The organism is Thalassotalea crassostreae, from assembly GCF_001831495.1.
Lineage (GTDB): Bacteria > Pseudomonadota > Gammaproteobacteria > Enterobacterales > Alteromonadaceae > Thalassotalea_A > Thalassotalea_A crassostreae.
In genome coordinates this window covers 2,710,560-2,768,230 of sequence record NZ_CP017689.1, presented here as the reverse complement: position 1 = coordinate 2,768,230, position 57,671 = coordinate 2,710,560, and the positions used below count along the sequence as shown (strand labels likewise).

Here is a 57,671-nt window from a genome sequence, read left to right as displayed (position 1 = left end):
CCTCTAATTTAACAGCTTACATTAATACTCTAGCCTACACGTAAATGACGGTTAAGTAGCATTTGCGTAAAGGCTATTTTTAAATAAAAACCTCTTGGTAAGGTCATAAATGGTTTTCCTTCAAAATCATAGGCTTGGGTTTTTACTTTTGAGTTCGCCGCTTTTGGTCGAAGTTGCATCACTTGTCCGTATTTAGCGTTGATCTCTTCCACATGTCCTAGAGCAATCATATCGGTCAGTTCCTGCCAATCTTGACGTAATAATTCTTCTTCTTCTTGGTCAGGTTGCCATAAAAATGGTGTACAAACGATACGTTGATGAATTGGGATTTCTCGTTCAGAAATGACCGGTACCCAGAGAACTTTTGACAGTTTGTTTTTAAGGTGAGATTGCTCCCAAGTCATGCCGGTGATTCCGGTTAGTGGCGCAACACAAACAAACGTTGTTTCAAGCGGCTTACCTTGGCGGTTTATTGGTAGTGTCTTTAGCTCAATACCGAGTTCAGGAAAATCTGGAAGTGGCAAAGAACCGGCGCTAGCCCCGAGTATTTTTTCCAATAATAGACCTATCCAGCCTTTTTCCCGGTTTAAATTCTCTGGTACACATACGTTAGCTTGTTCTGCAAGTTCACCAAGTGTTAGCCCTGCGATGCTTTGCGCATGAGCCATTAACTGCTTTTCACTTGCCGGTTTAATTAAATTCACTGTTTGTTAATTTGTAATTAGTTTGTCGTTATTATGCGCAAATTTTTTGGTTATTTGAATTATTTTCAATGTTTAATTTGCTCAAACTGAAAGTTTGTGGAACAATCATTTTAAATCAAACTAAATTTGAACGGGAGTTCATGTGATTGATGCCGAAGGCTATAGAGCCAACGTCGGCATAGTGATTACAAACGGCAAAGGCCAGGTATTTTGGGCTAGACGGTTTGGTCAGCACTCATGGCAATATCCGCAAGGCGGAGTTGATGAAGGTGAGTCCGTTGAACAAACGATGTATCGAGAGCTTCATGAAGAAGTTGGTTTAAAACCACACCAGGTAGAAATAATTGCTGTTACTAAGCATTGGTTAAGGTATCGACTACCAAAACGTTTGATCAGACATGAAAGTAAACCTGTCTGTATCGGACAAAAGCAAAAGTGGTTTTTATTAAAACTCACCTGCGCTGAAGATGAAGTTGATCTATTACATTCAGGTCACCCTGAATTTGATGATTGGCGATGGGTAAGTTACTGGTATCCGGTTAGACAGGTTGTTTCATTCAAACGTGATGTGTATCGCCGAGTAATGAAAGAATTTGCGGCAGTTGCTTTACCATACCAAAAAGCGGAAACGAACGAACGTCGACATTCAAAGAATCGACGTGGTCACCCTCAACGTAGGGATAATCGTCGCCGCCGCGGCTAGTGATCATTATGTAAACAATTAATAAAGCTGTACAGCGAAGGTTGTACAGCTTTATTTTTTTGTTTAATTCGAATTCAATTTCATTCAATTAAGCAAACCTTCAACTCTATGACCATCGAAGTAAATTTTAAGCAAAGCAAAATGTTAGCGCTGTTTTTCTAAACGATTTTTAGGGTATACTGTAATTTCAATTGTATGTTACCTACGCCATATTTTAGCTTTTCTTATGACGTGGATATACGGGAAGAAACCAATTCAAATAAGTGGAGTTTATGCTAACTACGTTACGTAGCATCGTTTTAAAATTCAACCAAGAAGTAGAGCTTGATAAAGCTTTGCAAACCTTGGCGAGTCAGGTCAAACAGGCTATGACTACGGATTGTTGCTCGGTGTATTTAGCAGATTATGAACAACAACATTTTTTACTTATGGCTTCTGATGGCCTAGCTAAAGCTTCATTTGGTCGAGTAGCTATTGGTTTCTCAGAAGGCTTAGTTGGTTTAGTTGGTCAACGCGAAGAACCAATTAATATTGCCGATGCCCATAATCACCCAAGGTTTAAACATGCACCTGAAGTGCAAGAAGAAGAATTCGAAGCATTCTTGGGCACACCAATCATTCATCAACGTAAAGTGTTAGGTATTATTTCTGTTCAGCAAAAACAGGCCCGACAATTTGATGAAACAGAAGAAGCGTTTCTGGTAACTTTAGCTGCGCAACTTGCGATTGCTTTCGCCTCAACCGAAACCAAAGGTGTACTAAGTAGAAGTCAACGTCAAAATAATCATCAGCAAATTAAGGGCATACCAGCTTCTCCTGGATTAGCCATCGGTAATTTTTATGTAAGCTACCCCAAAGCGCAATTAACTAGCGTTAGCGTGGCAAAGGTAAATGAACCGGATAGCCAAAATCGAATATTTCAACAAGCAGTTTTAAAAACGAAACGCGATTTAACTCAAATGAGTGAACGTATGCAAGGTACTATTCCTGAAGATGCACTCGACATTTTTGAAATGTACCGACATATGCTAGATACCGCCAGTTTAGGAAATGAGATCGTTGAGAAAATAAATCAGGGCTGGAATGCGGAAAGCGCATTAAAATTAGTCATTGATCAATACGTGATACAGTTTGAATCAGTTGACGATGTTTATATACGAGAACGTGCCACTGATATTAAAGACTTAGGTAATCGAGTGCTGTTTCATTTACAGCAACAAAATACTTTAAAAACTGATGTTCCTGGGAATATGATTTTAGTGGCAGAAGATGTTACTGCATCGTTACTAGCTGAATACCAACACAAAGGTTTAACGGCTATTGTATCGTTATCAGGATCAAATAATTCACATGCAGTAATTTTGGCTCGTGCACTAGGAATACCTGCAATAATGGGCGTAGGCTCGATGCCGCTTTCGAGTTTTCGCCACAAAACGGCCATCATAGATGGTTATTCTGGTGAAATATTTCTATCGCCAGATGAAGCTCTTTTAAATGAGTATCATCACCTCTCTCGCGAAGAAGATGAATTACAAGAAATAGTCAAAGAAGTAATCGATTTACCTGCGATTACTAAAGATGGAAAATCAATCGAATTGTTGTTAAACGCTGGTCTTAATGCAGAATTCGATAACTCAATGAAAAATGGCGCGATTGGCATTGGCCTTTATCGAACCGAAATCCCATTTATGGAACGTAGTTACTTTCCCTCTGAGCAAAAACAAATATCATGGTACAGCAAGGTATTGAAATCATTCCCTCGTCAACCTGTTGTAATGCGTACTTTAGATGTTGGCGGTGATAAAGCGTTGCCTTATTTTCCAATTACAGAAGACAATCCATTTTTGGGCTGGCGTGGTATTCGAATTACCTTAGATCACCCAGAAATATTTCTGGTGCAAGTTAGAGCGATGTTAAAGGCGAATAAGGATTTAGGTAACTTGGAAATTATGTTGCCTATGATTTCAGGAATACCAGAAGTTGAAGATGCCTTACGATTAATTGAACAAGCGTATTTTGAAGTAAGCTCTGAAGTTGATGAGCCAATATCTAAACCTAAAGTTGGTATCATGTTGGAAGTGCCGTCAGTGATTTTTCAGCTCAGTGAGCTTGCAAAAAAGGTGGATTTCTTTTCGGTTGGTTCCAATGATCTTACGCAATACTTACTAGCGGTAGATCGAAATAATTCAAGAGTAGCTTCACTGTATGATTCATACCACCCGGCTGTCCTTAGAGCGCTAAACTTGATAGCAGAAACGGCTCAGGCTGATTTAATTGAGTTGAGTTTGTGTGGCGAGCTTGCAAGTGAACCAGGTGGGGCCTTACTTTTATTAGCAATGGGCTATGATAAACTAAGTATGAACGCGCAAAATATTCCAAAAATAAAATGGGTATTGCGTCATATCGATTACAAGCAGGCTAAATTAATATTATCCCATTGTCTAATGTTAAAAACAGCTAAACAAGTCCATAATTACTTAAACGAACAGTTAGAGTTATTAGGATTAGGAGGCTTTGTTCGCGCTGGTAAATAAGGTTAATTGGCTAAACTTTATTACCGGTATTTATTAGTAAAACATTCATTGATTCGAACCTTTTCGTTTCGAACAATACACATTTACGTAATCAGAGTTCATTCTCAATGTTTTTATCGGTTTTTCTCATATGCATGGTGCTAGGCAGTTTAGTTGGTTTATTAGCCGGCCTGTTAGGTATCGGCGGTGGGTTAGTGATCGTTCCAGCGCTGGTCATTATTCTGCCTGCTGTTGGGGTAAATTCTGAAATAGTTATGCCAATAGCCTTGGCTTCTTCATTAGCATCGATTGTTGTCACTTCTGCCAGTGCTGCTTTTAATCACCACAAACTGGGTAATATTCCTTGGAAGATCACTAAGCATTTAATGATCTATGTTGCTTTGGGTGCCGTTATTGGCGCTAACCTTGCTGATCTTTTACCTGCCAAATTGTTAACATCAATATTTGCTTGTTTTGTTATTCTATTAGCAACCTATATGTTGTTGTCAATTCGACAGACTGTTCAGCGCGAACTTCCTTCTAGAAGGATATTAAAAGCGATCACAGGGGCTGCTGGAACAATGGCGAGTTTATTGGGGATCAGTGGCGGCGCGATACTCATTCCTTTTCTCTCTTATTGTGGTGTAAATTTATTGCATGCTATAGGTATTTCTACTGCTTGTGGTATGGTAGTATCGCTTTTCGGTAGTCTTGCATATATGATTGCAGGTATCGAGAACCCAATGCTTCCAGAGTGGAGTTTAGGGTACATCTATTGGCCTGCGGTACTTGGTATCGCTTCCACTTCGACTGTATTAGCACCTTATGGAGTTAAATTAGCCAGTCGTTTGCCAGTAAAAACAATAAAAAAAGTATTTGCTGCCTTTTTGATATTGGTAGCGTTAAAAATGATGATTTAAACCCGGTATTTTTATGACCTCTGATGCAATTATATTTCCTCAAATTAATCCTATAATCTTTGAAATTGGACCAATCGCATTGCGTTGGTACGGCTTAATGTATTTAGTTGGCTTTATTTTAGCGATGGTTATCGCTAATAAGGCTGCGGATAAAAGCAAAGGATTATGGAATAGAGAGCAAGTAAGTGATTTACTATTTTATGGTTTCCTTGGCGTGATCCTTGGTGGCCGTATTGGTTATGTCTTATTTTATAATTTTGACTATTTCCTGAGTGATCCAATTTACTTATTTAAAATTTGGACAGGCGGCATGTCGTTCCATGGTGGTTTGTTAGGTGTACTGACCGCGATTTTCCTTTTTGCTCGCAAAGAAAAGAAAACATTTTTACAAGTTGGCGATTTTGTAGCGCCTCTAGTACCGCTTGGGCTAGGAGCAGGGCGCATTGGTAACTTTATCAACGCTGAATTATGGGGAAGGGAAACTGATGTTTCTTGGGCAATGATCTTCCCAACTGATCCACTAGGATTGGCACGTCATCCGTCGCAGTTATATGAATTTTTCCTTGAAGGTATTGTCTTATTTGCGATTATCTATTTTGTTTGCCGAAAACCAAAGCCAACAGGTGTTGCTTCTGGATTATTCTTAGCGGGTTACGGCAGCTTCAGATTTATCGTAGAATTTTACCGGGAGCCTGATGCGCATTTAGGGTTTATATTTTCGTTTATTTCAATGGGACAAATTTTGTCGCTACCAATGATTATTGGTGGCGTAGCACTAATTATTTGGGCGATGAAAAAAGGCACAATAGAACAGAACAATAAGAGTAAAGCATAATGAAACAGTATTTAGATTTATGTCAGCGAATCATTGATGAAGGCAGTTGGGTAAGTAACGAGCGTACCGGCAAACGTTGTTTAACCTTAATTAATGCTGATTTAGAATATCAAGTAGGGAAGAACGAACTACCAATTATCACTACTCGAAAAAGTTTTTATAAAGCTGCTATAGCAGAGCTTCTTGGTTACATCAAAGGTTATGATAATGCTGCTGACTTTCGCGCTTTAGGTACTCCAACGTGGAATGCTAATGCTAACGAAAATGAGGCTTGGTTAAACAATCCACATCGTAAAGGTGAGGATGACATGGGACGTGTCTACGGCGTACAAGGACGAGCATGGGCGAAACCCGATGGTGGTAGTGTTGATCAGCTTAAGAAAGTTGTTGATAACCTAACTAAGGGCATAGATGACCGAGGTGAGATCATCAGCTTTTACAATCCAGGTGAGTTTCATATGGGCTGTTTGCGCCCTTGTATGTTCCAACATCAGTTTTCATTACTTGACGGGACTTTATACTTAAATAGCTACCAGCGCAGTTGCGACGTGCCGCTTGGATTGAATTTTAATCAAATTCAAGTATTTGCTTTCTTAGCAATAATGGCGCAAATCACAGGCCATAAAGCTGGCGTTGCCTATCACAAGATAGTGAACGCACATATTTATGAAGATCAGTTAGAACTAATGGAAAATGTTCAGTTAAAGCGTGAGCCATACCCTTCTCCACAGCTTCGTATTAACCCTAAAATTAGATCATTAGAAGACTTGGAAACTTGGGTAACGATGGATGATTTTGAAGTCATTGGCTACCAACACCATGATCCGATTCAATATCCGTTCTCGGTATAATAGTTCTTACACTGCTACTAAAAAGTTACCATAAGAAAAGGGCTGCAAATTGCAGCCCTTTTTTATGTCTTAAATTCCTAGCTCATTTAATGTTTATTTGAATAGCTTACTTAATTAATTTTCGGCGCTTTGCAGCTAAACCAAGAAGCCCGGCAGATAAAATAAGTAATGTGCTTGGTTCTGGAACTGATGTACAATCACCCACACACTGAGGTTCACCACCACCGTCGGTAGGGATATAGTAAAACGAAATATGGGAAACATTTTGCGGTTCACCATTTTTACTAAACATAGTATCCCAAGTGAAACTCGTTTGAGTATTATCAAGAAGGTAACCAATGAATCCTGACGGTAAGGTAGCAGCAGCATTGGCGCCTTTGAATACCGCCATTAACTTATAGTTTGTAATATCAAAGCCAAAAGAAATCATTCCTTTTTTACCGCTACCGTTTTTCTCGAGAAACTGCCATGTGTTCATACCAAAAAAGCCGTCTACATTAACTTGTAGTTCGTCTTTATCATCACCAGCGTTCATCTTGTCGTTGTTTTCACTACTAATCGCGCAGTCAGTGCTATTGCCAACGTACTTTAGTGGTTCATTTAATTGAGTATTACAATTAATTAAGGTGGCATAACTATTAAAACTAAATAAAGAGCACATCAATGTGAATAATACGGCGATAAATTTCATAATTTACTTACCTTTCCTGTGGAAAATTTACTATGTGTATAAGTAAGCAAAAATCATACCATTAAATAATATTGTTATAATACAAGGGCTTAATAAGAGGTGGTTAGATTGTTCGACCAGAGTTGTAAATATAACTGACACAGAAAGTTTTCGTAGTTAAGGAGGTGGATAATTCGTTATCTAATTAACTGTCAATCTGAGGACAAAAAAATACCGCAATTAAGCGGTATTTTAAAAAACTTGTTTTTAATGCAAAAGTTCTAATTAAAGAGCTTTGATTTTTGCATTTAAACGGCTCTTAACACGAGCAGCTTTGTTTTTGTGGATTAAACCTTTACTTGCGTAACGATCTAAAATTGGAGCAGCAACAGCGAACTCAGTAGTTGCAGCTTCTTTGTTACCCGCTTCAATTGCAGCGAAAACTTTTTTCAAGTAAGTACGCATCATAGAGCGGCGACTTGCATTGTGTTGGCGACGCTTCTCAGATTGGACAGCGCGCTTCTTAGCAGACTTTGAGTTAGCCAAGGTGAACTCCTAAAAATAAAATAATATAGCGATAATTTAAGGCGACGAAATATGCCTTTTTTTTCGGTTGTTGTCAAACCTTTTATCGAATTAATAAACAATATCTAATTATTTATCCCATTTGATGGTTTAAACCAGATCAATCAAGGGGTAGTATAATAACATTATTAATGGTTAAGAGCTAAAATTCTCGTATCATTAAGGCGAAAAACTACTAAAAGTTACGAAAAACTAACAAAAATAACAAAGGAGCAGCACTTTTTGAGCAAAAAATTGCTAAAGTCGGGATTGATCGTCAGCTTTATGACCTTAATTTCAAGGGTGTTAGGCCTAGTTCGAGATGTGGTTATCGCTGACAAAATAGGAACAAGCGCTGGCGCGGATGTTTTTTTCTTTGCTAATAAGATCCCTAACTTCCTTCGTCGACTGTTTGCTGAAGGCGCGTTCGCCCAGGCATTTGTTCCTGTATTAAGTGAATATCAAGCGAAAGATGAAGAAAATAATACCAATGAAACCCGTGAGCTAATTGCAAAAGTAAGCGGTACATTAGGTGTCATTGTTTCAATAGTGACTGCCTTTGGCGTTATTGCATCTCCAATTTTTGTCGCTCTATTTGGTTTTGGTTGGTTTGTAGATTGGCTCAATGACGGACCTGCAACAGAAAAATTTGAACTTGCCTCTATTTTATTGAAGATAACATTTCCTTATCTTTGGTTTATCAGCTTAACTGCGCTTGCCGGCGCGGTATTAAATACCCTAGGTAAATTTGGTGCTGCCGCTTTTACTCCTGTATTGCTTAATGTTTGTATTATTGGCGCCGCCATCTATTTATCGCCGATGTTTGAAGAAAGCGCTTTTGCCTTAGCGTGGGGGGTATTTTTAGGAGGCTTAACTCAGTTTTTATTCCAAATACCATTTTTAATTAAGGCTGGAGTACTAGTGAAGCCAAGTTGGGGATGGCATCACAGCGGCGTAAGCAAAATACGAAAGCTATTGATCCCTGCATTGTTTGGTGTTTCGGTTACTCAAATCAATTTGTTACTCGATACTTTGATTGCGAGTTTTCTAATTACAGGATCGATTAGTTGGCTATATTATGCCGATCGATTACTTGAGTTTCCATTGGGCCTTTTTGGTATCGGCATCGCAACAGTTATACTGCCGAGCTTATCGCGATTGCATTCTAAAAATAATCCCGAGCAATTTTCTTCAACACTCGATTGGGCGTTAAAAGTTGTCAGTTTATTAGGTTGGCCTGCGATGGTGGGCTTAATGGTGTTAGCTCAGCCAATTATTATGGTGCTATTTATGCGTGGTGAGTTTTCTCAGCATGATGTAATGCAAGTTTCATTTGCGCTTTATGCTTATCTGAGTGGTTTGTTAAGCTTTATGTTTATTAAAGTTTTGGCACCAGGCTATTACGCTCGTCAAGATACAAAAACACCCGTTAAAATTGGTATCATTGCCATGGTTGCCAATATGGCATTTAACCTTATATTGGCACCAATCTATGGTTATGTAGGATTGGCGATAGCAACCGCATTGTCAGCAACGTTAAATTGCTTCTTACTCTATCGAGGTTTGAATAAATTGGGCGTTTATCGATTATCGAAACAAACCGTTTCTGTGATAGTGCGATTGATTATTGCTGCTAGTGCGATGGCTGGCGTTATTTACAGTTTATCGCCAAGTTTTGAACAATGGTTGTTACTGTCTTTTTCAATGCAAGTGGGTCAACTTCTCATTCTGATTTTAGGTGGTATGGCAACCTATATCGTCAGCATTTTAGCGCTTGGTATTCGGCTTAAACACTTCGTAGCCAAATAGAAATAGTAGCGATAAGAAGCGGTAATTTTGTTTATTTTGAGCATACTGATTAATCAATCATTAAAAAACTTTATTAAATATGCTATTTGTTTCGCCAATTTGCTGATTATTGATTCACTCTGATATATAATTCGCCGGTTATTAATATAGGTTTTAGGGTTTCAATTAAAATGCAACTTATCAGAGGCATACACAATATACGCGAAAGCCATAAGGGTTGTGTGCTTACAATTGGAAATTTTGATGGTGTTCACCTTGGGCATCAACGAGTTATCAAAGAACTGATCAAAAAAGCAGACTCATTGAATTTAATCCCTGCGGTGATGGTTTTTGAACCGCAACCACAAGAGCTCTTTAACCCACAGATGGCACCTGCACGGTTGTCTCGATTGCGAGACAAGTACAGTTTGCTAAAACGTTTTGGTGTAAAGCGTTTAATTTGCGTTAATTTTAATCATGAATTTGCCAGTCAAAGCGCAGAGCAGTTCATCGAACGTTTAATGGTTCAACAACTAGACGTTAAACATCTAATTATTGGCGATGATTTTCGCTTTGGTAAAAATAGATTAGGTAACTTTGCAATGTTGCAAAGTGCAGGGCAGGAGTTTGGTTTTGAAGTCACTGACACTGCCAGCTACAAAATGCTAGATTGCAGAATTTCGAGCACGGAAATTCGTAAAGCATTACAAATTGATGCACTTGCTGATGCTGAAAAGATGCTTGGCAGAAAATACAGCATCATAGGACGCGTGGTTCATGGTGATAAACAAGGGCGGAATCTTGGCTTTCCAACCGCTAACGTTTTGCTAAAGCGTTGTGTTTCACCTGTTGCAGGCGTTTATGTAGTGCAAGTAAGAATTAGAGACAAACATGTTTTTGGCGTGGCTAATATCGGTTCTCGACCGACGGTAAATGGCGTCAGACAGCAATTAGAAGTACATATTTTCGATTTTAAAGATGATTTGTATGGACAACAAATTGAAGTGACGTTGCTTAAGAAGCTTCGCAGTGAACAAAAATTTGCGTCGCTTGATGAATTGACGACACAAATTGCAAAAGATAGTGAGCAAGCTCGTAGATATTTACGAGAAGAGCTTAAATAAATTTAGATTTAAAAATTTCAGTATAAACATACTAACGGATAACGATTTTAATGAGTGATTATAAACATACTTTAAATTTACCGGATACAGCATTTCCAATGCGCGGTAACTTGCCTCAACGTGAACCAAAAATGTTGAAAGAATGGGCCGAAAAAGATTTATATGGTCAAATTCGAAATGCAAAGAAAGGCAAGAAGTCATTTATTCTGCATGATGGGCCTCCATATGCAAATGGTAATATTCATTTAGGTCATGCCGTAAATAAAATTTTAAAAGACGTTATTGTTAAATCGAAAACTCTATCTGACTTCAATTCTCCTTATGTTCCAGGTTGGGATTGTCATGGCTTACCAATCGAACTTGTTGTCGAGAAAAAATGGGGCAAGCCGGGCCGAAAACTTAACTCAAGCGAGTTTCGTCAAAAGTGTCGTGAGTACGCATTAAAACAAGTTGATGGTCAACGTGAAGATTTTAAGCGTTTAGGTATTTTTGCCGATTGGAATAACCCATACCTAACGATGGACTTTAAAACTGAAGCCAATATTATCCGTGCCCTTGGTAAAATTACTGAAAATGGCCACCTTCATCAAGGTTTTAAACCTGTACATTGGTGTACAGACTGTGGCTCTGCATTAGCTGAAGCTGAAGTTGAATATCAGGATAAAGTTTCGCCAGCAATTGACGTTAAGTTTTTAGTTGATGACAGCGTTAGTGGTAAGTTCTCACACCCAGATGGTCACCCCGGTGAAGGTCCAATTTCTATTGTTATCTGGACAACAACGCCATGGACGTTACCTGCAAACCGTGCGGTTTCAGTTCACCCAGAATTAAAATATTCGTTAGTGCAAATTGAAGGTGAACAAGGTCCTCAGCGATTGATTCTTGGTTCAGACTTAGTTAATGATTGTATGGATCGTTTTGGCATTGAAAAATACCACAATTTAGGTTTCTGTAATGGTGAGGCACTAGAGAAAGTTGAAGTGCAGCATCCTTTTTACGATTTCAAAGTACCAGTTATTCTAGGTGACCACGTTACTACAGAATCAGGTACAGGTTGTGTTCATACTGCTCCGGGTCATGGTGTAGACGATTTCAATGTTGGTCGAAACTACGGCTTAGAAGTCGCTAACCCAGTAGGTGCTAATGGTGTTTATTTACCGGACACTGAGTTATTTGCAGGCCAACACGTGTTTAAAGCTAACGATAGTGTTGTCGAAGTATTAAAAGAGAAAGGTTCATTAATGCATCACCATGCTTATGAACACTCTTACCCACATTGCTGGCGCCACAAAACGCCAATTATTTTCCGCGCTACACCGCAATGGTTTATTAGCATGGATAATAAAGGTTTGCGTCAAGCATCATTAAACGAAATAGAACAAACAAAATGGATCCCTGATTGGGGTCAAAGCCGAATCGAAAAAATGGTCGAAGGTCGTCCAGACTGGTGTATTTCACGTCAGCGTACATGGGGTGTTCCAATTGCCTTATTTGTTCATAAAGATACTGGTGCCTTGCATCCAGATTCAATTGAACTTATTGAAAAAGTCGCATTAAAAGTTGAACAACAAGGTATCCAGGCTTGGTTTGATTTAGAAGCAAATGAGCTAATTGGTGATGATGCAGAAGAATACGTAAAGGTGCCAGATACGTTAGACGTATGGTTTGATTCTGGTGTTTCACATTACTCTGTAGTAGATGCTCGTGAAGAATTTGATGACATTGCAGACTTATATTTAGAAGGTAGCGATCAGCACCGCGGTTGGTTTATGTCTTCGATGATGTCTTCGGTTGCGATGAACGGCAAAGCGCCTTACCGTGAAGTTTTAACTCATGGATTCACCGTTGACGTGAAAGGCCATAAAATGAGTAAGTCACTTGGTAACGTTGTAACGCCAAATGAAATCACTAATAAACTAGGAGGTGATATCTTACGTTTATGGGTTGCATCCGTTAACTATACTCAAGAAATCACTGTTTCAGATGAAATATTCAAGCGCCAAGCTGATGCATACCGTCGTATTCGTAATACTTCTCGTTTCTTATTAGCAAACATTAATGGTTTTGAACCAGCTCAGCACGCCGTGGCTTTTGATGAAATGGTGGCATTAGATCGCTGGGTTGTTGGTAAAGCAGCACAGTTGCAAGAAGAAATAATCGAAGCGTACAACAACTACGAGTTTCATGCTGTAGTGCAAAAGCTAATGAACTTTTGTACTACTGAACTTGGTGGCTTCTATCTTGATATTATCAAAGATAGACAGTACACCGCCAAAGGTGACAGTGTTGCCCGTCGTTCATGTCAAACTGCGCTGTTTTTAATCGCCGAAGCTATGGTTCGTTGGATGGCACCTATTTTGTCATTTACCGCGCAAGAGATTTGGTCAGCACTTCCTGGCGAACGTGACGAGTTTGTTTTCACTGGTGTTTGGTTTGATGGTTTACAGTCATTCGAACAAGATACAGAACTTAACAACGAATTTTGGGCTAGCCTATTAGCTGTTCGTACAGAAGTAAATAAAGCTATTGAGCAAGCACGTCGTGATGAAGTTGTCGGTGCTGCTTTGCAAGCTCAAGTAACGTTATACGCATCCCCTGAATTAGCAGATAACTTACTTAAAGTTGGTGATGAACTGCGATTTGCTTTGATTACTTCAAGTGCAAACGTTGAAGTTGTAAATGCGAAACCGGATAGTACCATTGCTACCGAAGTTGACGGGTTGTGGTTAACAGTGACTGCATCAACAGGCACTAAGTGTGAGCGTTGTTGGCATTACACCGACGATGTTGGCGCAAATATTGAGCATGAAGATTTATGTGGTCGTTGTGTTACCAACATTGATGGTGATGGCGAAGTACGTAAGTTCGCTTAAACAGTATTAAGCTTTCATTAGTTTTATATATTTAGTATTCACATACCTGCGCAAGCAGGTATCGCTAACAAAGGTAGTTTTAGCAAATGAATCGTGAACTTTTCACTAATACAGGTCTGCGCTGGTTGTGGTTGGCAGTAGTGTTTTTTATTCTTGATCAAGTCACTAAACAAGCCGTTGTTGCTTTGATGGACTATCGTGAAGTGATCCCTGTGATGCCTTTTTTTAATCTAACCCATGTTTATAATCCCGGCGCAGCATTTAGCTTTTTAGCAGATCAAGGCGGCTGGCAACGTTGGTTCTTTACTGCTATCGCAGCGGGTGTAAGTGTGGCGTTGGTTGTGTGGTTAGCAAAAACACCAAAGAAAGATACCTTAATATCGATTTCTTTTGCATTAATTCTAAGTGGTGCAATGGGTAACTTAATTGACCGCATGATGTATGGCTATGTAATTGACTTTTTAGACTTTTATGTTGGAAATAAACATTGGCCAGCGTTTAATGTAGCCGATTCTGCGATATTTATTGGTGCCGCTTTAATGATAATTGACGCCTTTAAAAATGATAAAAACAAAGAGTCCGAGAAAACAGGCTCTGGAGAGTAGTATGTCTGACAAGACAATTGAAAATAATTCAACGCTATTAATGCACATCACTATGAAACTTTCTGATGGTTCAGCAGCAGATAGTACCAAAGTAAATAATAAGCCTGCACAAGTAACTTTAGGTGATCAAAGTTTATCACCTGCATTTGAACAGCATTTATTAGGCTTATCCGCAGGTAATTCAAAAGAATTTACACTGGAAGCAAAGGATGCTTTTGGTGAAGTAAATCCTGATAATATTCATTACCTCGATCGTCAAAAGTTTAATAGTGAAACTCCTGCTGAAGTTGGTAGCATTGTTACGTTTACTCAACCTGGTGGTGAAATCCCAGGTATTATCCGTGAAGTAAATGATTTATCTGTAACTGTAGACTTTAATCACCCCTTAGCAGGTCAAACGATTACTTTTGCAGTGGATGTTGTTGAAATTTTATAACCTTGTTCATACTCGATGTTATAGTTAACTAGATAAATAAAAACGCATATTAAAAAGAAGAACATTATGGAAATCATTTTAGCCAATCCTCGAGGGTTTTGTGCTGGCGTTGATAGAGCAATAAGTATTGTTGATAGAGCGCTTGATATATTTGGAGCACCAATATATGTGCGCCATGAAGTTGTGCATAATAAATTTGTGGTTAATGGACTCAAAGAACGCGGCGCAATTTTCGTTGACGAACTCAATGAGATCCCTGATGACAATACGGTAATATTTTCAGCCCATGGTGTATCTAAAGCGGTTCGCCAGCAAGCCAAAGATAGAGGTTTAAAGGTGTTCGATGCAACTTGCCCGTTAGTAACTAAAGTGCATATGGAAGTGACTCGAGCATCAAGAAAGAATCACGAATGTGTGTTGATAGGACATGCCGGACACCCGGAAGTAGAAGGCACTATGGGCCAATATGAATCGACCACAGGTGGTATTTATCTGGTTGAATCAGTTGCTGATGTAGATAGTCTTGAAGTAAAAAATCCTGATGTTTTATTTTATTGCTCTCAAACGACCTTATCAGTTGATGACACCTCGGAAGTTGTTGATGCATTAAGAGAGAAATTTCCAAACATTGAAGGGCCTCGAAAAGATGATATTTGCTATGCCACCCAAAATCGTCAAGATGCGGTACGTTCAATTGCCAATAAAGCCGATTTGCTGTTAGTTGTTGGTGCTAAAAATAGCTCGAACTCGAATCGATTACGTGAACTTTCTGAAAAAATGGGCACCGAATCATTTTTAATCGATGGTGCAGAAGATATCGATGAATCTTGGTTGGCAGGTATTTCTAAAATTGGTGTAACCGCTGGTGCTTCAGCGCCAGAGATATTGGTTGCACAAGTAGTAGAAAAACTTAAAGGTATGGGCGGGAAAGTTGTTATTGAAAATCCTGGCCGTGCAGAAACAACAGTTTTTGCGGTGCCGGCTGAGCTACGCTAATAATTTATTGAAAGATTTTATAAAGGCCCGCATTTATTGCGGGTTTTTTATTTGTGCCGTCATTTTAGAATAAAATTGGACTATAATTTTATAGAGTAAAAAACGTCAATACCTGCAGGAGGCTAGTATGAAAGCAATAAAAGGATTTTCCCTAATCGAAATAATGGTAGTAATTGCTATTATATCAATACTCGCATCGATGACAGAGTCTGAATTCTCGAGCTTAATCAAAAAATATAAAATAAAATCAGAAGTTAACAAGTGGCATCTCGCGCTAAATCTCGCACGGCAAAGCGCTATAACGAGCAATCATATTGTTACTCTTTGCCCGAGCCATGACGGGATTAATTGTGGCAGTACTTGGCCTTCTGGAGCAATAATTTTTGTTGATATCAATAAAAATCATGATCGCGATGTCAATGAATTGATATTACAAACGATAGAGGCTGCAGAAGATACACACACTATTTCATGGCGAGCATTTCAAAATAGAAACTATGTGCAGTTTCAGCAAAATGGATTTACTTGGAATCAAAATGGCACACTAAGGGTCTGCAATAATGACCCAAGCTTAAAGTATAATCGTGCTCTTATAGTTACAAGAACTGGGCGTATTAGAATGTCTTCTGATAGTAATGGTGATGGTATTGAAGAAGATGCGCAAGGTAATAAGATCAGTTGTTAGCTAATACGATATAAGTCTAGTGTTAATTATCGTAACGCTGCTTACTTCTATTTATTCTGCGTTCTAGTTATTTTATGTCGACAGATGAACTACCAACATAACGGGTTGCTATTGCCGTTTTCATCAAGCGCTTGTTTTTGACTGGTTTGTGAAATCACAAATTGTTGGCATTCTTTGTCTTTGCTTTGGCTATTTATTGCGACAGCTTTTAAGATAAAACTATCTATGCCGTCGCTCGCGACTTGTTTAATTGTCACACTCAATTGGTAGAAGTGTCTGTCGCTAAATTCAGAGCCGTGATTAAGGCCGTCTATAGATACTAAATCAGCGCTGTAGCTTAAATGTTGGTTGTAATACTTTTCTTGCTCTGTTGCTAGTTTCATTAAACTCTCTTTAGCATCTATGCGCCGAGTTTTCATTACCTGTTGCTGATAGTTGGTCATTGCTATAGAACTTAAAATTGCAATTAAGGCCAATGTGACCAACATTTCCAATAAAGTAAACGCGAACAATTTTTTAGTCATAAAAGACCTCAATTTTATCTTGAATTAGGTTAGAGGTAGACGGAGTTGTAGAAGTAATAGAACGAGTAAGTTGTTTATGTTTGATGTTAACAAACCTTTGGCTAGTAAATTCAGTTTGTTTTGCAGCGCTACCATAAATAAATACGTTGAATAAATGATGAATTTCTCCATCAAAGGGATAAGAGTTCGCCTGTGCACTACCACTATATTGGATTACAAATTTGGCATTTGAATCGCTGCTTAATACCTGGTTGTTGTCTTGCCAGTTGATGCCTTCCAGAGCAAGTGTGTTGACGTAATAGCCCCGGCTTTCCTTGGTTAAATCATCACTATTGTTTACTTTCAATTTTAGCAGATGAAACGCTTCGACAAATGCCTGCTCTGCGCGTTGCTTAGCTTTTGCCTGTAACTGAAAGTGATTGCTCATTTGCAATTGCGTCAAAGCATTAGCAAACATCGATGTTGCCAACAAAGTGATAAGCAATAGTATTATCAAGCTTGTTGCTAGAACCATTCCTCTGTTGGGTTTAATTGTACTGTTGAACATTTTGCTCTCGTTTCGATTTAATTTGTTGGATTGAGTAATGAAAAACTGTAGGCGTACTTTTTTCGATAAAAGTTATCGTTAACTTGATAATTGATGTCACCAATTTTATAGGCTTTGTTGTCACGGTGATTGCTGTTAGGACATTCACTTCTTACTAATATATCGACATCAATGCCGATCACGTGCCGCCAATCATTTACGGTGTTAGCGCTAACCAACTTATTGGCAACCAAATCATTGTCGGTATCTATTGCGAACTGTACTTGCATATGTTCAACACCTGCTAGGAGCTCTTGTTGTTGAGGACGGCCATTTACAATTGTTTGCCAATAAAGAGCAGGAATTTTATTGCCTTGGCAAAATCTATTACTATCGCCAATATAGTAACTATGGGCCTCAACAATATAAGTATTCGCATTAGTTAAATCATTGTTTGCACTATTGGAACGATCTGCTCCTAAAAATAGACGAGCCTGTGAATTATCAAGGCGCAGATAGAGTTGCTCGTTATCGTAGCTTTTACTCGTTAAAAAACTTAATGAACGCAGAGTTAAAATGTCACTATGTAAATAATCATCATTAGCAATACAGGAGTAACCTGCAGCACTGTCATTTAACCCGAAAACGCTAAGGTTTAGCTCTCGTGCCCAACTTGTCCCTGCTTCTTCACAGCTAAACGAGTTAGGTTCTGTTAGAAGGCTAGTGCCCGATATATTGATAAATGGCAGCAAAGACCGCCAATATTTTACTTGTTCAATATCTCGAGCAATTAACGCATAAACGAATCGACCAGTTTCTTGCACTTGCGCCATTTGTCTTGTGTGTAAAAAATGCTTATTCATGGTTATCACTGATTGAACGCTAAGAGCTAGTAAAAATAACCCAAGCATTAGAGATATCATGATCTCAACGAGTGTAAATCCGGAGATATCATTTCTTTGATATTTGAAATTAGTATTAATCATTTCAGATGCTCATTTTTACACTGTGACATTAATACGTTCTTTTCATTATCAAACAATCTAAATCTTTCTCGCTTAACTTCGGGCAATTCAAACCAGTAGAGCCATTTTTATTCTCATCCCAACGAACAGTAATAATTGCTTCCCTATCAGCAATACGTATTTCACCTTTGCCAGAAGGCAATGAGCTAGATAGGCGTTGTTGCCAGCGACCTAAATGATAACTGCTAAGTTCGCCGCTGCTACATTCCTGACTCTGACAGTTAATATCAGTATTAATAATTTGGTTGATAGCAAGTTGATAGCTTTTTAAATTTTGTTCATTAACTAATATTTGATTTGAGATTATTTGGGTTAAATTGTTTGCGATAGAAACGTAGTGGCCGTTTTGTACACCTTTTAATGCATTGAGTTGTAACTTGGCAACACCAAGTAGGCCAAATGCCAGAACGAACATGGTGATCAATACTTCTAATAAGGAAAATCCATGAATCGAGGCTAGAGCGAAGCGATTTTGCGCAGTAAAGTTTGAAAAGGTCATCTAATCACATCCTTGTAATTAATAATTTAAACACAGTAATTAACACTAATAGTTAAACGTTAGTTCAAGATGAACAGTTTTGCGAATTTAATACTTCAACTGATTGGCTAACGAAAGTTATATAACGAGTACAGAAAGCAAAAAATAATGAGAAAACGATTAATTTTTGGTGAAAAAATAGCCCTAACTGTTATTTAGTGCTAAATTACATATAAGTCATAAAAGGATCTGTTACTTAACAAAATAGAGTTTTTAGGTAATAATGACTAAATTAACATATCAAGTTTACTGTTAATAATAACAATTAGAAGCAATCTATAGGATATTACTTTGCGATACAAAGGAAGCGCTACTAAGAGCATACGCAGTTTTGCATCAGCTTTTAGCAGGGGTATTGAGACATGAAAAAAGTACGTGGTGTTACATTAATTGAATTATTGATCACTATACTCGTCTTGAGTATATTGGCGGGTGTCGCTGGCCCGAGTTTTGTCGAATCTTTTAAAAAGCGAAAAGTCATCAGCGCAGCTGAAGAAATGTATTCCTACCTGCAACAAGCCCGATCAGAATCCTTAGCTCGATCTGCAAATATTTATTTGACCGTTCGCGGTATGACAACAACAACGTGGTCATACGGTCTCAGCTATGAAAGAAATTGTAATCCCAATCAAACTTCTAATATTTCCAGTACTGCCTGCGTATTAACCATTGACGATGGCGACGGTGTCTTTAAAGACAATCCCGATGATTCAACCGATAAAGCCGATGATAATGTCATATTTCGAGTTGACGGTACTGAGCACGATGATATTACCATGAGCTTGGCAATTAAAAGTGGTTCCACTAAATCCTTTACTATCTTTGATCCTGCCCGTGGAACTTCCAATGGTGCTAGAAACTTCTCTTTCACTAACGATGAAGGGAAAAGTGTCGTTGTTCAGCTTAGTTTACTCGGCACGGTAAAAATTTGTTCAAATGATTATTCTGAATATAAGGCATGCAGTTAATGAAAAAGCATATATCTGGATTAACACTAATCGAATTACTGTTAGCCATGGTGTTAGGACTAATTGTACTTTCGGGAGTCATTTACGTTTATTTAGCTGTGATTGTCAGTACCTCTGATACTTTAAAGTCGTCGAAATTAAATTCTCAATTAATGACTATTATGAGCGTAGTAAGTAGCGATATCCGCCGCGCAGGTTATTGGGACAATAGTGTCGATTTACTACCGCCGACACAAAATCCATTTAACATAGAAGATGACTCGCTTTTAGTGATCACGAAATCTATGTCTGACAATACCGCAATTACCGAAAATACCGATGAAAGTGGTACATGTATTCTTTACAGTTATGATCGAAATGAAGATGGTGACGTCGATGACGTCGGTGATTTAAACGAATATTATGGCGTGCGCTTAAATAATGGCGCTGTACAAATTAGAGCTAATGGTAGCGTAACCGATAGTGACAATTGCTCTAACGGCACTTGGCAAACAATCTCCGATACTGATTTATATGAGATAACAACATTAACGTTTAACCCAAAAGGTTCGGCTTGCGTCAATTCTACAGAGCCCAACGGTGAAGACTCTCCTAATGATGCGGACAGTACTATTGATGACGATGGTGAAGCAGATTGTTACTCAGTAGCCCCTGAAACTGACCAGATTACCGTTGAAACACGGGAAATATTAATTTCACTTGCTGGACAACTAAAAAGTGATAGCGAAGTAAAGGCGAAAATATCGCAAACCGTTAGAGTAAGAAACGACGTGGTAAGGATTCGATAATGTTTAGAAATCGTGCAATCAGTCATAACAAACAACGCGGTATGGCAACGTTAATAACATCTATTATCTTATTAGTGTTGATCACTTTAGTGTCATTTTATATGGCACGTTCTGTATTGATGGAACAAAAGCTGGTAAATAACGACATTCGCAGCAAGCAAGCCTTTGAAGCCGCAGAGGCTGGTTTATCTGTGGCTCAAGAATACTTTATGAAAGGAATTGCTGAAAATACAGCTGAAGGTAAGTATGTACTGACGGATGAGGATGGTGATGGTAGCAATGACACGTTTGAGGGGAATTTGGGTAATACTAGCTTTAAAGTTACATTAAGAGCTATTAATGTTGACGGTTTTATTGCCATGGGAATTTCATCAATTGGTACTAGCGCCGATGGCAGTGCGACTAAAACCATTGAGACCAATGTCGTTGCACTCAATCCAATTCCAAATATTCCCGATAACCCAATTAGTACTAAAGGTGCCTTTGTCATTGGTGGTTCAGGTACCGTTCACAATGCAGAGGGGCATAGTACAATTTGGAGTGGTGGCGATATTGATATTGGTTCGAATAATTCAACGAAAACATTGATTGCTGATCCAAATGATTCCGGTTACCCATCGTGTATGGATACGCCAAATAGTTGTGACCTAATGGAATCCTCAAACCGAGAAATGGCGGGGTTAGATGTTATCGAACACGACAGTGACTTAGCCAACTTAACCGCAGATGAAATGTTTATGAACTTCTTTGGTATGTCACCGGATGCGTATAAAGAAACCATGGCCACTCGAATCGTCGATACTGCCAATCCAGGTGAATCGACCGGAGACTGTGGCAACTCATGGGATGGCTGCGCCAATATGGCGCAAAGTGAAGTCGTTTGGATTGAAGGTGATGTAAACCAAAACGGTGCAAGTGTTGGTTGCGCAGTTAGAATGACCGGTAATAAAGCTTGTGCTGAAGCTGATGAAAGACCTTCTATAGTTATTATCAATGGCGACGCCACTTTCAAAGGTACACCGCATTTTTATGGTGTGCTGTTTGTTATGGGTGGATTAAACGGATCTGGGAACATGACCATGCATGGTGCCTTGATCACAGCAGGTGGAGCCAACACCGGTGGTGGTAGTTTGGACGCTTATTACAATTCTCGATTATTAGAAAATTTACAAAACATAGGCCCTCGCGCGGTATCTGCGGGTAGTTGGAAGGATTTTTAGGGGCAACATATGATAAATAAAAAACTCAAAGGTTTTGGTTTAATAGAAGTGTTAGTTGCACTAGCAATTATGGCTGTAGGCCTGCTTGCTATTGGTACATTTCATAGCTCTATGGTGAGCGAAAGCTCAACCTCTAAAAATAGAGGTGAAGCTATGGCACTTGCTCAAGAGCGAATTGAACAAATGCGCAATTATACCGATTTAGCCCTCTCTCCTGGTGATTTCGATAAGCTATTTGTGGTTAGCAGCGTTTATGGTAATGACTCAAGCCATCAAGGCAGCAACTCTTTATTTACCCGACAAGATAAGGTATCTGAAAATGATGATACTAAAGTTTTATCGGTAAAAGTATCTTGGGAAGATGCAAGTGGACAAACGGAAGAAGTAGAATTATCGACAGAAGTCGCTTGGCAATCTCCGAGTTTAGCAGGTGATCTAGATACCTCTAAAGCTGTCGGTCCATTAGTTAGATCGGCCACAGGCCGGGCAAAACTAGGTAAAGGTCAAGTCGGTGACGGCGATCTCGTAACCTACACGAATGGTGATACCACCGGCTTATTAGATCGAGGTGACGGAGATTTACGTTTGACTTCCGGTGATGATATCGTTCTAACGTTAGAGGATGCATGTGAATTAGAAAACGGTGATCGTACTAGCACCCCATGTACTGGTTTTGTTGAAATATCAGGAACAATTTATATGGATCGTAGTGCCAGTTCCGTTTCAGCAGATTTGATTCATGTTATTGCGTCCGATGCTGCTTATTGTCAACGCTATGTTGTTGAAAATGAAGGGCAAGCTAATGAAAAGGCAATTGCCATAAATTCAGATAATGATACTGGATACTTCACTTCTCCGAATTCAAACTATGAGTATTTTAACTATACCTGTTATTTAGGTGGTGGCTGGCACGGTAATATTGGCGTGCTAATTGATGGACCAGAGTGGGCTTGTATGGGTGACCCTACTGCCGATGACCCATTTTTATCTGAAAAAGTAGCGATTCGCCGTGTATATCGAGGTATGGCTTATCAAACTGAAACGAATAAAAAGCCTATTACTAATGAAAATGGTGATATTATTTATTATTCAATTGGTGTGGCTGATGCGTTAGTTTTACCTGAAGAAGGCCAAGCCGGCCATGACTTCGTTGTTGCTAGTTTATCATCGAGCGATGCGAGTGCTTGTACGACCCCTGGTAAAAGAGGTAACCCTCCAATGTTGCAGGCTGATGCCAATGTAGAAGGCATAGAAGGCGACTTATTTGCTGGGGTGCCAACAGACTTCTTTTGTTTGAATCAAGACACTAATTGGGTAGACGCTTTGAAAATGGAGGCATTTGGTTACTCTTTAGATAATTACTGCCCTTATGATCCGAGTGATCCGCCATCTGAGAAACATATAATTTCTGGTAATTTAAATCTGACTTATTCAGTAGAAAATCAAGATAAATTTGATAACTTTTGGATTTATACTTCCGATGGTTTTGATAACTGTTCAATTGGTGCTGGCTCAATTGTTGGTGGTGAATACATTTACCCATATGAATGTGAAGTGTATGATTGGGGAAATGGCTGGAATGGTTATGTGCAAATTACGCCTGACTTGGCTGTATTTCGTTGTGATAGATATTCAATTTATCAAAATGGCGTGACAGGGGATAAGATTATTGGTGACTTTACCTGTACAGATGGTAGTGAAAATCCGGACCCAGATCCGGACCCAGATCCGGACCCAGACCCAGACCCAGATCCAGATCCTGTTATGGTACAAATGGTTGTCACCGGTCATATTGTTGAAGCAAAAGGGTCATTAAGCTCTGTCTCAATGACCAATAGCGTTTCTTGTGTAGTAAGCGGTACAACATATGAATGTACAAGTATTGAGTTTGACGAAAGCAAAACAATTGATACTGTTGTAACCTATACGCCAAGTAAGTTTAAAGCTTGTGTTTATCCACAAACTAATGATACTGGTGCCAACGTTGCACCTGCTAGTGCAAATCCAGGTAAAGCAACAGTAACTGGCGCTGGCCCAGGAGTAATTGCAATTGACGTTACCATTAGTAATAAGTGTTAAGGAGCTTTAGTAATGAAAATGAAACCTAAAGGTTTTACCTTAATAGAGCTGATGATGGTTGTAGCAATAATCGGTATTATTGCTGCAATTGCTTACCCTTCATTTAGCGATTCGATGATGAAGGCAAGACGTTCGGATGCTCGAAGTGCTCTATTGGAAATTGCCATTCAACAGGCAAAATTACGTGGTAGCTGTGCAACCTATGGTAGTTCTCTTGCAGATGACAATGATTGTGATAGAAAAGAGGTAAAAGGCAGTGATAAAAGTCATGAGGGTTATTATTCTATTGCGGTTAGTAATGCGACCGGTAATGCTTATACACTCACTGCCACCGCGCAAGGCGTGCAGGCAAAAGATACCGGCTGTACATCGTTAACGGTTACTTTTAATGCATCTAACCCTAAAGGGCTTAAAGCGCCGGCTGCTTGTTGGTAAAAGGGCTTAAAAGGCTATAGATAGTAAAAGACCCGCTTTAAGCGGGTCTTTTTATTTTAAAGTAGCTGATATAAAAGCTGTTCACATAGCAGTGCAAATTAGCTGTTTACATTAACTATTTTAAACTTAGTCGTAAATCGTAGGAATTGGCTTACGTTTGTGTTGCGTAACATTAAATATGTTTATTAATTTGTCTGAAACCGAGTTAGACAGCTCTTTGCCCTCAAGGAAATTATCAATTTCATCATAACTAATGCCTAAAGCGTCTTCATCTTTTTTGCCTGGTGCTAACTCTTCTAAGTCTGCAGTTGGTGCTTTTTTTACGAGTTTTTCAGGAGCGCCTAATGCATCGGCTATTTGTCTTACCTGACGTTTTGATAGGCCAAACAATGGCACTAAATCACACGCACCATCTCCCCACTTGGTATAAAATCCTGTGATATTTTCGGCGCTATGATCTGTGCCAATAACTAAGCCACCTAAAATACCGGCTAGATGGTATTGCATTACCATGCGGGCTCTTGCTTTTACGTTACCCTTTGAGAAGTCTAAACGATGAGCATTTGCACTAAGCAAGCCACTACTTTCTAATACGTTAACCGCTTCGTTATGAATTCCATCAGCTCCAGCCATAATGTTGGCAGATACGGTATGACTCGGTTCAATAAACGTTAACGCAAGTTGTGCATCATCTTCGTCAGCTTGAATATTATAAGGCAGCCTAACTGCAATGAATTTATATTCACCATCATGCTCTTTCTCTTGGTTTAGCTCATTAACAGCAAGTTGTGCTAATCGACCACAAGTAGATGAATCTACACCACCACTTATTCCTAGAATAAGGTGATTTAGTCCTGAGCTTACTAGTTGCTTTTTGATAAAATTTACTCTGCGTGAAATTTCAAACTCGGTATCAATTTCTGGTAATACTTTCATTTCATCAATGATAGCTTGGCGGTTCATTTTAGGCCTCTATAGTTAAAGCGATTGAAAACACTTAGTCTATCAATGTTCAATTAAGCTGACTAGAGAATAACAATGATATTTCTGCTTGAGTTAGGTCCAAAAACAACAAATTGATATTTAAATATATTTCACTATTGTGGTTGACTGGTTTAGAGTTAAAATAGTGACTGATAAACACAACACTTAATAACTGGACGTAACAATGAAAAAAATAGAAGCCATCATCAAACCATTTAAAATGGATGACGTTCGTGAAGCACTAGCTGAAGTTAACATAACCGGCATGACAGTATCAGAAGTAAAAGGATTTGGTCGACAAAAAGGTCATACTGAACTTTATCGCGGTGCTGAGTATATGGTTGATTTCTTACCTAAGGTTAAATTAGAAATTGTTGTTGGTGACGACGATGTGGAGCGTTGTATTGAAGCAATAATTGAAACGGCTCAAACGGGTAAAATAGGCGATGGCAAAATATTTGTTACTAACGTTGAGCGAGTTATTCGAATTCGAACAGGTGAAGAAGACCAAGCAGCTATCTAAAATAACTGATTAATTTTATCCAAGAAAATAAAAAGAGGCTTATCAAAATTGAGAAGCCTCTTTTTTCATACTTAATTTTCGCTTAGGTTTGTTATTGTTATAAATCTCTAACCGCAGGATTATTTGGGTAATTAACGGTTAAAACTTGACGAGCATTGCGTTGCAATTCTTCTAAGCCTAGTTTTTCATAACACTCAATCATTATGACTAATGCTTCTTCTACTTGTTCACTCGGTGCAAAGTATTCCACGATATATCTACCACGGTTGGCAGCAGCAGCATAGGCTTTGCGCTTCATGAAAAAGCGAGCCGCAGCTAATTCATAATCTGCAAGGCGAGACTTAATCGCTATCATACGTTTGCGCGAGTCACTGGCATATTTACTGTCAGGATAAGTTATCAATATAGTTTTAAAGTCGTTGAATGCTGAGCGTGCATGCTTAGGGTCACGGTCACTACGATCGATTCCCGCCATATCTTGGAAAAGATTTTCTTCCAATGAAATATTCATAAGCCCGCGCATGTAATAAACGTAATCGATGTTTTTATGGCCGGGATTTAAGCGAAGAAATCGTTCGATTAATGCAACACCTTGAGCAATATCACCAGATTTATAGTAGGCATAAATAAGATCTAATTGAACCTGATGCGAGATAGCACCAAATGGGTAACGAGAATCAATTGCCGATAAAATCGGAATTGCTTTTTGATATAGGCCATTATCTAACGCTTGTTTCGCATCTTGGTATAGAGCTTGAGCAGATTTATCTGGCACTTTTTCAACATCTTCAGGAGAAGAGCTACAAGCCGCTAATGTAAGAAATAATGAAAGAGAAACGATTTTTAAGTTAAACTTGTTCATATTGTAAGATGTCTTTTTTGACCCTTTGAAAATAATTATGAAAGCCCTGCATAAAGCAGGTAAAATACAAATATTAATTTTTAAATTTACGTTGAGCAATTAATTGTTAATTACTTAACTTTATATTATGAGCATTCTAACCTAGCTTTTGTGTATTGCACAGTGCTAATTAACAGAGACTTTAATGACTGAAAAAATTCAACACCAGGATATCGTACCTATTGACTGTCTAGGCAAACGATTAGATCAAACAATTGCGCAAATGTTCCCTGATTATTCTCGATCTCGATTAAAAGATTGGATATTGGCCGGAAATGTCGAAGTAGATGGCAAAGTTGTGACAAAAGCGAGAGAAAAGTTAGCCGGTGGTGAGAGCATCATTTTAAGTGCTGAGCTTGAGCCTGAAGTGCATTATGAAGCTCAAGCAATTGAATTAGACATCGTTTATGAAGACGACGATATATTAGTTATTAATAAGCCAGCAGGACTTGTTGTTCATCCAGGCGCAGGTAATCCTGATGGCACGGTGCTTAATGCTTTATTGCATCATTGCCCTGAACAGCATCTTTTACCACGTGCAGGTATTGTGCATCGTTTAGATAAAGATACGACTGGCCTAATGGTTGTGGCTAAATCTATTGCCGCTCAAACTAATTTAGTAGATGCATTACAAGCTCGTGATATTACGCGTGAATATGAAGCGATAGCGAATGGTATTATGACTGCAGGCGGCATCGTTGATGAACCAATAGGCCGACATGCAACTAAACGAACCCATATGGCGGTAACTTTTTCTGGTAGGCCGTCAGTTACTCACTACCGTGTTGTCGAAAAATATCGTTTGCATACTCGTTTACGTTTACGCCTAGAAACAGGTCGAACTCATCAAATTCGTGTTCACATGTCCCACATTGGTCACCCATTAGTCGGCGACCCAGTTTATGGAGGCAGACCTCGTCCACCTAAAGGTGCAACAGAAGACTTTAGAGATCTTCTGCGAGGATTTAAGCGCCAAGCCTTGCATGCTGCCATGTTATCTTTGTATCACCCAATCACTGGTGAGTTAATGACTTGGCATGCACCTGTTCCTGACGATATGTTAGAAATCGCTGCAGCTCTTAAAGAAGATCTTCGTTTAAATCCAGTCGAAGAATATTAATTCGCTTTAATCGTTAGGTAGAGAGATCATTGAATAACATTATTGCTATCGACTCGTTAACGTTTGCTAATGTAAAAGCAGTGACGACGCAGCGACAAAATGGTGCGAGTAAAGCGCCATTTGATAGCTTTAATCTAGGCTGCCATGTTGGTGATAAACTTGAGCATGTGCAGAAAAACCGTGAAATCCTCAAAAATGACTTTTCCCCTTTAACTAACATTCAATGGTTAAACCAAGTTCATAAAAGCGATGTTGCTGTTATCAAACAGTGGCAACAGCAACCAATTACTGCGGACGCAAGTTATACCAACAAGCCTAGTATTGCATTGGCAATATTAACGGCTGATTGTTTACCTATTCTGATTTCAAATAAACAAGGTACAGAAATAGCCGCGATTCATGCTGGTTGGCGACCACTTGCTGCCAATATTATTAATAATACTATCGCAAAATTTGAATCACCTGCAAAAGACCTTAAAGCTTGGCTTGGACCTTGTATATCGAGTAAATCGTTTGAAGTTGGGGTTGATGTATTGCAAGAATTTCAACGTTTAGGGAGTTCGTATCAAACATTCTTCAAGCCATTGACATCAGGAAAATATCTAGCGGACCTGCAGGGAATTGCTCAAGTCATGCTTAATCTAAATGGTATTAATGACATATCAAAATTGAGTGATTGTACTTACTTGCAGGACAATCACTATTTTTCCTACCGTCGTGATGGCCAAACCGGCCGCATGGCCAGTGTTATCGCAATCCAACCATAAAATTTAACTTAGCTGTTGAAAAGACCTCATTTCGTACCTATCTAATTGTTATACCCGTATAATAATTATGGTTTTTAGGAGTCGTTTATGCGCATTGACAAGTTCACCCAAAAATTTCAACAAGCATTAGCTGATGCCCAATCTTTAGCGTTAGGTAAAGACAATCAATTTATAGAGCCTGCACATTTAATGCTAGCTTTACTCAATCAGTCTGGTGGCTCTGTTGCGCCATTGTTTAAACAATGTTCAGTAGATATAGGCCACCTACGTGCTGAACTTACTCAAATAATTGATAACTCACCACAAGTAAATGGAGTAGGCGGTGAAGTTCAGGTTTCTAACCAGCTCGCTACCTTACTAAATCTATGTGATAAGTTTGCACAAAAGCAAAATGATAAGTTCATTTCTTCAGAGCTATTCTTATTAGCTGCATTGCAAGACAAAGGCAGCCTAGGTGCTTTACTTAAAAAATTATCGGTTAGCGAAAAAGCGCTAAAATCCGCAATAGAGCAGTTACGTAATGGTCAGACGGTTAATGACCAAAATGCTGAAGATACAAGACAAGCCCTCGATAAATACACAGTAAATTTAACTGAACTAGCCGAGCAAGGAAAATTAGATCCTGTTATTGGCAGAGACGAAGAAATACGACGAACAGTGCAAGTCTTGCAGCGCCGCTCAAAAAACAATCCTGTGTTAATTGGCCAACCGGGTGTAGGTAAAACGGCAATTGTAGAAGGTTTAGCACAAAGAATTGTAAATGGTGAAGTGTCTGAAGGGTTAAAGAATAAACAAGTTTTATCTTTAGATATGGGCGCTTTGATTGCTGGTGCAAAATATCGCGGCGAATTTGAAGAACGATTAAAAGCAGTTTTAAGTGAGCTTGCAAAAGAAGAAGGTCAGGTGATCTTATTCATCGACGAACTTCATACCATGGTTGGCGCAGGTAAAACTGATGGAGCGATGGATGCGAGTAATATGCTTAAACCGGCACTTGCTCGCGGTGACTTGCATTGTGTAGGTGCCACAACGTTAGATGAATATCGACAATATATTGAAAAAGATGCCGCACTAGAACGTCGCTTTCAAAAAGTACTCGTTGAGGAGCCGAGCGTTGAGGATACAGTAGCCATTCTACGCGGATTAAAAGAACGTTATGAGTTACACCATAGTGTCGAGATAACAGATCCCGCGATTGTGTCAGCGGCAAGTTTATCTCACCGTTATATTAGTGACAGACAATTACCTGATAAGGCAATCGATCTAATTGATGAAGCGGCATCAAGTATTCGTATGCAAATGGACTCGAAGCCAGAAGATCTTGATAAACTTGAACGTCGACTAATCCAGCTTAAAATTCAACAAAAAGCATTAGAGAAAGAAAGTGATGCTGCGTCGAAGAAACGATTGCAATTAATGGAACAAGAGATAAATGAAAAACAACTCGAATTCGACAACTTAGAGCAAATTTGGAAAAAAGAAAAAGCTTCTTTATATGGCGCCCAAACAATTAAGGCGGATCTAGAACAAGCGCGATTAGATTTAGAGTTTGCGCAACGAGCTAGCGATCTCAATCGCATGTCGGAATTACAATATGGGTTGATCCCAGAATTAGAAAAACAGCTACAAAATGCCGCTGAAACAGACGCTGCAGACTTGACCTTATTACGTAACAAAGTAACAGATACTGAGATTGCCGAAGTTCTTTCGAAAGCAACGGGCATACCCGTTGCGAAAATGCTCGAAGGCGAACGTGATAAATTATTGCAAATGGAAGATGAACTTAGTGCTCGTGTTATTGGTCAAAGTGAAGCATTAACTGCTGTTGCGAATGCGATTCGACGTTCTCGTGCTGGATTATCAGATCCAAACCAACCAATCGGTTCATTTATGTTTTTAGGGCCGACGGGCGTTGGTAAAACCGAACTAACCAAAGCCTTGGCCAACTTTTTATTTGATACTGAAGATGCACTAATTCGGGTAGATATGTCAGAGTTCATGGAAAAACACTCTGTGGCAAGGTTAATTGGCGCTCCTCCTGGCTATGTAGGTTACGAAGAGGGCGGCTATATAACTGAGGCCGTTAGACGCAAACCTTATTCTGTTATTTTGCTCGATGAAATTGAAAAGGCACACACGGATGTTTTCAATATTCTTTTACAAGTGCTCGATGATGGTCGATTAACCGATGGTCAAGGTCGTACCGTTGATTTTAGAAATACCGTCATTATTATGACTTCTAATATGGGCTCCGATATCATCCAAGAAATGGCTGAAGAAAGTCAGTATGATCAATTAAGAGACACAGTGATGGGTGTTGTCAGTCAACACTTTAAGCCTGAGTTTATTAATCGTATTGATGAGTCAGTGGTGTTTCACCCGTTAAACAGTGCACAGATTGCTAAGATAGCTAAAATTCAAATTTCTTCATTAGCAGGGCGATTGACTGAGAAGCAATACACGTTAGAAGTAACGGATGACGCAATCGCTAAAGTCGCGGAAGCTGGTTTTGATCCTGTATTTGGCGCAAGGCCACTAAAAAGGGCGATACAACAGTATATAGAGAATCCGTTAGCTCAACAAATACTGTCAGGTAAGTTTGTTCCTGAATCGACAATTACTGTAGATGTTGATGAACTTGGTAACTTGCAAATAAGCTAAGTAAATTAAACGCTATAACGAAAAATGCCGTTATCTGATAACGGCATTTTTATGGACATTTTTTATAGGCTAATTTTTGGGAGCCTTAATTAAGTTTGTTATACAGTCAAAAAGTAGCTAATTTATTAATTAGTTTGCGTACAGTATAGTTCTATTTCCTTTTCACTCAAACGCAGTCGCTGAAGTCTTTCCGAATTTGTCAGCAGTCTTGCTTTTCCATCTTTGTCGTTAACTTCAACTTTATCAAATTCATTTAATGTTTTTAAATTTGCGCGCGCATTCTTACATTTAATATTTGAGTTTTTCACTAATTGATTTGCTAGTGTATTTTCTTCATCTGCTTTATTTGGCACTGTACCGTTTTTCAATGGCGCTTGAACTGGTGAGTACGTAGTTTCAACGACGATTTGAGAAAAGTCTTCGGTTAATGGTTCATGTTGGCCGTAATGTACTACGCCATTGTCATCAACCCAGCGATACACAGTCACCTCATCAGCTAAACTGACGAAGCTTAAACTACCAATTATGATGGCTATGAATATCCTATTCATTAATAATCCTTAAAACGTACAATATAATATTTTACCTATTCATTTATAACAGTTGTTTAAAGTATAGACAATAGAGCATACTCGAACCAAATGTTAAATTGTAAATGAATCGTTTTCAGTTGCTGATTCTACCATTTTTAATTCCAAAATGTTTACTCAATTATCCTAACTTAATGCTAAAAATAACATTAGTGGTTATTAAATGACCGAACGCGAAAAAACTTGATAAAAGTTGTTGACGGGCTGTCAAAAATCCCTACAATGCGCATCCACTTCTTCGGGACATCCCAAGACAGTGTTTTGATAAGTTTGGTTATCGATATTGATAGCAAAACGGTTAAGAAAACTTTTTTTAAAACTCTTGAAAAAAGTCGTTGACATCAAAACTGGATGGCGTACAATGCGCATCCGCTTCGGGCAAAGCCTGCTGAAGCAAAGAGTGTAACGAATGCGATTATCACTTTCTCGAAAGAGAGCTCTTTAACAATTAGTTATCATGCAATTTGTGTGGACATTCACGTTGATGTAGATTTTACCAGAGTCCTCGGACTCAAAACTTACTCAGTGAATGACTACACAAATATACATACTTAAATTTATTTTAAGTACGTTTTATTTGAAACTTATTTCTTCGGAAGTAAGAGTACAGAATTCATTGAGCCGAACCACTTGTTGGTTCACATTACACTTTTTAATTGAAGAGTTTGATCATGGCTCAGATTGAACGCTGGCGGCAGGCTTAACACATGCAAGTCGAGCGGTAACATTTCTAGCTTGCTAGAAGATGACGAGCGGCGGACGGGTGAGTAATGCTTGGGAATATGCCTTTAGGTGGGGGACAACAGTTGGAAACGACTGCTAATACCGCATAATGTCTACGGACCAAAGGAGGGGCTCTTCGGACCTTTCGCCTTTAGATTAGCCCAAGTGAGATTAGCTAGTAGGTGAGGTAATGGCTCACCTAGGCGACGATCTCTAGCTGGTTTGAGAGGATGATCAGCCACACTGGGACTGAGACACGGCCCAGACTCCTACGGGAGGCAGCAGTGGGGAATATTGCACAATGGGGGAAACCCTGATGCAGCCATGCCGCGTGTGTGAAGAAGGCCTTCGGGTTGTAAAGCACTTTCAGTCGTGAGGAAAGGGTGTAGATTAATACTCTGCATCTGTGACGTTAGCGACAGAAGAAGCACCGGCTAACTCCGTGCCAGCAGCCGCGGTAATACGGAGGGTGCGAGCGTTAATCGGAATTACTGGGCGTAAAGCGTGCGTAGGCGGATTGTTAAGCGAGATGTGAAAGCCCAGGGCTCAACCTTGGAACTGCATTTCGAACTGGCTATCTAGAGTACTGTAGAGGGTGGTGGAATTTCCAGTGTAGCGGTGAAATGCGTAGAGATTGGAAGGAACATCAGTGGCGAAGGCGGCCACCTGGACAGATACTGACGCTGAGGCACGAAAGCGTGGGGAGCAAACAGGATTAGATACCCTGGTAGTCCACGCCGTAAACGATGTCAACTAGCTGTCTGTAGACTTGATCTGTGGGTAGCGTAGCTAACGCGCTAAGTTGACCGCCTGGGGAGTACGGCCGCAAGGTTAAAACTCAAATGAATTGACGGGGGCCCGCACAAGCGGTGGAGCATGTGGTTTAATTCGATGCAACGCGAAGAACCTTACCATCCCTTGACATCCAGAGAATTTTCTAGAGATAGATTAGTGCCTTCGGGAACTCTGAGACAGGTGCTGCATGGCTGTCGTCAGCTCGTGTTGTGAAATGTTGGGTTAAGTCCCGCAACGAGCGCAACCCCTATCCTTATTTGCCAGCGAGTAGTGTCGGGAACTCTAAGGAGACTGCCGGTGATAAACCGGAGGAAGGTGGGGACGACGTCAAGTCATCATGGCCCTTACGGGATGGGCTACACACGTGCTACAATGGCAGATACAGAGGGCAGCGAGACCGCGAGGTGGAGCGAATCCCAGAAAGTCTGTCGTAGTCCGGATTGGAGTCTGCAACTCGACTCCATGAAGTCGGAATCGCTAGTAATCGTGGATCAGAATGCCACGGTGAATACGTTCCCGGGCCTTGTACACACCGCCCGTCACACCATGGGAGTGGGTTGCAAAAGAAGTAGCTAGTCTAACCTTCGGGGGGACGGTTACCACTTTGTGATTCATGACTGGGGTGAAGTCGTAACAAGGTAACCCTAGGGGAACCTGGGGTTGGATCACCTCCTTACCTTAAGTAATTTCTCAACTTCGTTGAGTGTTCACACAAATTGCCTGATAACGAACGTAAAAAGACATACTCAGTAAAATGGGGCTATAGCTCAGCTGGGAGAGCGCCTGCCTTGCACGCAGGAGGTCAGCAGTTCGATCCTGCTTAGCTCCACCATTTCTGATTTGTAGTTATATAATAGGTCTGTAGCTCAGCTGGTTAGAGCGCACCCCTGATAAGGGTGAGGTCGGTAGTTCAAGTCTACTCAGACCTACCAATTTTAACTTTACTCTGCGTTGTTTAACGACTCGTGTAGAAAAGCCACACGTCATCATTAAACGCCTTGATTAAACTTAAAATACATTGTCTTTTTATTGAGAATTCAAACGAAGCATGACGCTTCGTTTGAGTTTTTAACTCACTGTTCTTTAACAATTTGGAAAGCTGATATTAAACCCGATAATTCGTGTTTATGATCACCAGTCATAAACGCATACGAATTATCAACCAATGAGTTTCTGTTTTACAGAAACACATTTAGACAATCATTAGATTGTCGAAATTATAACTAACATAGTCGTTATGTTAGTTGTTCTTACTCAAGGCTCAAGCAGCAATGCTTGAGATAGATAACTTGTTGATAAGTTATCTCATTCTTATTGAATGCGTGAAAATGTCAGACGTACATTCAGATTTGGTTTTGTCACCAAGTCACTCGAAAGTTGAAAGACTGGTTGGGGTTGTATGGTTAAGTGACTAAGCGTATGTGGTGGATGCCTTGGCAGTTAGAGGCGATGAAAGACGTGTTAATCTGCGATAAGCGAAGACAAGGTGATAAAAACCGTTATAGTCTTCGATTTCTGAATGGGGAAACCCACCCGTCGTAAGGCGGGTATCGTAACGTGAATACATAGCGTTATGAGGCGAACCGGGAGAACTGAAACATCTAAGTACCCCGAGGAAAAGAAATCAACCGAGATTTCGTTAGTAGCGGCGAGCGAACGCGAATTAGCCCTTAAGTGGTTTGTAAGTTAGTGGAATGTTCTGGAAAGGACAGCGATACAGGGTGATAGCCCCGTACACGAAAATAAACTTACCATGAAATCGAGTAGGTCGGGACACGAGAAATCTTGACTGAATATGGGGGGACCATCCTCCAAGGCTAAATACTCCTAACTGACCGATAGTGAACCAGTACCGTGAGGGAAAGGCGAAAAGAACCCCTGTGAGGGGAGTGAAATAGAACCTGAAACCGCATACGTACAAGCAGTGGAAGCCGGATTTAGTCCGGTGCCTGCGTACCTTTTGTATAATGGGTCAGCGACTTATGTTCTGTAGCAAGGTTAACCGATTAGGGGAGCCGTAGCGAAAGCGAGTGTTAACTGCGCGTTTAGTTGCAGGGCATAGACCCGAAACCCGGCGATCTACCCATGGGCAGGTTGAAGGTTGAGTAACATCAACTGGAGGACCGAACACACGTATGTTGAAAAATGCGGTGATGACTTGTGGGTCGGAGTGAAAGGCTAATCAAGCCGGGAGATAGCTGGTTCTCCCCGAAATCTATTTAGGTAGAGCCTCGGACGAATACCATTGGGGGTAGAGCACTGTTAAGGCTAGGGGGTCATCCCGACTTACCAACCCTTTGCAAACTCCGAATACCAATGAGTACTATCCGGGAGACACACTATGGGTGCTAACGTCCATAGTGGAAAGGGAAACAACCCAGACCGCCAGCTAAGGTCCCAAAGTCATAGTTAAGTGGGAAACGATGTGGAAAGGCATAGACAGCTAGGAGGTTGGCTTAGAAGCAGCCACCCTTTAAAGAAAGCGTAATAGCTCACTAGTCGAGTCGGTCTGCGCGGAAGATGTAACGGGGCTAAACTATGCACCGAAGCTGCGGATTCTTACATTAGTAAGAGTGGTAGGGGAGCGTTCTGTAAGCCGTTGAAGGTGAATCGTAAGGTTTGCTGGAGGTATCAGAAGTGCGAATGCTGACATGAGTAACGATAAGGGGAGTGAAAAACTCCCCCGCCGAAAGACCAAGGTTTCCTGTCCCATGTTAATCAGGGCAGGGTAAGTCGGCCCCTAAGGCGAGGCGGAAACGCGTAGTCGATGGGAAACAGATTAATATTTCTGTACTTCTATATATTGCGAAGGAGGGACGGAGCAGGCTAAGCAAGCATGGCGTTGGTTGTCCATGTGAAAGTATGTAGGTGGGTGTCTTAGGTAAATCCGGGACGCTGTTAACACTGAGATACGAGACGAGACTCTACGGAGTTGAAGTTGTTGATGCCTTACTTCCAGGAAAAGCTTCTAAGCATCAGATATATAGGAACCGTACCCCAAACCGACACAGGTGGTTAGGTAGAGAATACTAAGGCGCTTGAGAGAACTCGGGTGAAGGAACTAGGCAAAATAGTACCGTAACTTCGGGAGAAGGTACGCTCTCTAGTGTGAATCCCTTGCGGAGTAAGCACAGGAGAGTCGAAGTAACCAGGTGGCTGGAACTGTTTATTAAAAACACAGCACTGTGCAAAATCGAAAGATGACGTATACGGTGTGACGCCTGCCCGGTGCCGGAAGGTTAATTGATTGGGTTAGCTTCTGCGAAGCTCATGATCGAAGCCCCGGTAAACGGCGGCCGTAACTATAACGGTCCTAAGGTAGCGAAATTCCTTGTCGGGTAAGTTCCGACCTGCACGAATGGCGTAATCATGGCCACACTGTCTCCACCCGAGACTCAGTGAAATTGAATTTGCGGTTAAGATGCCGTATACCCGCGGCTAGACGGAAAGACCCCGTGAACCTTTACTATAGCTTGACAGTGAACATTGCTCCTACATGTGTAGGATAGGTGGGAGGCTTTGAAACCGCGTCGCTAGATGTGGTGGAGCCAATCTTGAAATACCACCCTTGTATGCGTGATGTTCTAACCTGGGGCCCTTATCGGGCCTGGGGACACTGTCTGGTGGGTAGTTTGACTGGGGCGGTCTCCTCCCAAAGAGTAACGGAGGAGCACGAAGGTTGGCTAAGTATGGTCGGACATCATACGGTTAGTGCAATGGCATAAGCCAGCTTAACTGCGAGACAGACACGTCGAGCAGGTACGAAAGTAGGTCATAGTGATCCGGTGGTTCTGTATGGAAGGGCCATCGCTCAACGGATAAAAGGTACTCCGGGGATAACAGGCTGATACCGCCCAAGAGTTCATATCGACGGCGGTGTTTGGCACCTCGATGTCGGCTCATCACATCCTGGGGCTGAAGTCGGTCCCAAGGGTATGGCTGTTCGCCATTTAAAGTGGTACGCGAGCTGGGTTTAGAACGTCGTGAGACAGTTCGGTCCCTATCTGCCGTGGGCGTTTGAGAATTGAAGAGGGCTGCTCCTAGTACGAGAGGACCGGAGTGGACGAACCCCTGGTGTTCCGGTTGTCACGCCAGTGGCATTGCCGGGTAGCTACGTTCGGAACTGATAACCGCTGAAAGCATCTAAGCGGGAAGCAGGCTTTGAGATGAGTTCTCACTGGGACTTTAAGTCCCCTAAAGGGTCGTTGGAGACTACAACGTTGATAGGTCAGGTGTGTAAGTCCTGTGAGGGATTGAGCTAACTGATACTAATTGCCCGTGAGGCTTAACCATACAACACCCAAACAGTTTTGTTTGAGTATGCACTGAAATTGTTCCAGACAATTTCTAGCACTTCCTCCATCCATGGAGGTCGTATGTTGTATGTTGTTTGACACTCTTTGAAAGAGAGTTCACGCATTATATAAAGAATACTTGAGAAAACGTTTAATATCGACTTCCTGAACTTGTTTCAGGATCTCATTCAGCTTTCGAAATTGGTCTTATTCGTTCCATACGAATTAAGACACTTCCTCCATCCGTGGAGGTCGTATACAAGTTTTTGTCTGGCGACCATAGCATTGTGGCCCCACCTGATCCCATGCCGAACTCAGAAGTGAAACGCAATTGCGCCGATGGTAGTGTGGGAGTTCCCATGTGAGAGTAGGTCATCGCCAGACTCCTAATTCATACAAAGCAAGGCTTTGTTTGGGTTTGGCGAATGACCCGTAGGTCACCGCTCTTTGCCATCCATGGCATCGCGGCATTTGAACATCCATGTTCTTCATCGCCAGGCTCCTAATTCGAAAAGCCCGTCTAATAGACGGGCTTTTTACTCTAAACTTTAAGCTAAGTTGATTTTAAAAATCTATTTAGCTTAATGTTTAATAAAAGTTTTTGTCTAGCGACAATAGCATTGTGGCCCCACCTGATCCCATGCCGAACTCAGAAGTGAAACGCAATTGCGCCGATGGTAGTGTGGGAGTTCCCATGTGAGAGTAGGTCATCGCTAGACTCCTATTTCGAAAAGCCCGCTCACTTGAGCGGGCTTTTTTCGTTTTCAATTATAGTGCGCCTAATGGCTCGACCTACTGCGTAGTTATCAAAAATATGCTTCCTGCATTTTTGATATTCACCACATCCATGTGGCTTATCGCTAGACTCCTATTTCGAAAAGCCCGCTCACTTGAGCGGGCTTTTTTCGTTTTCAATTATAGTGCGCCTAATGGCTCGACCTACTGCGTAGTTATCAAAAATATGCTTCCTGCATTTTTGATATTCACCACATCCATGTGGCTTATCGCTAGACTCCTATTTCGAAAAGCCCGCTCACTTGAGCGGGCTTTTTTCGTTTTCAATTATAGTGCGCCTAATGGCTCGACCTACTGCGTAGTTATCAAAAATATGCTTCCTGCATTTTTGATATTCACCACATCCATGTGGCTTATTGCTAGACTTCCAATACAAGAAAGCCCCTAGTTAACGCTAGGGGCTTTCTTACGAACATAGCTACAGAAACGACTAAGAAGCAATGTTACGTCTCAGGCTATCTTTATATTTATTCAAATACTTTACAGAATTGTCAGCGCCAACACTCTTTGCAAATTGAATTAAAGATAAGTTATTACACTTAATTTTACTCGTAGCAGCATTAACACTAAGATTATTTTGCTCAAGTGTCTTAATCAATTTAACTCGACTATTAGATGCTGCAGCAGAGCAAACGTCAATAAGAGCGACTTCTTGATTTAATGTAATATTTGCTTGCGCAATTGGAGTGGCTAAAGATAATACAAGAGCTAATTTAAGATTTTTCATAGATTTCCTTATTCTTTTATTTATTAATGCGATGTTACCATTGGTGTTAACTGGTTACAATTTGCTAACGCAATTAATAGTAGTTTGCAGTTTTCGAAAAATTAATTGAGTGATATGAATGCTTTACTGTATATAATTCAATTCCTTGCTAAAATAGGCAATAACTTTCCAAATAGAATATTTATCAATGGCAATTAACTGGTTTCCTGGGCATATGCATAAAGCCCAAAAAGAGATTAAAGAAATTATTCATCAAATTGATGTAGTAATTGAAGTGTGTGATGCTCGCTTACCGTTTAGTAGTGAAAATCCGATGATAACTTCTATTCGCGGCGATAAACCACTTATAAAAATTTTGAATAAAAGTGATTTAGCCGATCCTAAGCTTACAAAGGTATGGATTGATTACCTGCAGTCACAACATAACGTGAAAGCAATCGCTCTAACGACGGAAGAACCAAGTGGTGCTCGTAATATCGCAGAGCTTATTAAAAAATTGGTACCAAGTAAAAACGAAGATGGTAAGCAAATCAATGCCATGATTATGGGTATACCAAATGTAGGTAAATCAACTCTGATCAATAGTCTTGTTGGTAAAACAAAAGCTAAGGTTGGTAATGAGCCAGCAGTAACCAAGGCTCAACAACGAATCAGGTTAGAAGAAGGGGTTTATTTATATGATACACCAGGGATGCTTTGGCCAAAAATAGCAAATGAAAATAGTGGTTATCGCTTAGCCGTATCTGGAGGTGTTAAAGATACAGCGTTTGATCATGAGGAGATAGCTTGTTTTGCCGCAGAGTATTTACTTGAAGCCTACCCAGAACTGTTAAAGGCGAGATATAATATTGAAGATTTACCAGAACAAGAAGTAGAATTTTTAGAAAAGCTAGGTAGAAAGAGAGGCTGCGTTAGAAGTGGTGGCCATGTTGATTTTCATAAAGCGTCTGAAATTCTAATTAATGAAATACGTGATAAGACCTTAGGTAATATTACTTTTGAAACACCAGATATGGTTGAAAAAGAGAATATTTACTTTGAAGAATATCAAGCAAAGAAAATCGCAGAAAGAGAAGCCAAAAAATTGGCTCGTGGACGCGGTAGAAAAAACAAGCCAAAGAAGAAAAAGAGTAGTAAGTAAACTTATTAAGGAGTGAATATGTCTGAAGAGTTCGAATTGCATGCAGATTTGGAGCGAGATGGTATAGAGGTTGCTGATTTACCATTGTGTAAATTGTTATTATGCAACGATAGTCAATATCCTTGGTTTATTATGGTTCCTCGAGTAGTTGGCGTTAAAGATATATACGAACTAAATTGGCAAGATCAACAACAGTTTCTAAATGAATCGAGTGCTGTATCTGAGTTATTAATGCAAGTGTTCGATGGTGAGAAAATGAATGTCGCAGCATTAGGTAATGTTACACCTCAGCTTCATATCCATCATATTGTACGCTTCAGTCACGATCCAAGTTGGCCTAAACCTATCTGGGGACAGCTGCCATTGAAGCCTTATTCAAATGAACAAGTACAAAGTATAAAAGATAGGTTGATCCCGATGCTTGCGGAAGTGATGGGTAATTAGTGTAAGAAGTGACTAGATAGTCGCCGAACCAAGCGCTTTTATTTGTTGGTAAAGCTTTTCGTTTTCAGGGGTTGGTATATCATACATCAACCCTTTTTTGATCACATAACCGTTAATAAATTCAATTTCAGTGGTTCTGTTATTTAACACATCTTGTCGCATTGAAGAACTATTCCTTGCTGTGTTACAAATAACCTCTCTTACTGTTGATAAAAGAGTGTTTAGTTTAAAAACGTTGCCCTCAGCATTTGCGACTGCAACGACCTCAGCTAATATGTTTTCAATTAAACAGTTATAATTCGACTTAATTAACTCACCGTTAGCGATATTATTGATTGCTGTAAGAGGGTTGATAACACAGTTGATTGCAAGTTTATGCCATTGCTTTTCTTTGATATTTTCTACTATTGAATGTTTGATTAATGCACTATTTAAGATTAGTTTGAGTTGTGCTTCGAAATTGATATTTGGATTGAATACGTTACCAATCACTGTATCACCAATTCCGGTATGTTTAACATATCCACTATCACACTTTTGTGAACCTTGTGTAGTCAGCAAGTTGTATATAGGGTTAGGTGATTTTTTTAGTGAGTCTAAGTGTTCAATTACACCCATACCATTATGAGATAGGATAATGGCGCAACGACTAGTTATAAGAGGGATAACATTGGAGATAGCTATTGATACATCGAATGACTTTACGCACATTAAAATACAATCTGCGTCTTTGATGTCATCCTCTGAAGCATAATTTAGTTGTATTTCATTAGTGCAGCCATTGATATCTTCTACGCTCAAAGAACCAGATTTTTTATCAAAGGTTCGATCCTTTATTAACACCCGGCAATGATCAAACAACTGCGCGTAATACAGTAATCCAATTGCTCCATTTCCGATGATAACTAATTTCATTTATTGTTCTTGAGTGCGCTTGAACCAGTGGACTACTTTAAATAAAAGTGCATAGCTTAAGCAGCCGATAAAGTTGGCTACAAAGTCGAGCCATTGACCACTTCGATAACCTAGCAACCACTGCCCGATTTCTGTTAACCCAGAGTATACTATCATACTCATCACTACTGTCGTTAAATCGAATTTGAGTAGCTTGTGGGTAATGGCAGTTAGTAATAAGAACCCTAGAAAATGGCCGCTCTTATCGAATAAATGATGCTTGTGTAAAAACGCAGTAATATCAAAATATTGAGAGATAAAAATTGAAATAATTAAGAGAGTTAAGATCAGTATTTGGCTAGCGCTAAATTTCACGTTTATTAAAGACTCATTACTTTTTATAGATGTTATCATTAAACGAGCCCCATTGTTTAGTTATTGCTGAGGAAAATTTCAATATTCTGACGAATTTCATCATTACTTTCTAGCACAATTCTATGCCGTTTGTTAATCTATGCCACAGTCATTAGTATTAAATAATTTATAGGAAAAAACTATGCCTTCATTAGATATCGTTTCTGAAGTAAATTTAGATGAGGTTCGTAACGCAACAGAAAACGCGAGTAGAGAGCTAGATACTCGTTTCGATTTTCGTGGTGTAGAAGCATCTTTTGAATTCAAAAAAGAAAGTGTCACTGTAAAGTCGGAAGGTGATTTTCAAATTAGACAAATGTTGGATATGTTACGCGGACAGCTTGCTAAGCGTCAGATAGACGCTAAAGCAATGACAGTGGGAAGTTTTGACCATAGTGGCAAAACTTACACACAACAAATTACCTTTAAAGTTGGTATTGAGCAGCCGGTGGCTAAGAAATTGGTCAAGTTAATTAAAGATAGCAAAATAAAGGTGCAAGCCTCAATTCAAGGTGAAAAGTTGCGCGTTACAGGTAAAAAACGTGATGACTTACAAATGGTAATGAAGTTAGTCAGAGAGTCTGAATTAGAGCAAACATTTCAGTTTAATAACTTTAAAGATTAGCGCTTAAAAACTTCAATAATTAAAAAGCTTATATTCTTGAATATAAGCTTTTTTTTATAGCTAAGCGGCAGCAGTAAAAATGTGAAAGTCGAATTTGTGAGCTTTAGAGCAAGGCTGCAATATTCTAGGCGCCAACTAATATAAAATGCGCCGATGAGTGCTAGCAAAGTCATCAAAATTTTCCTTAGCCAAAATACCGTCAGGGTATCTAAAGCGAAGCTAAGAAAACCTCGTTAATATTATAAGAAGCTATAATCATAAGTTAGACATTAATAACTATGGAAAAATATTATGAGGTAATTTTTTTGATTCTTGCAATCATGGAGGTTGCGATTGATTATCAATGAAACATTCATTATTGTATGCGACAGCAATAACAACAATTAAAATATGAAGATTACGGGATATTATGGCAACGGCAAGAGGTGGGTTTAGCTCACGATTAGGTTTTATTCTCGCGGCGGCAGGCTCCGCTGTCGGTTTAGGTAACATTTGGGGATTTCCGACACAAACGGCAACGAATGGCGGCGCAGCATTTGTACTTGTTTATTTAATTTTAGCATTTTGTTTAGCTTATCCTGCGTTTATGGCAGAACTATTGATTGGTCGCTACGGCCAAGCCAACGCGGTGACATCGCTACAAAAAATGTCTAGAACCGCTTGGCAGAAAAATTTTGCCTTTATCGTTGGTTTTGGCGGCATTATTTGCGCTGCTTTAATTTTAAGCTTCTATGGCATACTTGCTGGCTGGATGATGTCTTATGCGGTGCAACCAGCTGCCCAATTAATTGGCATGGAAAGCTTGAGTGTCTGGGCGATTTCAGATAGTACCGCGCGTAATGTAATTTTCACCACACTGTTTATGGTACTTACTGTTTTAATTATCCGTAAGGGTGTTGAGCAAGGCATTGAAACATGGTCAAAACGTCTAATGCCATTAATGATTGGTTTACTGGTTATTCTTATTGTTTACGTTTTGACATTAGACGGTGCAATGGAAGGACTAAGCGCCTACCTAAAACCAGATTTATCGAGAATATTTGAACCAGAGCTGCTTATTAGTGCTTTAGGGCAAGCATTTTTCTCTTTATCGTTAGGCACTAGTGTAATGGTTATTTATGGTTCTTATATTGCCAAAAAAGAAAACCTAGTAACGCTTGGGGCACAAGTAACGCTTATCGATGTATCAATCGCTTTCTTAGCAGGTTTATTAATAATACCGGCTATGTATGTCGCACAAAGCCAAGGCGTTGCTATATTTGCTGGAGACGGTTCATTAATTTCAGGCCCAGGAATGGTGTTTGATGTTTTACCTAAATTATTTGATGGCATGGGGTTCATCGGGCTGTTTATTGGATTAGCGTTTTTCATACTGATGAGTTTAGCGGCCTTAACTTCGAGTATTTCAATGCTTGAAGGACCAGTATCGTATGCCGTTGAGCGTCACAATATTGCCAGACCTAAAGCGGCAACTATTATTGGTCTTGTTATCTTACTTATGAGCATTGGCATTATCTCTAATATAGACGTTATGTTAGACGGTGTAGCGACCCTTGCAACTGAATATGGACAACCGATTATTGCTATGTTGGTATGTGTGTTTGTCGGTTGGATTTGGCATCGAAATGAAATTCTTAATGAAATTAAGAGCGGTAATGAAAATGTTGAAGCAAGTCTATTCTGGAATCTTTGGCCATGGTATACAAAATTTGTGTGTCCATTAGCTATTGCGATGGTGTTTATTCATAGCTTAAAGCTTTTTTAATCCGATGTTTTCGCAATAACAAACCAATAGATAGTAAAAAAGCCAGCGTTAAGCTGGCTTTTTAATATCTATTCAATATTTGTGGAAAGAAGTGCTATTGGTTTTTCTGTTTCATTAGTCGACCTTGATCAACTTTCCATTCTCTGTCTTTAATATCAGCACGTTTATCGTGAGTCTTCTTACCTTTACCTAGACAGAACTCTAATTTAACCCAGTTACGCTTCCAATACATCGCCGTGGCGATAAGTGAAAATCCTTGTCTATCTACCGCTCCTGCAAGTCTATCTAATTCTTTTCGGCTCAGCAGTAGCTTGCGATCACGATTCGGATCACAGACGACATGGGATGATGCACTGATAAGAGGTTGAATTTCGGCACCTAATAAATACGCTTCACCATTCTTGATAAAGACATAACAATCTGAAATGTTTACTTTACCGGAGCGAATCGATTTTATTTCCCAGCCTTGTAAACTCATTCCTGCTTCGAATTTATCGCTTAGGGTATACTCATGCCTCGCTTTTTTATTAAGCGCGATAGTATTACTATTTTGTTTATCTTTTGATTTTTTCTTTGCCATAACGGCGCTATTATACGCAAAGCAAAATACATTGGTACTGCTTAACGTCAATTTATATCGAAAATTTATGTAGAAAGTTTGTTTTCAAGGGTGAGCTTTCAATTTCCCTTTGATATTATAACGACATCAAACTAATTAGGACTTTAAATGGCAACAATAGATCGCAGCGCTTTAGTGATGTATAGCGCAAGCCAAATGTATGATTTGATTAATGATGTGATGTCCTATCCAGAGTTTTTACCAGGTTGCAGTAACGCCAAATTACTGTCTAGTGATGACAACCAAATGGTCGCATCCTTGCTAGTATCTAAAGCAGGCATAGAGAAGTGGTTCACCACCGAAAATACATTAGTTAAAAATACTGAAGTGATAATGAACCTCAAAGATGGCCCGTTTAAACATCTGCATGGAAAGTGGACACTTACTCCCTTAAGCGACGAAGCATGTAAAGTTTCGCTAAATCTTGATTATGAATTTTCTAGCAGAATAATTGCCATGGCATTTGGTAAAATTTTTGATAGTCTAACGAACAATATGGTTAACGCATTTACTAATAGAGCAAAAGAGGTTTATTAATGTCATTAGAGCAAATAGCTATCGAATTGGTATATGCATTACCGGATGAGCAAACATTGTTGTCTTTGCAGGTCGATCAAGAGCTGACTATTGAGCAAGTAATTACAGAGTCTGGGATTTGTCAGCAATATCCTGAGATTGATTTAACAGTAAATAAAGTTGGGATCTGGAACAAAGCAGTTAAATTAAATCAGATTATAGAAGATGGTGATAGAATCGAGATATATCGTCCACTTATCGCCGATCCTAAAGAAGTGCGTAAGCGCCGAGCAGAAAAAGCTAAAGAAGAAGGGCGCGCAGATAAGGTTACTGGAGGTAGAGTTAACCCGCTGCGCAATTCCAAATAAACGATTCAGACTTTTTAAAAATCAGTGTTTATTTATTTGATTAAAAAATCCAAGCAAATCGAGAATTTTGACACTCTCCAGATTCTAATTCTTCGTCATCGCTTGAGAAAGTATCTTCTACGACCATCATATAGTATTGAACTTTATCTTGGAACTGCATAGCCATACTAAAAATGCTATTGCTACGATTTTCTTTAGATAGGTTTGGTCTATAGTTATCGATGCTCACCAATTGCGCCAACGGCTTATTAATTATGGCATCGTAACTATTGTAATTATTTCCGGTAACCGTTTTAATCGTTACATGCATTTCTTTATTAAACTTAATTTTATTATGCTCAATTGCATTGGCTGCAAACGACACGGTTAACGCGGTAACGACAGTTATAACTAGTTTTATTAATGTATTGTTCATAGTTTCCTCCTGCTTCCATGTCCTATAGATAACTATACTTCTTAAAAATTAATATTTAAGGATCAGAAAGTATTTTTGACATCTTTAATTTATGTTAACTAATTGTTAATTGCTAGGTGAATAAGACGAATTACCTTTTATCGTCGATAAACTACGAATAGGCGTTTTAATTGGAAGTTTTTATCAAAGATTTAGATAAGGCCAAAATTTTCCCTTCTAAAAATAGAATGGAAATACAAGTAACTAAGTTTGACCGAATTAAGGTAGCAAGAATGACTTTTGTGTCTATGGTTTACCCGTTTTATAAAGGGAAATGCTTTTAACGAATCGCTTTAACATTGATTAGCAATTTCTGCGACGAGCTGTCTAAACCATATGTGGCCAGGTTCATGATGTAACAATGGTGACCAGATCATTTTTAATTCTATGTCAGGTATATCAAATGGTGGTTCAACTATTGTATAGCTTGGATTATCTGTGTGAACCAATGCGGCTTTTTTCGGTAAAGTCGCGATTATTTGATCATCATGAGCCAACTGCATTGCTAAATGATAATTACGAGTAAATATCTTTATATCACGTTGTTTGTCGATTGCTGCAAGTGCTTCGTCAACCCAACCTAACTTTTGTACATCTGTAGGGTTCATTCCAAGGCCTACACCAAAACCGGTTTTTGACACCCAGACATGCTTACTTGATAAGTAGCCTTTAAGGTCAAAGTTGTTTAATACAGGGTTTGTAGAACGAGTTAAACAGGCAAAACTATCTTTCCAAAGAACCTTTTGGTGAAATGATTGTGGCAATTCATTAAACAAATTAATTGCCATATCGATTTTTCCGTCTTCAACATCAAAGAAAGTAACATCGCTTGGCGTCATAATATCGATAGTAATGTTTGGCGCTACAAGGTTAATTGTTTCAAGTAATGGTGGCAGCAAAGTGGAAGCGGCGTAATCACTCGCCATTATTCGGAAAACTCTTGTACTTTGTTGCGCCTGAAAGTCTTCAACCGGTTGTAATGCCTGTTTTATATCTTGCAGAATATTGCGCACACTCGGCGCTAATTCAGAGGCACGTTCTGTTGCAGTCATACCGTCAGAAGTTCGTACTAAAACGGGATCATTTAACAGCTTTCTAAGACGTTTCAAACTGTTACTCATTGCTGGTTGCGTAATATTTAGGTGTTCCGCAGCTTTGGTAACATTCTTTTCTTTTAACAAGGCGTCAAAAGCAATTAACAAATTTAAATCGATATTTGTAATATTCATGAGGTTTATACTTAGTTAAAAACCATAATCTACATGAATAATAGTGAATAAACCAGATATAAAGGTAGATAATTATACCTGGCTTTTAACGGCTTAAGCTAAATACTATACACTAGAGTTAGCGAAGTCTCAGTTCTAGTATTAGAGGCATCGCCTTCAACCTTGGTGTTGTGGTCAATTTTGAAAGCAAACTTCAATGCTAAAGATTCGATAAGTTTAGTGGTAATGGAACTAACCGATTGGTACTTGCTGTTTTCGTCAGATTCTGGAGTAAATTCGGCACTAACCGTTTGTTTAAATTCCATTGTTTCGAATAATTTTCGTTCATAAGTTGCAGCGGAACGAAGGATTACTGATTTTTCAGTCTTATTATTATTTTCATCGGTTTCTGCAATTTCATCGATCTTAAAACCGGGTCCCATTTCCGCATCGAAAAATGCCTTATCAGTCTCATACCAACGTCGACCCCAACCAGCAGCGACAGCTGTTTGATAATCAAAACCATTAAAGCGATCTGCTTCATAGGAGCCATAACCAAATACGTAGTTTTTGCCACCTTTTTCTAAGGTATAGTTACTTTGGATAGAGGATGCCCACTTTTGGTCAGTGGTTTCAAATTCTTTTTTACCTGTGTCAGGATCTTCTTCTTCGGTAATACGGCCGAACATATCTAAGATCCAGGTAGATCTTAACTTTCCAATTTCGTGTCGAAGATCAGATCTAACTAAACCAATGGCATTATTTTTATCGCCTGAGTTGAAAAATGCTCCGACTTCAATTGACCCCGAGATTGCAGATGGTACGTTGTCACATTCTGGAAATCCAATAAATTCTTCGGGTGGTACTTCATCGGTAAAGTTATAACAATCAGGTTGTTGCTCTTCATATAACGCAGAAACGATGGCATCAATAGCAGCATTGCTACGAGCTTCTTCTTGAGAATTATCGCTTGCGGATTCCTCTGCAAACACAAACACAGGTAGCAAAAGCGATGACAACAACGCTATTTTGGAAAATTTCTTCATGATAATAGATGGCAATCTCAGCCAAATCTCTATATTTATTATTAATGTTGGAGAATTGTTAGCGCTATTATTATATCCATTTTAGCTAATCTGACCAGTGTAAATTTTATAGAACATGTTAAAAACGCAAAAAGGACCAAACGGTCCTTTTTGAAAATTAACTTATGATGTTGAATTACTTAATTAAAGCGTCCAATTCACCGCTTACATAACGAGCGTACATGTCATCTAAATTAATTGCTTTAATCTTACTTGCATGACCTGCTGTGTTAAATGCTTCGTAACGAGCTTTACAAATATCGTACATAGCATCAGTTGTTGTTTGTAAAAATTTACGAGGATCAAACTCTGCCGGATTTTCTGCTAAGAAACGACGAACAGCACCAGTAGAAGCAAGACGTAAATCAGTATCTATGTTTACTTTACGAACACCATTTTTAATACCTTCTTGAATTTGTTCAACTGGAACACCGTAGGTTTCAGGAATAGCGCCGCCATATTCGTTGATTACTGCTAACCAGTCTTGTGGCACAGATGATGAACCGTGCATCACTAAATGAGTGTTTGGAATTCGCTCATGGATCGCTTTAATACGATTAATATCAAGAATGTCACCTGTTGGTGGACGAGTAAACTTATATGCACCGTGTGATGTACCACAAGCTATTGCCAGCGCATCTACTTGCGTTTTCTTAACAAAGTCCGCAGCTTCTTCTGGATCAGTTAGAAGTTGGTCATGTGATAAAACACCTTCAGCACCAACGCCATCTTCTTCACCAGCCATACCTGTTTCTAATGAGCCAAGACAACCTAATTCACCTTCAACTGAAACACCACAAGCATGAGCCATTTCAACAACACGACGTGTAACATCAACGTTATATTCATATGATGAAGGTGTTTTACCATCGCTCATTAAAGAACCATCCATCATTACCGATGAGAATCCTAATTGAATTGAACGTTGACATACTGCTGGCGATGTACCGTGATCTTGATGCATCACTACTGGAATTTCCGGAAATTCTTCAGTAGCAGCTAAGATCAGGTGACGTAAAAAAGGTGCGCCAGCATACTTACGCGCACCCGCAGATGCTTGAAGAATTACAGGGCTATCTGTATCACGAGCAGCTAGCATAATTGCACGCACTTGCTCGAGGTTATTTACGTTAAATGCCGGAATACCGTATTCAAATTCAGCCGCATGGTCTAGCATTTGACGCATTGAAATTAAAGCCATTATCAACACTCCTTTTGTGTGTGATGTTTGCAACTCAAGTTCATATTATGATGTTGCACTTGTTGTAATACCAATTGATATAATTATAAGGTTTAAAATTTATTTTTCTATATTCAGCAATTATGCGTTTGCTGCGCGCTGTTCAAGAATCTCTACAGCAGGTAATTTTTTACCTTCTAAGAATTCAAGAAAAGCACCGCCACCGGTAGAAATGTATGAGACTTTATCTGCGATATCATACTTGTCTACCGCCGCTAACGTATCGCCACCACCAGCAATAGAGAATGCAGATGAATTTGCAATGGCATTGGCAATGGCTTTTGTGCCTTCACCAAATTGGTCAAATTCGAATACGCCCACAGGGCCATTCCAAACAATCGTCCCAGCTTTTTCTAGGATGTCAGCCAATGCTTTTGCAGAGTTAGGACCAATATCGAAAATCATATCCGAATCCGCAACGTCACTAACGTTCTTTAATGTAGCTGCGGCAGTTTCACTAAATTCAGAGCCAACCACGACATCACTCGGTACCGGAATATCACCATTGTTTGCTTGTGCGTTGGCAGTTAATCGGTTTGCTTCATCTAGTAAATCCGCTTCATAAAGAGACTTACCGACATTATGGCCGTTTGCAGCTATAAATGTATTCGCAATACCGCCGCCCACAACTAACTGGTCAACAACAGTGGCCAGAGATTCAAGTACTGTTAACTTTGTCGAAACCTTTGAACCACCAACAATTGCGACTAATGGACGCGCTGGATTATCTAGTGCTTTACCAAGTGCTTCAAGTTCACCTGCTAAAAGTGGACCTGCACATGCGACTGGAGCAAATTTTGCTACGCCATGTGTACTTGCTTGTGCACGATGAGCAGTGCCAAATGCGTCCATTACATAGACATCACATAAAGCAGCTAATTTATTAGATAACTGTTCACAGTTTTTCTTTTCACCAATATTAAAGCGAATGTTCTCGAATATAACCAATTCACCAGCGGCAACTTCAACACCATCAAGGTAGTCAGAAACTAAACGAACTGATTGTCCGAGTGCTTTGGTTAAGTAGTCGGCAACGACTTGCATTGAAAATTCACTATTAAATTCGCCTTCAGTAGGACGTCCAAGGTGCGACATCACCATTACTTTTGCACCACTTTCTAATGCTGCTTTTAGTGTTGGTAGCGCGGCTCTTAAACGAGCGTCAGAAGTTATCACTCCACCTTTTACTGGCACGTTTAAATCTTCGCGGATCAGCACTCGTTTATTGGCTAAATCAAGATCAGTCATTTTAATGACAGTCATGGTCAATCTCCATAAAGTTGATATTAAATTTATTTTCTATTTGTCTTACTAATAACGTTTTATAAAAAACGCTACGCTTCTATATTACTTTTCGTTGTATGTTTCATACATACGGGCTGCAACGTCTAACATTCTGTTGGCAAAACCCCACTCATTATCACACCAAACAAGTAACTTGACTAAGCGCTTATGACTGACCCTGGTCGAATTGCCATCGACAATCGATGAGTGTGGATCATGATTAAAGTCACTCGAAACTAGGGGCTCAGTAATAAAATCAAGGACGCCTTCTAATGTCTTACATCCTTTTTGGATGGCACTGTTTATTTGTTCAACGTCAACATCACTATTTAAAGTGACACTTAAATCCATTGCTGTAACATTAATTGTTGGAACTCTTACCGCTATCGCTTCAAATCGACCTGAAAACTTTGGCAATATTCGTTCAATACCGGCTGCAAGCTTTGTTTCCACTGGAATAATCGATTGACTTGCCGCTCGCGCTAAACGTAAATCATCGTGATAAGCGTCGATGACTTGCTGATCATGCATTGACGAATGAATGGTAGTGATCGCGCCACTTTCGATACCAAACGCCTGATCAAGTGTTTGTATAACAGGTACAATACAATTTGTTGTACACGAACCATTTGAAACAATAATGTCTTGTGGAGTTAATTGAGCATCATTGATACCAAAAATAATGGTCTTATCAACATCATTCAGTGCTGGTTGTGATAACAATACTTGTTTAGCTCCTGAGGCAATGTGTTGCATTGCGTAATCACGATTTTCATAAACACCAGTACAATCTAGCACGATGTCTACTTGATGCTTATTCCAAGGAAGATCACTTATATTTGGCTCATGATAGAGCGCAATATCATCACCAGCGACATTTAAAAAGCCATTATGAGTATTAACCGCATAATCAAAGCGGCCATGGTTAGTGTCATATTTAAGTAAATGCGCTATTGCGTGAGGTTGGGCTAATTCATTAATGGCGACAATTTGAAATTGCCTATTTTGCCCTGATTCATACAAGGCTCGCAAAATGCTTCTGCCAATACGGCCAAACCCGTTAATTGCTATTTTTATTGTCATTGAATACCAAGTGAAATATCAAATAAACTAAATAGGCCGGGGGATACCCGGCCTATTTATTATTACGCTAGCAACTCTTGAGCAGTATTTACAACATTCTCAACGGTGAAGCCGAATAGTTTAAATAACTCACCGGCAGGTGCTGATTCACCAAACGTCTTCATTCCAATAATGCGACCGTCTAGGCCAACATATTTGTACCAGAAATCTTCGATTCCTGCTTCGATAGCAATACGGTTTGTTACTGCAGCTGGTAATACAGATTCACGGTAAGCGGCATCTTGTGCTTCAAATGCATCAGTACATGGCATTGATACCACACGTACCTTTACTCCGGCTAATTCTTTAGCTGCGTTGATTGCAAGTTCAACTTCAGAGCCCGTAGCAATTAAAATCAACTCAGGCGTGCCATCACAATCTTGTAAAACGTAACCACCTCGAGCGATGTTTGCTAACTGATCTGAATTACGATCTTGTTGAGCTAATCCTTGACGAGTAAAAGTCAGTGTTGTTGGACCTTCTGTACGTTCAATCGCTGCTTTCCATGCTACTGCAGATTCTACTGCATCACATGGACGCCAGTTATATAGGTTTGGAGTTACACGTAAACTTGCTAATTGTTCTACAGGTTGGTGAGTTGGGCCATCTTCACCTAAACCAATTGAATCATGAGTATAAACAAAGATAGAGCGTTGTTTCATCAATGCAGCCATACGTACCGCATTACGAGCATACTCAACAAACATTAAGAATGTTGCACCGTAAGGAACAAAACTACCATGTAAAGCAATACCATTCATAATCGCTGACATACCAAATTCACGTACACCGTAGAACAAGTAGTTACCGCTAGCATCATTAGCTTCAATACCTTTTGAGCCTGACCATAATGTTAGATTAGAACCGGCAAGGTCAGCGGAACCACCAATAAATTCAGGAAGAATAGGGCCGTAAGCGTTTAAACAATTTTGACTCGCTTTACGTGTTGCAATGTTTTCAGGATTGTTTTGTAACTGCTGGATGTAATTATTTGAGAATTCTTCCCAATTTGCAGGTAAAGAACCTGAACTACGACGTTCAAATTCAGCAGCTAATTCTGGGTGAGTTGACTTGTAAGACGCGAACAATTCGTTCCATGCTGCTTCTGCTGATTCACCTTTAGCCTGGCAATTCCATGCATCTTGAATATCGCTTGGGATAACAAATGCATCATGTTCCCAATTAAGGAATTCACGTGTTGCTTTAATTTCGTCATCACCAAGTGGTGCACCGTGACAGTCGTGACTACCAGATTTATTTGGGCTGCCGTAACCAATAATTGTTTTACAACAAATCAAAGATGGCTTGCCAGTTTCATTTTTTGCTTGTTCGATGGCCAATAAAATCTCTTCAGGATTATGACCATCAACTTCAATTACTTGCCAGCCGTATGCGTTAAAGCGAGCAGGTGTGTCATCTGAGAACCAACCTTCAACTTCACCGTCAATAGAGATGCCGTTGTCATCCCAAAAAGCGATTAACTTACCTAAACCTAAAGTGCCAGCTAACGAACAAGCTTCATGAGAAATACCTTCCATTAAACAACCATCGCCCATAAACACATAAGTGTTATGGTCAACAATGTCTAAACCGTCACGGTTAAATTGTGCTGCCAAGGTTTTTTCAGCAATCGCGAAACCGACAGCATTGGTAATACCTTGGCCTAATGGACCTGTCGTTGTTTCAACGCCAGGAGTGTAACCATATTCTGGGTGACCAGGAGTTTTAGAATGTAATTGTCGGAAATCCTTAATGTCATCAATTGAAACGTCATAACCTGTCAGATGTAATAGAGAGTATATCAACATTGAACCGTGGCCATTTGATAATACGAAACGATCTCGGTCAACCCAGTTCGGGTTGTTCGGGTTGTGTTTAAGGTGATCACACCAAAGAGCCTGTGCGATATCCGCCATACCCATAGGGGCACCCGGATGTCCTGATTTGGCTTTTTGGACTGCGTCCATACTTAATACTCGAATTGCATTGGCCTGTTGTTGACGTGATGGCATATTTGCTCCACTGAAGTTAGTTGTGAATGACTAATTTAAAATTGCGCGTATTTTCGCCCAGACTAGACTTTTCTTCAATATAAATCGCTTATTTTTTGATAAAAGATTGGTATTTGTCAGATTGAATTCTTATATCGCTGAAAATCAGCATTTTTCCGCCTACAATATATCGTTTATAAATTAATTTTTACTAGGGGGATTCTTGAATATTTAGTCAATAATCCTTTGTAATTAATCAACTTATTCATTTAACTAATCTAGCGACAAAAGAATGACAACGTTTAACCAATTATGAACTTTTAACTCTAATATCTTATTTCTATTTGAAAGGAACGTCGTCAACAAAAATAAAATCGATAATTAAAACGCATATTTGTTGTAGGGTTAGCGTTGGTACGTACTAACAATATGTCGTTTTTTTAATTTTAAAAGCGATTTGTTTTTAGCGTAAAATTAGTTTTAGGTTACTGATGTTGTTATGTTTTTATAGGTTAGTTGTACATTAGTTTAAAAAAACTTGTACAAATTGTTACAAAATAGTTGCGTTATATTATGAATAGTTATACATTGATTGCGCAAAAATAACAATAACAAAACTAGTTCAAGGTTAGATTATGAACAAATCGTCTTTGAGGGAAGTTAATTTGGGAACAGTATGTATTGCAGTACTTGTTCTAGGATTATCAGCTAGCTTTATTAGCTAGAGCGCTGCTCAGGACATGGAAGTGAGTGAAGTTAAATAATAACAAAAAAAATAATTAATTTATTACTGGCTTCTTTAAAAACCTCGTTATCGAGGTTTTTTTTCGTCTAAAATTTACTGATGTTAACGTCAAAAGTTATTAAGAGCGGCAATAAATTTTGATATGACCAATGCTGAGAAAGCGAGCGGCAAATGATTGCCGCATCCAAAAAGCTGACCACTTAAAAGAGCGTATTGATATTCAAAATAGTTGCAATTTATAGAGGGTCAGTACAAAAATAAAACGCTAACAGTGTGTTAAGTAGGCAATGATGTTTTTTTTTGAGATTATTTTGTTTTTATGATTTCAATGGCATAGAATTTGTATAAATATTGCGATGGAACACGCATTATGTCATTGTCGTCATAGTGACTTATATTTTCATCTTTTAGTGACAAACTAAAATAGTCTAATGATTGGATTTGGGCCTAATAATTGAACGATAAATCAAGTGAAAATCTGGCTGGAGGCCAGAGCTTGTTAAACAATGAACAACAGAGTGAATCTGTTGATAGACCCGCGACCCTCAAATTAGAAGAATTCTTCGCAAACTTAATTCCTGAACCAGTAGATAATAAGCTCCATAGTCATATGGAGTCCGATGACTTTTTTGCTCAACTCCTTGCTTCTTCCATCAGTCAAGAAATCGAAAGCTATCAACATAAACTTGAAAGTGCAGCGTTGTCGAATACATCGACTAAAGCGTTGCAAGCGAGCTCATTGGTCGGTAGAAGTGTGCTCATTGAAAGCGGTGAGTTTTATTTAGAATCTGGACTAGAAATTCCTGGTCGTTTAAAACTTGATGACAAGTCGCACCATATCTTTGTCTATGTCGAAAATGAAAACGAAGACATTGTTCGAATAATCCCTCTAGGTGATAGCAACGCTGGTGATCTAGGTTTTATTTGGAATGGTCAAACCCGTACCGGTGAAATGGCCGACGATGGTGTTTATCGATTTATCGTATCTTGTATTAGTAAAGGCCGGGTGATGGAACTTAAGGCCATGACATATAACAAAGTTGTACGAGCGACTTATGAATACAGTAAAGATGAAATATGGTTGTATTTTGAAAATGATCAGATGATGAATATGGCAGATGTGATTGAAATATTGAGAGATGTTTAGAGAATGATAATTACAATGTTTGATTTTCAACTAGGGATCAATATTAGTTTCGACATGGATTTTTAATAGAAGAACCGATGTCAAAATTAATATATTAAGAATTAATAACTTATCTATTAATTGCTGGCGTAGAGTTTACGTAAACAACGATTAAAAAATAATCGTGATTGGTGTTGATTTAGGCTTTTTCTTAGCCGTGAATTAACTTATTATAACTAAGATACAAAGAATTAACATTTGGCTAGGTGTGGTAAATCGTTGACCATTTTTTAAACATTAGGTTGCGTTAACACAAAAGTGAAATGGGAGGTGTAGTATATGAGCTTAAATGATGGGGATAAAAGTAAAAACCCCCAGTCATCTGTAGTCTCAGAACAAACAGATAAATCTTTAGTTACCGAGCACTATGCCGGTGAACTAGATTCGCTGCGCCTGCAATCTAATCAATTACATCAACTTTTTGATGTAATGCCAGCCGGTGTCGTCATTATTGATGGCGATGGTAAAATCGTTAAAGCCAATCATATTGCTAAAGAATTAATGACATCACCTTTGATCGATCTATTATGGATTGAAGTGATAAGAGATACGTTTTTACCTCAGGCAGATGACGGTCATGAATTATCCCTTAAAGATGGGCGTCGGGTAAAACTTGATATCTCTTCATTTAGTTCGCAAGCAGGGCAGTTAATTTTAATCACTGATCTCACTGAAACTCGCATGTTACAGCGGCAATTAAGCCAAATGGAAAAACTGTCGGCTTTAGGTCGTATGGTGGCAACTCTAGCTCATCAAATTCGTACGCCACTGTCGTCGGCATTACTGTATTGCTCAAATTTGATGAACAAGTCATTAACTGATGAGAAAAAACTTAAATTCCATGAAAAACTTGCCGCACGATTACAAGATTTAGAGCAACAAGTTAATGATATGCTTCTTTATGCCAAAAGTGGATCAAAACAAGTTGTTAGTATCTTAAATATTGAAAACTTTATTAATGAAGCGGTTGCAGGTATTGAAGACCAAGTTACCGACGCTGATGCTTCTATAAGTGTCGATATTAGTGACAGTAAGTTGCAAATTCTAGGCAATAAAACAGCGTTAGAGGGAGCATTGCATAACCTGATACAAAACTCGCTGCAAGAAATTGATTTTGGCGCTGAAATTAGCATTCGTTGTTATCAACAAGATAATGATGTTTGTATTCATGTTAAGGATAATGGTAATGGTATTGATGCTGAAGACGCAAAAAATATATTTGAACCATTTTATACCTCTAAAGTAGAAGGCACTGGATTAGGGCTTGCTGTAGTAAAATCAGTAGCCAAAGCACACCATGGTGATGTATTGTTAGTAAA

Annotated in this window: 50 protein-coding genes, 2 tRNA genes, 4 rRNA genes and 1 pseudogene (1 of these 57 only partly in view); 35 read left to right on the top strand and 22 right to left on the bottom strand. The window is 39.4% G+C overall.

The genetic code is table 11. From position 1 onward, the window contains the following. Positions 1–29: 29 nt before the first annotated feature. Entirely contained in the window at positions 30–704 is a 675-nt protein-coding gene (gene mutH / locus LT090_RS11875) for a DNA mismatch repair endonuclease MutH (protein WP_082897106.1), read from the bottom strand. 142 nt (positions 705–846) lie between these two features. On the opposite strand from mutH, the gene rppH reads away from it, so the two are divergent. The 5 genes from rppH to LT090_RS11850 all read left to right on the top strand — a co-directional run bounded on the left by rppH (position 847) and on the right by LT090_RS11850 (position 6,526). Further along, a complete protein-coding gene (gene rppH / locus LT090_RS11870; RefSeq protein ID WP_068545754.1) occupies positions 847–1,407 on the top strand; it encodes an RNA pyrophosphohydrolase in 561 nt (186 codons plus the stop codon). A gap of 272 nt (positions 1,408–1,679) precedes the next feature. Next, positions 1,680–3,941 (top strand): phosphoenolpyruvate--protein phosphotransferase, encoded by a 2,262-nt coding sequence (gene ptsP, locus LT090_RS11865; protein WP_068545755.1) that lies wholly within the window; start codon positions 1,680–1,682, stop codon positions 3,939–3,941. Positions 3,942–4,048: 107 nt separating this feature from the next. Next, positions 4,049–4,840 carry a sulfite exporter TauE/SafE family protein gene (locus tag LT090_RS11860; RefSeq protein WP_068545756.1) on the top strand — a complete coding sequence of 264 codons (792 nt, stop codon included), beginning with the start codon at positions 4,049–4,051 and terminating at the stop codon, positions 4,838–4,840. A 13-nt stretch (positions 4,841–4,853) separates the two neighbouring features. Beyond that, positions 4,854–5,675 (top strand): prolipoprotein diacylglyceryl transferase, encoded by an 822-nt coding sequence (gene lgt / locus LT090_RS11855; protein WP_068545757.1) that lies wholly within the window; start codon positions 4,854–4,856, stop codon positions 5,673–5,675. Continuing rightward, positions 5,675–6,526, top strand: coding sequence for a thymidylate synthase (locus LT090_RS11850; protein ID WP_068545758.1), 852 nt, complete (start codon positions 5,675–5,677; stop codon positions 6,524–6,526). Before lgt ends, LT090_RS11850 begins: the two co-directional genes overlap by 1 nt. Before the next feature lie 106 nt (positions 6,527–6,632). Here the strand turns inward: LT090_RS11850 and LT090_RS11845 are convergent, their stop codons facing one another. Both LT090_RS11845 and rpsT read right to left on the bottom strand, forming a co-directional pair. Beyond that, positions 6,633–7,217 carry a PEP-CTERM sorting domain-containing protein gene (locus LT090_RS11845; RefSeq protein WP_068545759.1) on the bottom strand — a complete coding sequence of 195 codons (585 nt, stop codon included), beginning with the start codon at positions 7,215–7,217 and terminating at the stop codon, positions 6,633–6,635. Positions 7,218–7,481: 264 nt separating this feature from the next. Then, a complete protein-coding gene (rpsT, locus tag LT090_RS11840; RefSeq protein WP_068545760.1) occupies positions 7,482–7,742 on the bottom strand; it encodes a 30S ribosomal protein S20 in 261 nt (86 codons plus the stop codon). Between the two features lie 261 nt (positions 7,743–8,003). Between rpsT and murJ the strand changes: the two genes are divergently transcribed. The 7 genes from murJ (at position 8,004) to LT090_RS11805 (ending at position 16,267) form a co-directional block, all read left to right on the top strand. After that, positions 8,004–9,569, top strand: coding sequence for a murein biosynthesis integral membrane protein MurJ (gene murJ / locus LT090_RS11835; protein WP_089153000.1), 1,566 nt, complete (start codon positions 8,004–8,006; stop codon positions 9,567–9,569). Positions 9,570–9,739: 170 nt separating this feature from the next. Next, entirely contained in the window at positions 9,740–10,672 is a 933-nt protein-coding gene (gene ribF, locus LT090_RS11830; protein WP_068545761.1) for a bifunctional riboflavin kinase/FAD synthetase, read from the top strand. Positions 10,673–10,722: 50 nt separating this feature from the next. Continuing rightward, positions 10,723–13,545, top strand: a complete 2,823-nt coding sequence (ileS, locus tag LT090_RS11825; RefSeq protein ID WP_068545762.1) for an isoleucine--tRNA ligase — start codon at positions 10,723–10,725, stop codon at positions 13,543–13,545. An 86-nt stretch (positions 13,546–13,631) separates the two neighbouring features. Further along, a complete protein-coding gene (gene lspA / locus LT090_RS11820; protein ID WP_068545763.1) occupies positions 13,632–14,150 on the top strand; it encodes a signal peptidase II in 519 nt (172 codons plus the stop codon). A 1-nt stretch (position 14,151) separates the two neighbouring features. Further along, positions 14,152–14,586, top strand: a complete 435-nt coding sequence (gene fkpB, locus LT090_RS11815; protein ID WP_068545764.1) for an FKBP-type peptidyl-prolyl cis-trans isomerase — start codon at positions 14,152–14,154, stop codon at positions 14,584–14,586. 66 nt (positions 14,587–14,652) lie between these two features. Next, positions 14,653–15,582: a 4-hydroxy-3-methylbut-2-enyl diphosphate reductase gene (gene ispH / locus LT090_RS11810; protein WP_068545765.1), complete on the top strand. Its 930-nt coding sequence runs from the start codon at positions 14,653–14,655 to the stop codon at positions 15,580–15,582. 127 nt (positions 15,583–15,709) lie between these two features. Further along, positions 15,710–16,267, top strand: coding sequence for a GspH/FimT family pseudopilin (locus tag LT090_RS11805; RefSeq protein WP_068545767.1), 558 nt, complete (start codon positions 15,710–15,712; stop codon positions 16,265–16,267). 89 nt (positions 16,268–16,356) lie between these two features. Here the strand turns inward: LT090_RS11805 and LT090_RS11800 are convergent, their stop codons facing one another. From LT090_RS11800 to pilV, 5 genes and pseudogenes are all read right to left on the bottom strand, one after another. Further along, on the bottom strand, positions 16,357–16,791 hold the full coding sequence (locus LT090_RS11800; protein ID WP_068545768.1) for a type IV pilin protein: 435 nt from the start codon (positions 16,789–16,791) through the stop codon (positions 16,357–16,359). Next, positions 16,784–17,338, bottom strand: coding sequence for a hypothetical protein (locus tag LT090_RS11795; protein ID WP_157726606.1), 555 nt, complete (start codon positions 17,336–17,338; stop codon positions 16,784–16,786). Before LT090_RS11795 ends, LT090_RS11800 begins: the two co-directional genes overlap by 8 nt. Positions 17,339–17,355: 17 nt before the next feature. Then, positions 17,356–18,180: a PilW family protein gene (locus tag LT090_RS11790; RefSeq protein WP_068545771.1), complete on the bottom strand. Its 825-nt coding sequence runs from the start codon at positions 18,178–18,180 to the stop codon at positions 17,356–17,358. Between the two features lie 27 nt (positions 18,181–18,207). Then, positions 18,208–18,303, bottom strand: a pseudogene (locus LT090_RS17290) (prepilin-type N-terminal cleavage/methylation domain-containing protein); the annotation flags it as partial. Between the two features lie 28 nt (positions 18,304–18,331). Beyond that, entirely contained in the window at positions 18,332–18,841 is a 510-nt protein-coding gene (gene pilV / locus LT090_RS11785; protein WP_068545773.1) for a type IV pilus modification protein PilV, read from the bottom strand. A 401-nt stretch (positions 18,842–19,242) separates the two neighbouring features. Between pilV and LT090_RS11780 the strand changes: the two genes are divergently transcribed. Genes LT090_RS11780 through LT090_RS11760 form a run of 5 tightly spaced genes read left to right on the top strand, consistent with a single transcriptional unit; the run spans position 19,243 to position 24,370 of the window. Beyond that, entirely contained in the window at positions 19,243–19,848 is a 606-nt protein-coding gene (locus LT090_RS11780) for a GspH/FimT family pseudopilin (protein ID WP_068545774.1), read from the top strand. Next, positions 19,848–20,636 carry a PilW family protein gene (locus LT090_RS11775; protein ID WP_068545775.1) on the top strand — a complete coding sequence of 263 codons (789 nt, stop codon included), beginning with the start codon at positions 19,848–19,850 and terminating at the stop codon, positions 20,634–20,636. The genes LT090_RS11780 and LT090_RS11775 overlap by 1 nt, the downstream gene beginning before the upstream one ends. Continuing rightward, positions 20,636–21,856: a pilus assembly PilX family protein gene (locus LT090_RS11770; RefSeq protein ID WP_068545777.1), complete on the top strand. Its 1,221-nt coding sequence runs from the start codon at positions 20,636–20,638 to the stop codon at positions 21,854–21,856. The genes LT090_RS11775 and LT090_RS11770 overlap by 1 nt, the downstream gene beginning before the upstream one ends. A 9-nt stretch (positions 21,857–21,865) precedes the next feature. Next, positions 21,866–23,935 carry a type IV pilus modification PilV family protein gene (locus tag LT090_RS11765; RefSeq protein WP_068545779.1) on the top strand — a complete coding sequence of 690 codons (2,070 nt, stop codon included), beginning with the start codon at positions 21,866–21,868 and terminating at the stop codon, positions 23,933–23,935. An 18-nt stretch (positions 23,936–23,953) separates the two neighbouring features. Then, entirely contained in the window at positions 23,954–24,370 is a 417-nt protein-coding gene (locus LT090_RS11760) for a type IV pilin protein (protein WP_415918828.1), read from the top strand. A 126-nt stretch (positions 24,371–24,496) separates the two neighbouring features. On the opposite strand, the gene nadE is transcribed toward LT090_RS11760, so the two are convergent. Further along, entirely contained in the window at positions 24,497–25,333 is an 837-nt protein-coding gene (gene nadE / locus LT090_RS11755) for an ammonia-dependent NAD(+) synthetase (protein WP_068545782.1), read from the bottom strand. 205 nt (positions 25,334–25,538) lie between these two features. Between nadE and glnB the strand changes: the two genes are divergently transcribed. Next, positions 25,539–25,877 (top strand): nitrogen regulatory protein P-II, encoded by a 339-nt coding sequence (glnB, locus tag LT090_RS11750; protein WP_068545783.1) that lies wholly within the window; start codon positions 25,539–25,541, stop codon positions 25,875–25,877. A gap of 97 nt (positions 25,878–25,974) precedes the next feature. On the opposite strand, the gene LT090_RS11745 is transcribed toward glnB, so the two are convergent. Further along, positions 25,975–26,739 carry an outer membrane protein assembly factor BamD gene (locus LT090_RS11745; RefSeq protein WP_068545786.1) on the bottom strand — a complete coding sequence of 255 codons (765 nt, stop codon included), beginning with the start codon at positions 26,737–26,739 and terminating at the stop codon, positions 25,975–25,977. Positions 26,740–26,923: 184 nt separating this feature from the next. Here LT090_RS11745 and rluD point away from each other — a divergent pair, with 184 nt between their 5' ends. From rluD to clpB, 3 genes are all read left to right on the top strand, one after another. Then, positions 26,924–27,898 (top strand): 23S rRNA pseudouridine(1911/1915/1917) synthase RluD, encoded by a 975-nt coding sequence (gene rluD, locus LT090_RS11740; protein WP_068545788.1) that lies wholly within the window; start codon positions 26,924–26,926, stop codon positions 27,896–27,898. A 29-nt stretch (positions 27,899–27,927) separates the two neighbouring features. After that, positions 27,928–28,665, top strand: a complete 738-nt coding sequence (pgeF, locus tag LT090_RS11735) for a peptidoglycan editing factor PgeF (protein ID WP_082897109.1) — start codon at positions 27,928–27,930, stop codon at positions 28,663–28,665. 87 nt (positions 28,666–28,752) lie between these two features. Beyond that, complete coding sequence (gene clpB / locus LT090_RS11730) at positions 28,753–31,326, top strand: ATP-dependent chaperone ClpB (RefSeq protein WP_068545790.1); 2,574 nt, start codon at positions 28,753–28,755, stop codon at positions 31,324–31,326. Positions 31,327–31,451: 125 nt separating this feature from the next. Here the strand turns inward: clpB and LT090_RS11725 are convergent, their stop codons facing one another. Continuing rightward, complete coding sequence (locus LT090_RS11725; RefSeq protein ID WP_068545791.1) at positions 31,452–31,877, bottom strand: DUF4124 domain-containing protein; 426 nt, start codon at positions 31,875–31,877, stop codon at positions 31,452–31,454. A gap of 692 nt (positions 31,878–32,569) precedes the next feature. On the opposite strand from LT090_RS11725, the gene LT090_RS11720 reads away from it, so the two are divergent. The 6 genes from LT090_RS11720 (at position 32,570) to rrf (LT090_RS11695) (ending at position 38,448) form a co-directional block, all read left to right on the top strand. Continuing rightward, a 16S ribosomal RNA gene (locus tag LT090_RS11720) occupies positions 32,570–34,110 on the top strand. 80 nt (positions 34,111–34,190) lie between these two features. Continuing rightward, positions 34,191–34,266, top strand: a tRNA-Ala gene (locus LT090_RS11715). A gap of 23 nt (positions 34,267–34,289) precedes the next feature. Further along, a tRNA-Ile gene (locus tag LT090_RS11710) sits at positions 34,290–34,366 on the top strand. 469 nt (positions 34,367–34,835) lie between these two features. Then, positions 34,836–37,727, top strand: a 23S ribosomal RNA gene (locus LT090_RS11705). 271 nt (positions 37,728–37,998) lie between these two features. Next, positions 37,999–38,113 (top strand): 5S ribosomal RNA (gene rrf, locus LT090_RS11700). Between the two features lie 220 nt (positions 38,114–38,333). After that, positions 38,334–38,448, top strand: a 5S ribosomal RNA gene (gene rrf, locus LT090_RS11695). The 16S, 23S and 5S rRNA genes sit together here with 2 tRNA genes alongside, the layout of an rRNA operon. Before the next feature lie 506 nt (positions 38,449–38,954). Here rrf (LT090_RS11695) and LT090_RS11690 read toward each other — a convergent pair. Then, positions 38,955–39,251, bottom strand: coding sequence for a DUF3718 domain-containing protein (locus tag LT090_RS11690; protein ID WP_068547370.1), 297 nt, complete (start codon positions 39,249–39,251; stop codon positions 38,955–38,957). 187 nt (positions 39,252–39,438) lie between these two features. Here LT090_RS11690 and ylqF point away from each other — a divergent pair, with 187 nt between their 5' ends. After that, positions 39,439–40,392, top strand: coding sequence for a ribosome biogenesis GTPase YlqF (gene ylqF / locus LT090_RS11685; protein ID WP_068547368.1), 954 nt, complete (start codon positions 39,439–39,441; stop codon positions 40,390–40,392). An 18-nt stretch (positions 40,393–40,410) separates the two neighbouring features. Then, positions 40,411–40,836: an HIT domain-containing protein gene (locus LT090_RS11680; protein ID WP_068547366.1), complete on the top strand. Its 426-nt coding sequence runs from the start codon at positions 40,411–40,413 to the stop codon at positions 40,834–40,836. A 12-nt stretch (positions 40,837–40,848) separates the two neighbouring features. On the opposite strand, the gene LT090_RS11675 is transcribed toward LT090_RS11680, so the two are convergent. Next, the gene (locus tag LT090_RS11675; RefSeq protein WP_068547364.1) at positions 40,849–41,751 is read right to left on the bottom strand and encodes a ketopantoate reductase family protein; all 903 of its coding nucleotides are present in this window, start codon (positions 41,749–41,751) and stop codon (positions 40,849–40,851) included. Further along, positions 41,752–42,144 (bottom strand): VanZ family protein, encoded by a 393-nt coding sequence (locus tag LT090_RS11670; RefSeq protein WP_068547362.1) that lies wholly within the window; start codon positions 42,142–42,144, stop codon positions 41,752–41,754. Between the two features lie 142 nt (positions 42,145–42,286). Between LT090_RS11670 and LT090_RS11665 the strand changes: the two genes are divergently transcribed. Beyond that, complete coding sequence (locus LT090_RS11665; protein WP_068547360.1) at positions 42,287–42,769, top strand: YajQ family cyclic di-GMP-binding protein; 483 nt, start codon at positions 42,287–42,289, stop codon at positions 42,767–42,769. A 409-nt stretch (positions 42,770–43,178) separates the two neighbouring features. Further along, the gene (locus LT090_RS11660) at positions 43,179–44,534 is read left to right on the top strand and encodes a sodium-dependent transporter (protein WP_068547358.1); all 1,356 of its coding nucleotides are present in this window, start codon (positions 43,179–43,181) and stop codon (positions 44,532–44,534) included. Positions 44,535–44,628: 94 nt separating this feature from the next. On the opposite strand, the gene smpB is transcribed toward LT090_RS11660, so the two are convergent. Continuing rightward, positions 44,629–45,114, bottom strand: coding sequence for an SsrA-binding protein SmpB (smpB, locus tag LT090_RS11655; RefSeq protein WP_068547356.1), 486 nt, complete (start codon positions 45,112–45,114; stop codon positions 44,629–44,631). Between the two features lie 147 nt (positions 45,115–45,261). Between smpB and LT090_RS11650 the strand changes: the two genes are divergently transcribed. Then, positions 45,262–45,690: a type II toxin-antitoxin system RatA family toxin gene (locus LT090_RS11650; protein ID WP_068547355.1), complete on the top strand. Its 429-nt coding sequence runs from the start codon at positions 45,262–45,264 to the stop codon at positions 45,688–45,690. After that, positions 45,690–46,037 carry an RnfH family protein gene (locus LT090_RS11645; RefSeq protein ID WP_068547353.1) on the top strand — a complete coding sequence of 116 codons (348 nt, stop codon included), beginning with the start codon at positions 45,690–45,692 and terminating at the stop codon, positions 46,035–46,037. The genes LT090_RS11650 and LT090_RS11645 overlap by 1 nt, the downstream gene beginning before the upstream one ends. A 40-nt stretch (positions 46,038–46,077) precedes the next feature. On the opposite strand, the gene LT090_RS11640 is transcribed toward LT090_RS11645, so the two are convergent. From LT090_RS11640 to tkt, 7 genes are all read right to left on the bottom strand, one after another. Then, positions 46,078–46,452 (bottom strand): hypothetical protein, encoded by a 375-nt coding sequence (locus LT090_RS11640; protein WP_068547351.1) that lies wholly within the window; start codon positions 46,450–46,452, stop codon positions 46,078–46,080. Positions 46,453–46,784: 332 nt separating this feature from the next. After that, positions 46,785–47,720: a LysR family transcriptional regulator gene (locus LT090_RS11635; RefSeq protein WP_068547349.1), complete on the bottom strand. Its 936-nt coding sequence runs from the start codon at positions 47,718–47,720 to the stop codon at positions 46,785–46,787. Positions 47,721–47,818: 98 nt separating this feature from the next. Then, positions 47,819–48,745 (bottom strand): DUF481 domain-containing protein, encoded by a 927-nt coding sequence (locus LT090_RS11630; protein ID WP_068547347.1) that lies wholly within the window; start codon positions 48,743–48,745, stop codon positions 47,819–47,821. A gap of 175 nt (positions 48,746–48,920) precedes the next feature. Further along, positions 48,921–49,985 carry a class II fructose-bisphosphate aldolase gene (fba, locus tag LT090_RS11625; protein ID WP_068547345.1) on the bottom strand — a complete coding sequence of 355 codons (1,065 nt, stop codon included), beginning with the start codon at positions 49,983–49,985 and terminating at the stop codon, positions 48,921–48,923. Positions 49,986–50,105: 120 nt separating this feature from the next. Next, on the bottom strand, positions 50,106–51,287 hold the full coding sequence (locus LT090_RS11620; RefSeq protein ID WP_068547343.1) for a phosphoglycerate kinase: 1,182 nt from the start codon (positions 51,285–51,287) through the stop codon (positions 50,106–50,108). Between the two features lie 84 nt (positions 51,288–51,371). After that, positions 51,372–52,391, bottom strand: a complete 1,020-nt coding sequence (gene epd, locus LT090_RS11615) for an erythrose-4-phosphate dehydrogenase (RefSeq protein ID WP_068547341.1) — start codon at positions 52,389–52,391, stop codon at positions 51,372–51,374. A gap of 62 nt (positions 52,392–52,453) precedes the next feature. Further along, positions 52,454–54,442, bottom strand: a complete 1,989-nt coding sequence (gene tkt, locus LT090_RS11610; protein ID WP_068547339.1) for a transketolase — start codon at positions 54,440–54,442, stop codon at positions 52,454–52,456. A gap of 1,178 nt (positions 54,443–55,620) precedes the next feature. On the opposite strand from tkt, the gene LT090_RS11605 reads away from it, so the two are divergent. After that, positions 55,621–56,313 (top strand): flagellar hook assembly protein FlgD, encoded by a 693-nt coding sequence (locus LT090_RS11605; RefSeq protein WP_068547336.1) that lies wholly within the window; start codon positions 55,621–55,623, stop codon positions 56,311–56,313. 318 nt (positions 56,314–56,631) lie between these two features. Continuing rightward, a protein-coding gene (locus LT090_RS11600) for a sensor histidine kinase (RefSeq protein WP_068547334.1) crosses the window boundary here: on the top strand, positions 56,632–57,671 show its 5' portion. 58 nt of this gene lie beyond the right edge of the window; the window shows 1,040 of its 1,098 coding nt (coding positions 1–1,040); the start codon lies at positions 56,632–56,634; its stop codon lies off the right edge, out of view.

Coding starts and splice junctions, on each gene's coding strand:
- ptsP (WP_068545755.1), top strand. CDS start 1,680: ATGCTAACTACGTTACGTAGCATCGTTTTAAAATTCAACCAAGAAGTA.
- LT090_RS11860 (WP_068545756.1), top strand. CDS start 4,049: ATGTTTTTATCGGTTTTTCTCATATGCATGGTGCTAGGCAGTTTAGTT.
- lgt (WP_068545757.1), top strand. CDS start 4,854: ATGACCTCTGATGCAATTATATTTCCTCAAATTAATCCTATAATCTTT.
- LT090_RS11850 (WP_068545758.1), top strand. CDS start 5,675: ATGAAACAGTATTTAGATTTATGTCAGCGAATCATTGATGAAGGCAGT.
- LT090_RS11845 (WP_068545759.1), bottom strand. CDS start 7,217: ATGAAATTTATCGCCGTATTATTCACATTGATGTGCTCTTTATTTAGT.
- ribF (WP_068545761.1), top strand. CDS start 9,740: ATGCAACTTATCAGAGGCATACACAATATACGCGAAAGCCATAAGGGT.
- ileS (WP_068545762.1), top strand. CDS start 10,723: ATGAGTGATTATAAACATACTTTAAATTTACCGGATACAGCATTTCCA.
- lspA (WP_068545763.1), top strand. CDS start 13,632: ATGAATCGTGAACTTTTCACTAATACAGGTCTGCGCTGGTTGTGGTTG.
- fkpB (WP_068545764.1), top strand. CDS start 14,152: ATGTCTGACAAGACAATTGAAAATAATTCAACGCTATTAATGCACATC.
- ispH (WP_068545765.1), top strand. CDS start 14,653: ATGGAAATCATTTTAGCCAATCCTCGAGGGTTTTGTGCTGGCGTTGAT.
- LT090_RS11805 (WP_068545767.1), top strand. CDS start 15,710: ATGAAAGCAATAAAAGGATTTTCCCTAATCGAAATAATGGTAGTAATT.
- LT090_RS11800 (WP_068545768.1), bottom strand. CDS start 16,791: ATGACTAAAAAATTGTTCGCGTTTACTTTATTGGAAATGTTGGTCACA.
- LT090_RS11795 (WP_157726606.1), bottom strand. CDS start 17,338: ATGTTCAACAGTACAATTAAACCCAACAGAGGAATGGTTCTAGCAACA.
- LT090_RS11790 (WP_068545771.1), bottom strand. CDS start 18,180: ATGAATAAGCATTTTTTACACACAAGACAAATGGCGCAAGTGCAAGAA.
- pilV (WP_068545773.1), bottom strand. CDS start 18,841: ATGACCTTTTCAAACTTTACTGCGCAAAATCGCTTCGCTCTAGCCTCG.
- LT090_RS11780 (WP_068545774.1), top strand. CDS start 19,243: ATGAAAAAAGTACGTGGTGTTACATTAATTGAATTATTGATCACTATA.
- LT090_RS11775 (WP_068545775.1), top strand. CDS start 19,848: ATGAAAAAGCATATATCTGGATTAACACTAATCGAATTACTGTTAGCC.
- LT090_RS11770 (WP_068545777.1), top strand. CDS start 20,636: ATGTTTAGAAATCGTGCAATCAGTCATAACAAACAACGCGGTATGGCA.
- LT090_RS11765 (WP_068545779.1), top strand. CDS start 21,866: ATGATAAATAAAAAACTCAAAGGTTTTGGTTTAATAGAAGTGTTAGTT.
- LT090_RS11760 (WP_415918828.1), top strand. CDS start 23,954: ATGAAACCTAAAGGTTTTACCTTAATAGAGCTGATGATGGTTGTAGCA.
- nadE (WP_068545782.1), bottom strand. CDS start 25,333: ATGAACCGCCAAGCTATCATTGATGAAATGAAAGTATTACCAGAAATT.
- glnB (WP_068545783.1), top strand. CDS start 25,539: ATGAAAAAAATAGAAGCCATCATCAAACCATTTAAAATGGATGACGTT.
- LT090_RS11745 (WP_068545786.1), bottom strand. CDS start 26,739: ATGAACAAGTTTAACTTAAAAATCGTTTCTCTTTCATTATTTCTTACA.
- rluD (WP_068545788.1), top strand. CDS start 26,924: ATGACTGAAAAAATTCAACACCAGGATATCGTACCTATTGACTGTCTA.
- clpB (WP_068545790.1), top strand. CDS start 28,753: ATGCGCATTGACAAGTTCACCCAAAAATTTCAACAAGCATTAGCTGAT.
- LT090_RS11725 (WP_068545791.1), bottom strand. CDS start 31,877: ATGAATAGGATATTCATAGCCATCATAATTGGTAGTTTAAGCTTCGTC.
- LT090_RS11690 (WP_068547370.1), bottom strand. CDS start 39,251: ATGAAAAATCTTAAATTAGCTCTTGTATTATCTTTAGCCACTCCAATT.
- ylqF (WP_068547368.1), top strand. CDS start 39,439: ATGGCAATTAACTGGTTTCCTGGGCATATGCATAAAGCCCAAAAAGAG.
- LT090_RS11680 (WP_068547366.1), top strand. CDS start 40,411: ATGTCTGAAGAGTTCGAATTGCATGCAGATTTGGAGCGAGATGGTATA.
- LT090_RS11675 (WP_068547364.1), bottom strand. CDS start 41,751: ATGAAATTAGTTATCATCGGAAATGGAGCAATTGGATTACTGTATTAC.
- LT090_RS11670 (WP_068547362.1), bottom strand. CDS start 42,144: ATGATAACATCTATAAAAAGTAATGAGTCTTTAATAAACGTGAAATTT.
- LT090_RS11665 (WP_068547360.1), top strand. CDS start 42,287: ATGCCTTCATTAGATATCGTTTCTGAAGTAAATTTAGATGAGGTTCGT.
- LT090_RS11660 (WP_068547358.1), top strand. CDS start 43,179: ATGGCAACGGCAAGAGGTGGGTTTAGCTCACGATTAGGTTTTATTCTC.
- smpB (WP_068547356.1), bottom strand. CDS start 45,114: ATGGCAAAGAAAAAATCAAAAGATAAACAAAATAGTAATACTATCGCG.
- LT090_RS11650 (WP_068547355.1), top strand. CDS start 45,262: ATGGCAACAATAGATCGCAGCGCTTTAGTGATGTATAGCGCAAGCCAA.
- LT090_RS11645 (WP_068547353.1), top strand. CDS start 45,690: ATGTCATTAGAGCAAATAGCTATCGAATTGGTATATGCATTACCGGAT.
- LT090_RS11640 (WP_068547351.1), bottom strand. CDS start 46,452: ATGAACAATACATTAATAAAACTAGTTATAACTGTCGTTACCGCGTTA.
- LT090_RS11635 (WP_068547349.1), bottom strand. CDS start 47,720: ATGAATATTACAAATATCGATTTAAATTTGTTAATTGCTTTTGACGCC.
- LT090_RS11630 (WP_068547347.1), bottom strand. CDS start 48,745: ATGAAGAAATTTTCCAAAATAGCGTTGTTGTCATCGCTTTTGCTACCT.
- fba (WP_068547345.1), bottom strand. CDS start 49,985: ATGGCTTTAATTTCAATGCGTCAAATGCTAGACCATGCGGCTGAATTT.
- LT090_RS11620 (WP_068547343.1), bottom strand. CDS start 51,287: ATGACTGTCATTAAAATGACTGATCTTGATTTAGCCAATAAACGAGTG.
- epd (WP_068547341.1), bottom strand. CDS start 52,391: ATGACAATAAAAATAGCAATTAACGGGTTTGGCCGTATTGGCAGAAGC.
- tkt (WP_068547339.1), bottom strand. CDS start 54,442: ATGCCATCACGTCAACAACAGGCCAATGCAATTCGAGTATTAAGTATG.